Source organism: Caballeronia sp. BR00000012568055, from assembly GCF_029439455.1.
GTDB lineage: Bacteria > Pseudomonadota > Gammaproteobacteria > Burkholderiales > Burkholderiaceae > Caballeronia.
Window position 1 is genome coordinate 11,271 of record NZ_JAQFVG010000199.1, and the last position, 44,083, is coordinate 55,353.

40 protein-coding genes are annotated in these 44,083 nt (G+C 60.5%); 18 read left to right on the plus strand and 22 right to left on the minus strand.

The features are described from left to right. The coding region (locus P7F28_RS09895; protein ID WP_277184313.1) for a DUF262 domain-containing protein at positions 1-1,077 on the minus strand (1,077 nt) is incomplete at its 3' end. 71 nt (positions 1,078-1,148) lie between these two features. Further along, positions 1,149-1,748, minus strand: a complete 600-nt coding sequence (locus tag P7F28_RS09900; RefSeq protein WP_277184315.1) for a hypothetical protein — start codon at positions 1,746-1,748, stop codon at positions 1,149-1,151. Positions 1,749-2,068: 320 nt separating this feature from the next. Between P7F28_RS09900 and P7F28_RS09905 the strand changes: the two genes are divergently transcribed. The 6 genes from P7F28_RS09905 to P7F28_RS09930 all read left to right on the plus strand — a co-directional run bounded on the left by P7F28_RS09905 (position 2,069) and on the right by P7F28_RS09930 (position 10,504). Beyond that, entirely contained in the window at positions 2,069-3,385 is a 1,317-nt protein-coding gene (locus P7F28_RS09905; RefSeq protein WP_277184316.1) for an MFS transporter, read from the plus strand. Positions 3,386-3,877: 492 nt separating this feature from the next. After that, positions 3,878-4,456 (plus strand): (2Fe-2S)-binding protein, encoded by a 579-nt coding sequence (locus P7F28_RS09910; protein ID WP_277184317.1) that lies wholly within the window; start codon positions 3,878-3,880, stop codon positions 4,454-4,456. A 10-nt stretch (positions 4,457-4,466) separates the two neighbouring features. Further along, complete coding sequence (locus P7F28_RS09915) at positions 4,467-5,474, plus strand: xanthine dehydrogenase family protein subunit M (RefSeq protein ID WP_277184318.1); 1,008 nt, start codon at positions 4,467-4,469, stop codon at positions 5,472-5,474. 11 nt (positions 5,475-5,485) lie between these two features. Further along, complete coding sequence (locus tag P7F28_RS09920) at positions 5,486-7,702, plus strand: xanthine dehydrogenase family protein molybdopterin-binding subunit (RefSeq protein WP_277184319.1); 2,217 nt, start codon at positions 5,486-5,488, stop codon at positions 7,700-7,702. A gap of 146 nt (positions 7,703-7,848) precedes the next feature. Continuing rightward, positions 7,849-8,139: a nucleotidyltransferase family protein gene (locus P7F28_RS09925; protein WP_277184320.1), complete on the plus strand. Its 291-nt coding sequence runs from the start codon at positions 7,849-7,851 to the stop codon at positions 8,137-8,139. A gap of 187 nt (positions 8,140-8,326) precedes the next feature. Next, on the plus strand, positions 8,327-10,504 hold the full coding sequence (locus P7F28_RS09930) for a malate synthase G (RefSeq protein ID WP_277184321.1): 2,178 nt from the start codon (positions 8,327-8,329) through the stop codon (positions 10,502-10,504). A 35-nt stretch (positions 10,505-10,539) separates the two neighbouring features. On the opposite strand, the gene P7F28_RS09935 is transcribed toward P7F28_RS09930, so the two are convergent. The 5 genes from P7F28_RS09935 to P7F28_RS09955 form a co-directional block, all read right to left on the minus strand. Then, the gene (locus P7F28_RS09935; protein ID WP_277184322.1) at positions 10,540-10,725 is read right to left on the minus strand and encodes a 4-oxalocrotonate tautomerase; all 186 of its coding nucleotides are present in this window, start codon (positions 10,723-10,725) and stop codon (positions 10,540-10,542) included. 24 nt (positions 10,726-10,749) lie between these two features. Beyond that, positions 10,750-11,526 (minus strand): class II aldolase/adducin family protein, encoded by a 777-nt coding sequence (locus P7F28_RS09940; RefSeq protein ID WP_277184323.1) that lies wholly within the window; start codon positions 11,524-11,526, stop codon positions 10,750-10,752. Continuing rightward, entirely contained in the window at positions 11,504-12,418 is a 915-nt protein-coding gene (locus P7F28_RS09945; RefSeq protein WP_277184324.1) for an urea transporter, read from the minus strand. Before P7F28_RS09945 ends, P7F28_RS09940 begins: the two co-directional genes overlap by 23 nt. Before the next feature lie 131 nt (positions 12,419-12,549). Beyond that, positions 12,550-12,753, minus strand: coding sequence for a hypothetical protein (locus P7F28_RS09950; protein WP_277184325.1), 204 nt, complete (start codon positions 12,751-12,753; stop codon positions 12,550-12,552). Between the two features lie 117 nt (positions 12,754-12,870). Next, complete coding sequence (locus P7F28_RS09955) at positions 12,871-14,010, minus strand: iron-containing alcohol dehydrogenase (protein WP_277184326.1); 1,140 nt, start codon at positions 14,008-14,010, stop codon at positions 12,871-12,873. Positions 14,011-14,137: 127 nt separating this feature from the next. On the opposite strand from P7F28_RS09955, the gene P7F28_RS09960 reads away from it, so the two are divergent. Further along, on the plus strand, positions 14,138-15,064 hold the full coding sequence (locus P7F28_RS09960) for a LysR family transcriptional regulator (RefSeq protein ID WP_277184327.1): 927 nt from the start codon (positions 14,138-14,140) through the stop codon (positions 15,062-15,064). Position 15,065: 1 nt separating this feature from the next. Here the strand turns inward: P7F28_RS09960 and P7F28_RS09965 are convergent, their stop codons facing one another. Continuing rightward, entirely contained in the window at positions 15,066-15,812 is a 747-nt protein-coding gene (locus P7F28_RS09965; RefSeq protein WP_277184328.1) for a glucose 1-dehydrogenase, read from the minus strand. Positions 15,813-16,072: 260 nt separating this feature from the next. Here P7F28_RS09965 and P7F28_RS09970 point away from each other — a divergent pair, with 260 nt between their 5' ends. Beyond that, a complete protein-coding gene (locus P7F28_RS09970) occupies positions 16,073-17,272 on the plus strand; it encodes a GGDEF domain-containing protein (RefSeq protein WP_277184329.1) in 1,200 nt (399 codons plus the stop codon). A gap of 13 nt (positions 17,273-17,285) precedes the next feature. Here the strand turns inward: P7F28_RS09970 and P7F28_RS09975 are convergent, their stop codons facing one another. The 3 genes from P7F28_RS09975 to P7F28_RS09985 form a co-directional block, all read right to left on the minus strand. Then, positions 17,286-17,606: a DUF4148 domain-containing protein gene (locus P7F28_RS09975; RefSeq protein WP_277184330.1), complete on the minus strand. Its 321-nt coding sequence runs from the start codon at positions 17,604-17,606 to the stop codon at positions 17,286-17,288. Between the two features lie 184 nt (positions 17,607-17,790). Continuing rightward, positions 17,791-18,813 (minus strand): alpha/beta fold hydrolase, encoded by a 1,023-nt coding sequence (locus tag P7F28_RS09980; protein WP_277184331.1) that lies wholly within the window; start codon positions 18,811-18,813, stop codon positions 17,791-17,793. A gap of 112 nt (positions 18,814-18,925) precedes the next feature. Then, on the minus strand, positions 18,926-19,816 hold the full coding sequence (locus P7F28_RS09985; protein WP_277184356.1) for a LysR family transcriptional regulator: 891 nt from the start codon (positions 19,814-19,816) through the stop codon (positions 18,926-18,928). Positions 19,817-20,031: 215 nt separating this feature from the next. Here P7F28_RS09985 and P7F28_RS09990 point away from each other — a divergent pair, with 215 nt between their 5' ends. Further along, positions 20,032-21,141 carry an alkene reductase gene (locus P7F28_RS09990; RefSeq protein ID WP_277184332.1) on the plus strand — a complete coding sequence of 370 codons (1,110 nt, stop codon included), beginning with the start codon at positions 20,032-20,034 and terminating at the stop codon, positions 21,139-21,141. Here P7F28_RS09990 and P7F28_RS09995 read toward each other — a convergent pair. From P7F28_RS09995 to P7F28_RS10005, 3 genes are all read right to left on the minus strand, one after another. Next, a complete protein-coding gene (locus tag P7F28_RS09995) occupies positions 21,114-22,469 on the minus strand; it encodes an LLM class flavin-dependent oxidoreductase (protein WP_277184333.1) in 1,356 nt (451 codons plus the stop codon). The genes P7F28_RS09990 and P7F28_RS09995 overlap by 28 nt on opposite strands. A gap of 7 nt (positions 22,470-22,476) precedes the next feature. After that, positions 22,477-23,418 (minus strand): TauD/TfdA dioxygenase family protein, encoded by a 942-nt coding sequence (locus P7F28_RS10000; protein WP_370467286.1) that lies wholly within the window; start codon positions 23,416-23,418, stop codon positions 22,477-22,479. Between the two features lie 127 nt (positions 23,419-23,545). Then, positions 23,546-24,349 (minus strand): CHAD domain-containing protein, encoded by an 804-nt coding sequence (locus P7F28_RS10005; protein WP_277184335.1) that lies wholly within the window; start codon positions 24,347-24,349, stop codon positions 23,546-23,548. Between the two features lie 218 nt (positions 24,350-24,567). Between P7F28_RS10005 and P7F28_RS10010 the strand changes: the two genes are divergently transcribed. Continuing rightward, positions 24,568-24,927 (plus strand): NUDIX hydrolase, encoded by a 360-nt coding sequence (locus tag P7F28_RS10010; protein WP_277184336.1) that lies wholly within the window; start codon positions 24,568-24,570, stop codon positions 24,925-24,927. A 16-nt stretch (positions 24,928-24,943) separates the two neighbouring features. Here P7F28_RS10010 and P7F28_RS10015 read toward each other — a convergent pair whose 3' ends face one another. Further along, a complete protein-coding gene (locus P7F28_RS10015) occupies positions 24,944-25,219 on the minus strand; it encodes a hypothetical protein (protein WP_277184337.1) in 276 nt (91 codons plus the stop codon). Between the two features lie 989 nt (positions 25,220-26,208). Between P7F28_RS10015 and P7F28_RS10020 the strand changes: the two genes are divergently transcribed. Then, a complete protein-coding gene (locus tag P7F28_RS10020; protein ID WP_277184338.1) occupies positions 26,209-28,116 on the plus strand; it encodes an AAA family ATPase in 1,908 nt (635 codons plus the stop codon). Positions 28,117-28,142: 26 nt separating this feature from the next. On the opposite strand, the gene P7F28_RS10025 is transcribed toward P7F28_RS10020, so the two are convergent. Both P7F28_RS10025 and P7F28_RS10030 read right to left on the minus strand, forming a co-directional pair. Further along, on the minus strand, positions 28,143-29,339 hold the full coding sequence (locus P7F28_RS10025) for a diguanylate cyclase (protein ID WP_277184339.1): 1,197 nt from the start codon (positions 29,337-29,339) through the stop codon (positions 28,143-28,145). 117 nt (positions 29,340-29,456) lie between these two features. Continuing rightward, positions 29,457-30,122, minus strand: coding sequence for a TetR/AcrR family transcriptional regulator (locus P7F28_RS10030; protein ID WP_277184340.1), 666 nt, complete (start codon positions 30,120-30,122; stop codon positions 29,457-29,459). Positions 30,123-30,323: 201 nt separating this feature from the next. Here P7F28_RS10030 and P7F28_RS10035 point away from each other — a divergent pair, with 201 nt between their 5' ends. Genes P7F28_RS10035 through P7F28_RS10045 form a run of 3 tightly spaced genes read left to right on the plus strand, consistent with a single transcriptional unit; the run spans position 30,324 to position 34,523 of the window. Further along, a complete protein-coding gene (locus tag P7F28_RS10035; RefSeq protein WP_277184341.1) occupies positions 30,324-31,451 on the plus strand; it encodes an HlyD family secretion protein in 1,128 nt (375 codons plus the stop codon). Next, complete coding sequence (locus P7F28_RS10040) at positions 31,444-33,024, plus strand: MDR family MFS transporter (protein ID WP_277184342.1); 1,581 nt, start codon at positions 31,444-31,446, stop codon at positions 33,022-33,024. The genes P7F28_RS10035 and P7F28_RS10040 overlap by 8 nt, the downstream gene beginning before the upstream one ends. A gap of 32 nt (positions 33,025-33,056) precedes the next feature. Continuing rightward, a complete protein-coding gene (locus P7F28_RS10045; RefSeq protein ID WP_277184343.1) occupies positions 33,057-34,523 on the plus strand; it encodes an efflux transporter outer membrane subunit in 1,467 nt (488 codons plus the stop codon). 2 nt (positions 34,524-34,525) lie between these two features. Here P7F28_RS10045 and P7F28_RS10050 read toward each other — a convergent pair whose 3' ends face one another. Further along, positions 34,526-35,167 carry a glutathione S-transferase family protein gene (locus tag P7F28_RS10050; protein ID WP_277184344.1) on the minus strand — a complete coding sequence of 214 codons (642 nt, stop codon included), beginning with the start codon at positions 35,165-35,167 and terminating at the stop codon, positions 34,526-34,528. Between the two features lie 118 nt (positions 35,168-35,285). On the opposite strand from P7F28_RS10050, the gene P7F28_RS10055 reads away from it, so the two are divergent. Further along, on the plus strand, positions 35,286-36,581 hold the full coding sequence (locus tag P7F28_RS10055; protein ID WP_277184345.1) for a sugar efflux transporter: 1,296 nt from the start codon (positions 35,286-35,288) through the stop codon (positions 36,579-36,581). Between the two features lie 285 nt (positions 36,582-36,866). Continuing rightward, a complete protein-coding gene (locus P7F28_RS10060) occupies positions 36,867-38,105 on the plus strand; it encodes an MFS transporter (protein WP_277184346.1) in 1,239 nt (412 codons plus the stop codon). A 10-nt stretch (positions 38,106-38,115) separates the two neighbouring features. Here the strand turns inward: P7F28_RS10060 and P7F28_RS10065 are convergent, their stop codons facing one another. From P7F28_RS10065 to P7F28_RS10080, 4 genes are all read right to left on the minus strand, one after another. Next, positions 38,116-38,850: an SDR family oxidoreductase gene (locus P7F28_RS10065; RefSeq protein ID WP_277184347.1), complete on the minus strand. Its 735-nt coding sequence runs from the start codon at positions 38,848-38,850 to the stop codon at positions 38,116-38,118. A 76-nt stretch (positions 38,851-38,926) separates the two neighbouring features. Beyond that, positions 38,927-40,198: an FAD-binding oxidoreductase gene (locus P7F28_RS10070; RefSeq protein ID WP_277184349.1), complete on the minus strand. Its 1,272-nt coding sequence runs from the start codon at positions 40,196-40,198 to the stop codon at positions 38,927-38,929. Positions 40,199-40,259: 61 nt separating this feature from the next. Further along, positions 40,260-41,153: a dihydrodipicolinate synthase family protein gene (locus P7F28_RS10075; RefSeq protein ID WP_277184350.1), complete on the minus strand. Its 894-nt coding sequence runs from the start codon at positions 41,151-41,153 to the stop codon at positions 40,260-40,262. 14 nt (positions 41,154-41,167) lie between these two features. Next, positions 41,168-41,893 carry a GntR family transcriptional regulator gene (locus P7F28_RS10080; RefSeq protein ID WP_277184351.1) on the minus strand — a complete coding sequence of 242 codons (726 nt, stop codon included), beginning with the start codon at positions 41,891-41,893 and terminating at the stop codon, positions 41,168-41,170. A gap of 219 nt (positions 41,894-42,112) precedes the next feature. On the opposite strand from P7F28_RS10080, the gene P7F28_RS10085 reads away from it, so the two are divergent. Together P7F28_RS10085 and P7F28_RS10090 are read left to right on the plus strand one after the other, a co-directional pair. After that, a complete protein-coding gene (locus P7F28_RS10085) occupies positions 42,113-43,243 on the plus strand; it encodes a hybrid-cluster NAD(P)-dependent oxidoreductase (protein WP_277184352.1) in 1,131 nt (376 codons plus the stop codon). 30 nt (positions 43,244-43,273) lie between these two features. Next, positions 43,274-44,083: Xaa-Pro peptidase family protein (locus tag P7F28_RS10090; protein WP_277184353.1), on the plus strand; the 810-nt coding region annotated here is incomplete at its 3' end.

The following is a 44,083-nucleotide window of genomic DNA, read 5'->3' on the forward strand; positions in this document are numbered from 1 at the left end:
AAGTGCGGGACTGTCGATGCCGAGATTGCTTCTGGCAAAGTTCGTCGCGAAAAGCATGCCCTCACACGCTTCGGCCCAAGCCTTCTTGAGTACGTCAGCCGATAGACCTCCCACCGTAAGAAAGCGAGATTGCCCCGTCGCAAACGCCATGAGATTCTTTAGATGCAGGCCCAGATCGAGATCGAATCCGGACTTCGCACATTCACTCTGAAAATCAAGGAATATCTGAAGAGAGTGCCGCCACTTTGCCGTGATCTGCGCCAAGGCCAGATCGGAACTCCGCAATTTTGCGCCGAGCGAGTTGACACGCACGAATATCTCTGTGACTTCTTCGTAGGACAACGTGCGCTCAAGCACGTCCATGCGATACAGGTATTTCCTGATCGCTCTCAGCTTTGCGAGGCGTTGACTGTATTTTTCGTAGCGGGGATCATCGAAGTCCGAGATGCCAGCTTGCTTGAGAAACGTCTTGTCACTCTCACTCTTGAAGACATCCGAGACTTTCACCCAATGCGGCATTTGCTCCAGTTTCCGCGTCGCCACAACGAACGTCATTTTGTTGAACCGCTTTTGCAGTTCGTCATCGGATGAGTCCACGTCCTCTTCAAGCAATTCTTCGTCTTCATCGCTATCCTCGTCGTCCGATCCATGCTCATCGACTTCGCTGATGATCGCAAGCTGCTCGGGATGTTCGAGGTTGAAGAGGATATCGATAGGACGGCGACGACCGCGCACCACGACCGGCGTTCCGCGGATGATCGCGGACAATGAGGTCAGCCGTTGCTGTCCGTCCAGCAGCAGACGAGTACTTTTGTAAGCACTCGAAGTCTGGCTGACGGCAAAGTCCTGTAAAGCGATCGTTTCATCGGTTTCCCACAGAAGGATTGCTCCCGAAGGATAGCCTCGATACAGCGAATCCAGCAGATCGCGCACACGCGTGGACCGCCAAACGTATTGGCGCTGCATTTCGGGCAAACGCAACTCCCCTCGCTCAATCATGGAAACGAGTTCTTCGACCGATGCTTCTGCTTTCGCCACTTTCCACTCCACCTGAAACTCGTGCAGCACCGCACTCATTGGCGGCGCACGAAAAAAAGCATGACCTACCTTCGTAGGTCATGCCATTCACTCACAAAGCTCGCGCCGAATTACTTGACGATCTGCCCGTTACGCGTCACGTCGATCGCCGACGCGCCGACATAAGTAGCGAGCACGCTGTCGCCCACCTTGAAGTTGTCCAGCGGAATGTCCTTCTGAACCTGCATGGTGACCACGCGCTTCGGACCGGCGAGCGTGACTTCACGCGTCTTCGCATCGATCTTCTGGATCACGGCGACCACTTGAACGCCCGACGTCTTGACGACCACGCCGCCCGATGCGGGTGCGGTGCTTTCCGAGGTCACGCGTGCTTCCGCGCCCTTCGGATCGACCTTGTCGGCCGACATCAGCAGCGCGCCGCGATACGCCATGTGCACTTCGTCACCGACCTTCAGCTTCTTGACATCGGCGATATTCGGATCGATGTCGATCACTACCGCGTTGCCCTTCGGGCCCGTCACTTCGACGCTGTTGGACTCGGTGAAGATGTGGGTGATCTTGCCGGTCATGTTGACGGCCACGCCCTCGCCAACGGCCTGAACCGCGCTGGCGGGTTGTTGCGTGGCTTCCGCCGATACGGCGAAGAGCATCGCGCCGGCGATGGCCGTTGCCGAGAGAACGCGGGCGAAGCGGGAAGTACGTTGTTGCATGTGATGCTCCAGACAAAGGTTCGGGCCACCGTGGCCCGAACAGAAACCGATATCGATGTAAGGCGAATGAATCCGCCAATTTATCGGTCGTCAGAGCACCTGAGCAAGGGCTGAGCGCCTGCAGTTTAGGCAGGTTTGAAACATTAAGTTGATGCGCGGCGTTCCCCGAGAAGGATTGACGAAAGACAACAATGCGACGTCGAATCTGACATTCAGCTTTCGGACCAATTCACAGACGACTCATGGAAAATTCTATATTTTCTTATTTCAGCAAGGCGTACTCTTAAGCGATTCCTGCCAAAAGCCACGGAGTCCAGTCGATGAGCACTGCCCTGCCCGCCTCACACGCTCCCGGACGCAACGCCGCGCTGACCATGTCCGGCAAGCGCGCCATTCTCGTATCGACCATCGGCAATGCGCTCGAATGGTTCGATTTCATGGTCTACGGCTTCTTCGCCGTGATCATCGCCAAGCTGTTTTTCCCGGCGACCAATCCGACCGTCTCGCTGCTTGCGACCTGGGCTACCTTCGGCGTCGGCTTTATGACGCGGCCGCTGGGCGGCATCGTGCTCGGCGCGGTGGCGGATCGCGTGGGGCGCAAGTCGGCGCTCACGCTCACCATCTCGCTGATGGCGGTCGGCATCGCGATCATCGCGTTTGCGCCGACTTACGAGGCGATCGGCATAGGCGCGCCTTTGCTGATGTTGCTCGGGCGCTTGATTCAGGGCTTTTCGGCGGGCGGCGAAGTGGGCTGCGCGACCGCGTTTCTGGTCGAATATGCGCCCGGCAACCGGCGCGGCTTCTTCGGCAGTTTTCAGATGGTCGCGCAGGCGGCGGCGAGTCTGGGCGGATCGCTGTTCGGCGCGGTGCTGACGCGCACGCTCAGTCCCGAGCATCTGAATAGCTGGGGCTGGCGCGTGCCGTTCGTGGTCGGGCTGATGATCGTGCCAGTCGGTTTGTATCTGCGATCGAAACTGGATGAGTCACCGGTGTTCGTGGAAAAGGCGGAGAAGAACGAATTAACCTCGCGCCCGATCCGCGATACCGCCACCAAGCACTGGATGTCCGTGCTCGCCGGTTTCGGCCTGACGATTTTCGGCACCATCGGCACATACATTTTCCTGCTGTATCTGCCGACGCACGCCACGCGCGTGCTGCATATGGCGCTGACCGACGGCCTCATCAGTTCGACCATCGGCGCGCTCGTGTATCTCGTGTGCTGCCCGATCTTCGGCACGCTGTCGGATCGTATCGGCCGCAAGAAGCTGATGATGACCGCGCTGATCCTCGCGCTGCTCACGGCCTATCCCATCTTCGCGATGCTCACCGCGCATCCCAGCCTGCCGATGCTGATCGTCAGTCAGGCGCTGTTGATGACGTGGCTTGGCATTTTCCAGGGCTGCTATCCCGCGTTCATTTCCGAGCTGCTGCCCTCGAGCGTCCGCTCCACCGGGATTTCGGTCAGCTACAACGTCGCGGTGATGATCTTCGGCGGCTTTGCGCCCGCCATCGTGCAATGGCTCACCATGACCACGGGCGACGCGCTTTCCATCTGCTATTACGTGATGTTCGGCTGCGTGGTCGCGCTGATCACGCTCATTCCGCTGCGCGACCGTTATAGTGAGGTGCTGCGCTAGCACGTAATCGAACGAAACGGATGATCGTTGAGGCTTAAGTCTGGATTAAGGAAGCACCCTTAGTCTGACACCTGACCGATCCACCCCTCCTTCTGGCCGCGCAAGCGGCCAATTTTTTGCCCGCGATTTTCAAGGGCACAGGCAGCCATCATGCAAATGATCGTGCGTCTTTTTCTGATTCTGGTCGCGCTCGTCGCGTTCGCGGGCGTCGGCGTGTTCCTGCTTTCGCTGTTCGCGCGCATCTTCATGCCGCACTGAATTTGCAGTGCCCGTTCGGGCACGTTTCCTGCGATCCAATCAAACCGCGACCGATGCGCTTAGCAGGATCGGTTGCGCGCGACTACACTCGTTTGAGTCATTCAGCCGAACGTCCTGCCGCCCGCGCGCAGACTGTTCGCACATCTCGTGTCCCCGGTCTCATCTCGTCGCATGTCATCGTCCTCGCGCGTGGCGCCGCTGTGCGGCCGCCGCGTCATTCCAGGAGAATGCTCGATGCAACACCCTGTCCCCCGATCGAATAAAACCCGGCGTGCGCCCGCGCGCGTGCAATCCGGGTCGCACGCTGTCACTCAACCCGTTGCCAAAACCAGCGACGACACAGCCAGTTTCACGCTCAAGGTCAACGGCCAATCGCATCAACTCAAGCTCGATCCGCGCACCACGCTGCTCGATGCCCTGCGCGAACATCTGCATCTCACGGGCACGAAAAAAGGCTGCGATCACGGCCAATGCGGCGCATGCACGGTGCATCTGAACGGACGCCGCGTGAACTCGTGCCTGTGCCTCGCCGCCGCCTGCGATGGCGATGAAGTCACCACCATCGAAGGAATCGGCGAAGTGGAAGCGCTGCATCCGTTGCAGGCCGCGTTCGTCGAATGCGATGGTTACCAGTGCGGCTACTGTACGTCCGGTCAGTTGATGTCGGCGATGGCGCTGCTCGACGAACCCATCGGCCCGAGCAATGCCGACGTGCGCGAAGCGATGAGCGGCAATCTGTGCCGCTGCGGTGCGTATCAGAACATCGTCGAGGCGATCCAGTCCGTGCGCAACTCACATAACGATAAAAAATAAGGAGCGCGCCATGAACCAGTTTCAGCTTTCACGCGCGCGCGATCTGAGCGACGCGATCCACGCCGGCGCGCTCGCGCATACAGCGCAACAGGGCGCGGAAGTGCGCTTTCTCGCGGGCGGCACCACGCTGCTCGATCTGATGAAGCTCGATGTCGAAAAGCCAATGCGCGTGGTCGATATCAGCCGTCTGCCGCTCGACAAGATCGAGGCGACGAAGGATGGCGGCGTGAGCATCGGCGCGACGGCGCGCAATGCGGATCTGGCCAATCATCCGCTTATTAAGGATAGCTATGCAGTGTTGTCGGAAGCGGTCTTAGCGGGTGCATCGGCACAACTGCGCAATATGGCGACAACCGCAGGCAATCTGCTGCAACGCACGCGCTGCGTCTATTTCCGCGATACCGCGTCGCCCTGCAACAAGCGCGAGCCCGGTAGCGGCTGCTCCGCGATGCAAGGCTTCAATCGCACGCAAGCCATTTTAGGCACCAGCGATTCGTGCATCGCCAGCAATCCGTCGGACATGAATGTGGCGCTCGCCGCGCTCGAAGCAACGATTCATTTCGAAGGCACACGCGGCAAACGCGCCGTGCCGATCGACGAGTTCTATCTCCTTCCCGGCGATACACCGGAGTGCGAAACCTTGCTCGAAGCGGGCGATCTGATTACGCACGTGAGCGTGCCTGCGCCGATGGAAGGTGCGCGTTCGTTATATCTGAAGTTGCGCGATCGGGCGTCGTATGAGTTTGCGCTGGCATCGGCAGGCGTGATCGTGGCGGTGAAAGATGGGCGCATTACTCATGCGCGCGTGGGACTCGGCGGCGTCGCGACCAAACCGTGGCGTTCGCGCGAAGCGGAGAAGGAACTGATGAACGCATCGCCCGATGAAGCGACGTTCAAACGCGCCGCCGATGCCGCCCTCGCCGATGCGAAACCGCAAACCGAGAACGGCTTCAAGATCGAACTCGCGCGCCGCTGCATATTGCATGCGCTCAAACAAGTGACCACGCACGCTTCATAAGGATGACGAACATGTCCACTGCGCCCGATATCAAGCCGTCGAAGTTTATCGGACGGCCGCAGTCGCGTATCGACGGTCCGCTGAAAGTGAGCGGCCGCGCGACTTATACATCCGACGTCGATCTGCCCGGCATGTTGTATGCCGTGCCGGTTTGCAGCACCATCGCGAGCGGCAAGATCACCTCGCTCGAATTCGCCGCCGCGCAAGCCATGCCCGGCGTCAAGCTGATTTTGCATCGCGGGAATATCGGCAAGCTGTATCGCATTCCGGGCAACTCGTTCGAAGACGGTTATGTCGATGAACAACGTCCGCCCTTCGAAGACGACATCATTCGCTATTACGGCCAGTATGTGGCGTGCGTGATCGCGGAAACGTTCGAAGCGGCCAGCGCCGCGGCGGCTGCGGTCAAAGTCAGCTACGAAGTGTCGGAGCATGATGTCAGCACCACGCTCGGCGTGCACGACGACCTCAAAGTCGCAAGCGAACGGGGCGATGCCGCAAACGCTTTCGAGCAAGCGCCCGTCAAAATCGACGAGTTGTATTCGACGCCCGTAGAAACGCACAATCCGATCGAACTGCACGCAACGGTCGCGCACTGGGACGGCGACAGTTATACGTTCTACGAAACGAGTCAGGCGATATCGAACCATCGCGGCACGCTCGTGCAGATGCTCGGCGTGCCAAAAGAGAAAGTGCGCGTGATTTCGCGTTATCTCGGCTCGGGCTTCGGCGGCAAGCTGTGGATGTGGCCGCATTCGCTGCTCGCGGGCATCGCGACGAAGCAGATGGAGCGGCCCGTGAAACTCGTCGTCAGCCGCAAGATGATGTTTCAGAACGTCGGGCATCGTCCGACGACAGAGCAACGCGTGCGGCTCGCGGCGAATGCCGACGGCAAGCTCGTGTCGCTGCGGCACGACTTTCTGAACCACTCCGCCATCGCCGATGATTATGCGGAAGACTGCGGCGAAGCCACGCCGTCGATGTACAGCACGAAGAATCTGCGCGTGACGGGCGGCACGGTCAAACGCAATGTCGGCTCGCCCACGTCAATGCGCGGTCCCGGCGCGGTGCCGGGTTTATTCGCGATCGAATCGGCCATGGATGAACTGGCGATCGCGCTGGAGATCGATCCGGTGCAACTTCGTTTGCTCAACGAACCAAAAGTCGATGAAAGCAGCGGACTGCCGTTTTCATCGCGTCATCTGGTCGAATGCCTGCAAACCGGCGCGGAAAAATTCGGCTGGTCGAAGCGCACGCCCGAAGTCGGATCGATGAAACGTGATGGTTTGACGCTTGGCTGGGGCGTCGGCGCATGCAGTTGGCCTGGGCTGCGTTTTTCGGCAGAAGCGAGCGTCGATCTGCGCGCGGACGGCACGGCGCGCGTGGCGTGCGGCACGCAGGATATCGGCACGGGCACGTACACGATCCTCGCGCAGTTGGTCGCGGAACATACGGGTATCGCGCTGGACAAGATCGAAGTCGGCCTCGGCGATACCGCATTGCCGATCGGCCCGATATCGGGTGGATCAGCGGCGACGGCATCCGTCATTCCCGCTGTCTCCGATGCGACGCGCGCGGCGGTCAAGATGTTGCTATCGCGTGCTGTGTCGGCGTTTGAAGGCGCGAAGGAGGAAGATTTGGCGATGACCTCAGGCTTCGTGCATCGCAAGCAGGACGCGCCTGAACGTGGCGTGCCGTACGCGCAGATACTCGAAGCGGCGAACATGCACGCGGCATCGGGCAGCGCGAGCGCCAAAGGCGGTTTCAACGATCCGCTCAAAAAGAAGTGGTCGATTCATTCGTACGGCGCGCATTTCGCTGAAGTGACGTGGGAGCCTGAAACGGCGCGTTTGCGCGTAAGCCGCGTGGTGACCGTGATCGATGGCGGCAAGATTCTGAACCCGCGCGCGGGCCGCAATCAGGTCGAAGGCGCGGTGATGATGGGCGTGGGCATGGCGCTGTTCGAACACACCACATACGACCCGCGCACCGGCGCGCCCATCAACAGCAATTTCGCCGATTACGTGATGGCCACACATGCCGATGCACCGAAGCTCGATGTGACCTTTCTCGATCATCCGGATACGGTTTTCAACGAGCTTGGCGCGAGAGGGATTGCGGAGATCGGACTGGCGGGTATTGCGGCGGCGATTACCGGCGCGGTGCATCATGCGACCGGGGTTAGAGTCAGGAAATTGCCGGTGATGATTGAGGATTTGTTGGGGTAGTTGGTCACGCTTCTTGAAGCAAAGCGACCCTCACTTTGGCGAAGCAACGCGCTGACGTGGGGGTCTTTTCATGCGCGAACGCTTTGCTAGAATGCATTGAAATGTTTCATGCGCTTGCACACGACAAGAATTTTCAGGTAGACCGAATGAAACCCTCCCTCGCCCTCGAAGCTCATCGCCACGATATTCGTCGGGTGGTCGAAGCGCATCGTGCAACCAATCCACGGATTTTCGGTTCAGTCGCGCGTGGTGAGGATACCGAGGAAAGCGACCTCGATTTGTTGATCGACTCCACGCCCGAAACGTCGCTGTTCGATATCGGTGCGATCCGTTATGAATTGCGTGAGTTGCTTGGAGTAAAGGTTGACGTGTTGACAGTCGGCTCTCTACCGGACCGCTCTCGCGATAGCATTCTTGCCAGCGCTATTCCGGTGTAGCCACAACGAGTCGATTCGTGTCGAAGCATTGATTGTGTAATCACTGCCGTACCAGCGCATGAGGCCGTGTGTCTGACCCCTCGCGCCCCGTCCCTCCCCCCATCCGCGCTACCATATCCCCCAGCCCGCTTTAACCCCAAACCCCTGTTAGCAGCAACAACAGCAAGCAACCTCAGCCGGAGTGCCCATGAACGACATGACCCAACAGCACGGCCTCAAGATCGCCACGAGTCTCGCCAGGTTCGTCGAGGAAGAAGCGATTCCCGGCACGGGCATCGAGAGCGCCGCCTTCTGGCAAGGCTTCGATGCGCTGGTGCATGATCTCGCGCCCAAGAATCGTGCGCTGCTCGCCGAGCGCGATCGTCTGCAGACGGAGCTGGATAACTGGCATCGCAGTAATCCCGGTCCGGTGCGCGATCTGCGTGCGTATCGCGCGTTTCTGGAAGGCATCGGTTATATCGTGCCCACGCCCGCGCAAGTGCGCGCCACGACCGCCAATGTCGATAGTGAAATCGCCCATCAGGCCGGTCCGCAACTGGTCGTGCCGCTGTCCAATCTGCGCTATGCGCTTAACGCCGCCAACGCGCGCTGGGGCAGCCTCTACGACGCGCTATACGGCACCGACGCCATCGACGAAAAAGACGGCGCGGAGCGTACCGCGCAGTTCAATCCGAAGCGCGGCGCGAAAGTGATCGCCTACGCGCGTGCCTTTCTCGATGACAACGCGCCGCTCGATCACGGCTCGCACGCGGATGCCACGAAATACAGCGTCGAACAAGGTCAGCTCGTCGTCACGCTGAAAAGCGGCAAGAGCGGTCTCGCCAATCCCGAGCAATTCACCGGTTATCAGGGCGACGCGAAAGAGCCGTCCGCCATTCTGCTCAAGCACAACGACCTGCACTTCGAGATTCAGATCGATGCCAACAGCGACATCGGCAAAACGGATGGCGCGCATGTGAAGGACGTGCTGATGGAAGCGGCGGTGAGCACGATCATCGACTGTGAAGATTCGGTCGCGGCCGTGGATGCCGCCGACAAGACGCAGCTTTATCGCAACTGGCTCGGGCTGATGCAGGGCCATCTGTCGGAACAGGTCACCAAGAACGGCAAGAGCTTTACGCGCAGCATGAATCCGGATCGCGAATACGCGTCGCCGGATGGCTCGAAGCAAGTGAAACTGCATGGGCGTTCGCTGCTGTTCATCCGCAATGTCGGCCATCTGATGACGAACCCCGCCGTGATCGATCGCGACGGAAACGAAATTCCCGAAGGCATTCTCGATGGCGTGATGACCACGCTCGGCGCACTGCACGATCTGAAAAACAAGATGAACTCGCGCACGGGTTCCATCTATATCGTCAAGCCGAAGCAGCATGGGCCGGCCGAAGTCGCGTTCTCGGACGAACTGTTTTCGCGGATCGAAGACTTGCTGAAGCTGCCGCGTAACACCATCAAAATGGGCATCATGGATGAGGAGCGCCGCACCAGCGTGAATCTGAAGGCGTGCATCGGCGCGGCGGCGGCGCGCGTGGCGTTTATCAACACGGGCTTTCTGGATCGCACCGGGGACGAGATGCATTCGTCGATGGAAGCCGGCCCGATGATGCGCAAGGGCGATATGAAGTCGTCCGCCTGGATTCAGGCATATGAGCGCAGCAACGTGCTGGTCGGCCTGAACACGGGCTTGCGTGGCCGCGCGCAAATCGGCAAGGGCATGTGGGCGATGCCCGACCTCATGCACGCAATGTTGGAGCAGAAGATCGGCCATCCGAAAGCGGGCGCGAATACCGCATGGGTGCCGTCACCAACCGCCGCCACGCTGCATGCGCTGCATTATCACAAGATCGATGTGCAACACGTTCAGGAAGAACTCGAAAGCGCCGATTACGACTCGCTGAAAAACGAATTGCTCGATGGCCTGCTGACCATTCCCGTGGTCGATAAACCGTCGTGGTCGGAAGAGGACATCAAGAACGAAATCGAGAATAACGCGCAGGGCATTCTTGGTTACGTGGTGCGCTGGGTCGATCAGGGCGTCGGTTGCTCGAAGGTGCCGGATATTCACGATGTCGGCCTGATGGAAGACCGCGCGACGCTGCGTATTTCAAGCCAGCATCTGGCGAACTGGCTGCGTCACGGCATCGTCACGGAAGAACAGGTGCGCAAGACGCTGGAGCGCATGGCGGCGGTCGTCGATAAGCAAAATGAAGGCGATGCGTCGTATCGCCCGATGGCGCCGTCGTTCGATGCCTCGCTTGCGTTCAAGGCGGCGTGCGCGCTCGTGTTCGAAGGACGCACGCAGCCGAGCGGCTATACGGAACCCTTGCTGCACAAGTTCCGTCTGGCGGCGAAGCAGTCCACCTAACGCGCTTTTAGAAAGCGCGGCGGCGGGTTATTCACTCATTGCTCCGACCAGAGCTTGCCCGCCGTCGCCCAGTTCTCGCGTTTCACATCGGTCAGAATGATATCGACCGAACCGGGTTCGCAGCCGAGCGTCTCGCACGTGGTGCGCGTGATCGCCTCGACGAACTTGCGCTTCTCGTCCACCGTGCGGCCTTCGAAAAGCTGGATGTTGAATGTCGGCATGTGCATGTTCTCCAATCAGAAGGTTTAATCTCGATACGACGGATCGATGCGGTCCAGCATGCGCAGCAGCGCAGGCCATTCCAGCGCGCCTTCGACCGCATCGTCATCGTGCAATTGAGCGGCGGTGCGCGTGACCACGTCCGGCGTCGGCACGATCATCTTGCTCACGCCCGCCAGCGCGCGAAGCTGAATATCACATGCCTTGACGAGCATATCCATCAGCACATAAGCCTCGGCAATCGTGCGCCCGAGCGTCAGCGGGCCGTGATTGCGCAACAGCATCGCGCGATGCGGCCCGAGGCTTTTGACGAGCCGCGCGCCTTCCGCAGGCGAAAACGCCAGGCCTTCGTAATCGTGATACGCGAGATGGCCGTGAAAGCGCATCGCGTGCTGCGACGCGGGCAGCAAACCGTGCGGCTGCGTCGATACGGCGATGGCTTCGCGCACATGCAGATGCATCACGCAGACGGCGTCATCGCGCGCGGCGTGCACCGCGCCATGCAGCGCGAAGCCGGTCGCGTTCACCGGATGCGCGCTGTCGCCGATCACGTTGCCATCGATATCGATCTTGACGAGATTGCTGGCGGTGATTTCATCGAACATCAAGCCGAACGGGTTGATCAGAAAGCGGCCCGGCTCGCCCGGCACGCTGGCGGAAATATGCGTGTAGACGACATCGTCCCAGCCGTTTTTGGCGATCAGCCGATACGCCGCCGCGAGATCGACGCGCGCCGCCTGCTCCGCCGCCGTGCGCGGCCCGCTTTCCGCGATACGCCGCTCAGGCGTGTGGGTGAACGACATGCGACTCTCCTTTTAAACGCGCGATACGCACGCGCCGGTCCGCCGCAATCACCGCCCACGACGCCAGCACGAACGGCGCGGTGAGCGCAGCAATACCGAGACAATCGATCGCGCGTTCGATCAACACGGCCAGCACGATCGCGACGAGCGCGTGGCGACGTCCGAGCGGCGCGGCGGCCAGCGCGGCCAGCGCGGCGTTGAAACCGCATGCGCCGGACAGCACGACGACATCGCTTGCGCCGCCGAGCGCATGAAGCAACGCGCCGAGCAGACTGCCGAACAGCGCCCAGCCCGCACGCGATGGCCGCGACGCCGCCAGCCCCAGCGCGATCAGCACGCCCGCCAGCGCGCCGGTCGCGAAAGTGATCGGCGCGAGACCGGCGAACGCGGCTTCGAACATCGGCAAGAGACCGGCGGCGACTTGCGGGATCGCGCCGGTATCGCCGCGATCGGCGAACAGCGGCAACCAGCACCAGGTCACGATGATCGCCGGAGCGGAGAACATCGGCAAGCCGAAGCGCGCGAGCTTCGGCGCGAGTTTGCCCGCGAGAAAGGTTGCGCCCATCGCCGCGACGATCGCGATGGCGGCGGCTTGCGAATCGTCACGAATGAAGGCGAAGGCGGCGAGCGCGGCGAGCGCGCCGTTGAACCCGTAGAGATCGTCGCGGAAGAACAGCGATTCCTCAGGCTCGATGATGTAGGCGATCACCTTGCCGACCAGCGTGCCGATCAGCAATCCGCACGCGAGACGCGGACTCGCGCAGGCGACGGCCAGCAACACGAGCGCGCCGGTCGCGGCATGCGGTTGCAGCACGATCTGCCCGATTGCGCGCGCAAAACTTTGGAGAGGATGATCGCCGGAACGGGCGTCGGAGGAAAAAGCGGAGGACATGCGAGGCGGCTCGTTGAGGGGAGCCGCCAGCATAGTGCAGCGGGCGCGCGCCGTGAACAGGCGCGCCGTATAGCGGGTATCTGAAAGCGCGTCCTAACGCCTTAAAAACCTCGGACGCGTGCTGCAAACAGTCAGTTGTACGCCATCGGAACCAGCGGCGTGGTGTCGCCGGTCGCCGTCGTGTAGTTCAGATCCGAACTGAGTTTGACGAGATACGTGACGTTATCGCGGAAATTCGGGTGCTTTTCCCACGTGATGTAGCTTGCATCCACGACAGCGGACAGCGTGAGCAGGGAAAACGCAATTTTTTCGAGCACTTCGTAGCGGCGGGCCATGATTTGTTCCTCAACTTTGAGAAACATTGTAACAGACTATAGGGTTTTCCCCTAAGGGTCTGTTGCAACGCCGCAAATCCGCCGCCATACTTGACGTTGCGCTCCGGCCCTTTCTTTTTACATCGATGCGTCGAGCATCGCCTCATAGTCTTCGGACGATGCCTCGCGCGGATTCGTCTTATGACTGTGATCCTTCAGCGCCCCAGCGATGATCCGTGGGAAAAGATCGCGCGTCACGCCGAGTTCCGTAAGCCCGCGCGGCAATCCGAGCGTCGCGGTCATCTGGCGCACGGCTTCGCCGACTTCATCGCCGGATTGCAGACCCATTGCCTGCGCGATGCGGTCGAGCTTGCCCTCCTCCTGCATCGACGGCGCGCTGCTGTTGAACGCGATCACCGCCGGCAAGAAAATGGCGTTGAGCGTGCCGTGATGCAGCTTCGGATTGATGCCGCCCAGCGAATGCGACAGGCTGTGCACGCAGCCCAGCCCCTTTTGAAACGCAAGCGCGCCCTGCATCGACGCGCTCATCATATTGAGCCGCGCCACGCGATCCGAACCGTCACGCGTCGCACGCTCGATATGCCGCCACGCGCGCCACAAACCGTCCAACGCGATGCCGTCGGCGGGCGCGTTGAACACCGGCGCCATGAACGTCTCCAGACAATGCGCGATGGCGTCCATGCCGGTCGCGGCGGTCAGCATGGGCGGCAGGCCGAGCGTGAGTTCGGGATCGCAGATGGCGACTTTCGGCACCACGTGCGGCGAGATCACGCCGACCTTGCGGCCATCGTCGAGAATCAGGATTGCGCCGCGCCCGACTTCGCTGCCGGTGCCCGCTGTCGTGGGAATCGCGATCACGGGCGCGGTTTTCGCGGTGATGCGCGCAAGGCCGCCTTCGATCACCGCGAAGCTCACCAGCGGTCCTTCGTGCGTCGCGCAGACGGCCACGCCCTTGGCCAGATCGATCGATGAACCGCCGCCCACGGCGATCACGCCATCGCACGCGTTCTCCTGAAACATGCCGACGGCTTCGCGCACGGCGGCTTCGTTCGGATTCGGCGGGGTGGCATCGAACACCGGCACGGGCGATGCAGCACCGAGCGCATCGAGTACGCGGTCGAGCAATCCCGCCGCGCGGATGCCCGCATCGGTCACGATCAGCGGACGGCGAATGCCGATGCGTTCGCATTCACCCGCGAGCAGGCGCAGCGCGCCGAAGTCGAATTGAATCTGCGTGATGTAATTGATGAGGGACATGGTGACGGTGACTTGACGAAAGGTTATAGGCGTGTCAACCCGAAGAGTATACGGCGCGCGGCGGTCACGCGATACTGACGGCTGTTGATACCGCTATAACTTTTCGTCAAGGCAGAAAACACGCACCATGACGCCCTCGCTCGATTCAATCATCTCGCGTCTGCACGTCAAGCAACTCAGGCTATTGATGGCGCTGGAAGAACGCGGCTCGCTGCTCGGCGCGGCGAAGCAGCTTGCGCTGACGCAGCCTGGCGCGAGCAAGGCGCTGCATGAAATCGAAACGACGTTCGGCACGCCGCTGTTCGTGCGCACCAATCGCGGTTTGGAACCGAATGCCGTGGGCCATTGTGTGATTCGATACGCGCGGCTGATTCACACAGATCTCGCGCATCTGCGTGAAGAACTCGCGGGTTTGATGCGCGGGCACGGCGGGCGCGTGTCGGTCGGCGTCATCATGGGCGCAGTGCCGCTCGTCACCGATGCGATAACCGCAATCGGCATGCGTCAGCCGGAGATGTCGGTGGAACTCGTCGAAGATACGAGCGCGAGTCTGCTCGCTCTGATCGATGCAGGCAGGCTTGATCTCGCGGTGTGTCGCACGAGCGTGAGTCAGACGCCGTATCTGTATGACAGCGTGATCGTGCAGGAAGAAACGCTGGCGGTGATCGCCAATACGCAGCATCCGCTGGCGCAACGCAAGCGCATTCGCCTCAAGGATCTCGCGCAGCATCGCTGGGTGGTTTATCGCGCGAACATGCCGATGCGTCTGTTGCTCGAACGCGAATTCCACGACGCGGGCCTGCGTTTCCCGACCAATCTGCTGGAAACGACTTCGGCCTTTGCGACGCTTGCGCTCTTGCAAAAGAATCCGTCGCTGGTTGCGCTCGTATCCGTCGATGTCGCGCGTTTTTGCACGGCGCACGGCATCGTGTGCAGCTTGCCGTTAACGCTCGCGTCGCGCAGCGAGCCATACGAACTCGTCACGCGACGCGATGCGCCACGTTCGCCCGGCGTCGAACTGATGATGCGGGCGATCGTGGAAGCATCGACGTGAATTAACGCATACCGCCGCTGGCGATCAGCGATTCGCCGGTCATCCAGCGTGCGTCATCGGAAGCGAGGAAAGTGGCAATAGCTGCTATATCGTCCGGTTGACCGAGACGGCCGAGCGGCGTTTGAGCGAGCGCCATGGCATCGAAATCTCCGCCGATCACGCCGGCCGCATGTGTGCCTTCGGTGACGACCACGCCCGGATTGATCGAATTGACGCGAATCTTGCGCGGGCCGAGTTCCTTGGCGAGCACGCCGGTGATGGCATCGACCGCGCCTTTGGTGCCGCTGTACACGGCAGTTGTCGGCGGCGTGATGCGGCTCACCACCGAACTCACGTTGATGATGCTCGCGCCTTCGCCCAGATGCTTGACCGCTGCTTGCGTGGTCAGCAACACGCCGAGCACGTTCACATTGAACTGCTTATGGAAATGTTCTTCGGTGACTTCTTCAATTGCGCCGAATTCGTAGATGCCCGAGTTATTGACCAGAATATCCAGCCGTCCGTACGTTTCGATCGCCGCATTCACGATACCTTGCGCATCCGCCGCTCTCGAGACATCGCCGCCCACCGCAATCGCACGGCCGTTCTTCGCGGTGATTTCAGCGACTACTGCATCCGCGCCCGCTTTGCTGCTTGCATAATTTACCACGACCGCCGCGCCTTCTGCGGCCAGCGCCTTCGCGATTCCCGCGCCAATTCCCTTCGATGCGCCCGTCACAACGGCGACTTTGCCCTGGAGCTTGCTCATGTTCGTTCCCTTCGATTTAGGTTTCACTGCGGAATCCGTCGGAGCGTTGTTTCGGTCCGACCGGTTGCGTGGTGACAATGTAGACAGGTCGATGGACTGGATAAAGTGGCATCGGACGAATTGATTGGCGGGATTTGATGAACAATGATGCGTCGTAAGCGTGTGCAGAATGCGCGTCACGCGCTCAAGTTTCCCCCGCGCCTGCCGTCATTCAAAGTGAAGTCCCTGATCCGAACGCTGCTCGGACCGCTTTCACTAAAATGGATCGACAAACCGAGGTCTACTCTCTGCCGCGCGGGCGCGTGGCGAACTGGCTGGCGCATGCGGGCAATGACATTCCCGAGCCGATCCGCGTCGCGCTGGTCGGCAGCCTGTTCGGCACGCTGCCGATTTTCGCGGGCGGCGTCTTCAATACCGTGCTCGTCGCATGGGTTCTGACGCGCCGTCACCCGACGCTCGCCTTTCATGTCTGGCTCGGGCTGGAAATCGCCGTGTGCCTGACGCGGCTGATCGTGCTCGTGATCGCGCGCCGCCGCGCCGTCGAAGGCAAAGCCACGCTCACGGATCTCTATGTGCTGCTCGCGCCGCTATGGGGCGCAACGGTCGGTTATGGCGCGCTCGTGAGCGTGCTGTCCGGCGACTGGGTTGCGGCCACGCTGTCGTTTCTGTCCGCCGCCGCGATGGTCGGCGGCATTTGCTTCCGCAATTTCGGCGCGCCGCGCCTGGTCGCGGTCATGATCTTTCTGTCGCTCGGGCCGTGCTGCATCGGCGCGCTGCTGGCCGGTGAACCCACGCTCTGGCTCACGCTGCTGCAAATCCCGTTCTATCTCTTTGCGATGAGCGCCGCCGCGTGGCGTTTAAACGGCATGCTCGTATCGACGATGAAAGCCGAGCAGGAAAACGACCGCCGCGCGCGTCACGACGAACTCACCGGCTTATTGAACCGCGCCGGCCTGTTCTCCGCGATGCGCTCACGCGATTCCGGCGTGTACACCGGCACCGCGCTGCTTTATCTCGATCTCGACGGCTTCAAGACCGTCAATGATGCTCACGGTCACAAAGTCGGCGACACGCTGCTTGCGCTGGTGGCGCACCGTCTGCGTGAACTCGCGGGCGACGGCTCGTATGTCGCGCGTCTGGGCGGCGATGAGTTCGTGATCGTCGCGCCGCCGCAAACTGATCCACACACACTCGCCGATGCCATCGTGCGCGAATTGGGCTTGCCGTTTCATATGAGCGGCCAACTCACGCTCAATATCGGCGCGAGCGTGGGCGTCGCCATGTTCGAATGCGATCTCGACGAACTCGACGGCGTATTGCGCGATGCCGACAACGCGCTTTATGAAGCCAAGCGCGCAGGCAAACGCCGTTGGGTTGCGGCAACTGCGCTCGTGTTTCGCGAAACGCCCGCGCCCGAGAGCCGTCCGCTTGCGGACGATGCGCTCGGGCTCGTCGCCTGATCCGACAACGCGCTTACGGATGCGCGTAGATCGCGCCCAGTCCCGGCACATCATTCTGATTCGAATTCGACGCCACCTGATGCACGCCTGATTGCGAGGCGCCGCTCACCACTGCGCCATATGCCGTGCTGTCGTTCGAATGGATGCGTGCAAGCGCAGCCTGGATGTTGGTGGGATATTGCGTTTCATCGCTCGACGGGTTGTAGCCGGCCTTTTCCAGTTGAACCAGTTCGGCACGCACTTGCGCACGCGTCACGCCTTCGGTCGATTGCGCGAAAGACAGAACGGGAGCAGCGACGAGTGCGGCAACAGCGAGCAGTTTGATGGCTTTCATGATGTTCTCCAGATGATCGGGTGGGTTGGCGCAGGCTTCGTATCAACCTTGCGTTGTATGTATTTAACCGCCCGGATGTATCTGGCTTGTTTGCGTTTCAGGCCTTTTATGCAAGCGAGTTTGTCGATATGAACCGCAGATACACTGCGATACAAAGGCGTGCCGCATCGACACGCCTTTCCTCTTACAGCTTCGTGACGTCCATCACCGCCTGTGCGAACGCCTTCGGCGCTTCCTGCGGCAAGTTATGTCCGATACCGCCATCGATGGTCCGATGTGCGTACTTGCCGGTGAATTTCTTCGCATACGCAGCGGGTTCGGGATGCGGCGCGCCGTTCGCATCGCCTTCCATGGTGATGGTCGGCACGGAGATGGACGGCCCTGTGGCGAGGCGCGCCTCGATCGCATCGAGCCTCGATTCGCCCTGCACCAGGCCGAGACGCCATCGATAATTGTGGATCACAACCGCCACATGATCCGGATTCCGAAACGATTCAGCAGAACGCGCGTAGGTGGCATCGTCGAATTGCCATTTGGGGGAAGCGAGTTTCCAGATCAGCTTGTTGAACGCGTCGCGATTTTCCGCATAACCCTGCGCGCCGCGTTCGGTGGCGAAGTAGTACTGATACCACCACTGCAATTCCGCCGATGGCGGCAGCGGCTTCTTGTTCGCCGCCTGACTGCCGATCAGATAGCCGCTCACGGACACCAGCCCTTTCGCACGCTCCGGATACAACGCGGCGATGACATCGGCGGTGCGCGCGCCCCAGTCGTATGCGCCGAACACGGCCTGATCGATCTTGAGCGCGTCCATCAGCGCGAGGATATCGACTGCGGTGACCGATTGCTGACCGTTGCGCGGCGTATCCGTCGATAAGAACCGCGTAGAGCCGTAGCCCCGCAAATAAGGCACGATTACGCGATATCCGGCATCGGCAAGAATCGGCGCGACGTCGATATAGCTATGGATATCGTAGGGCCAGCCGTGCAGCAACATCGCAACGGGGCCGTTCGCGGGACCGGCTTCTGCATAGCCGACATTGAGCACGCCGGCATCGATCTGCTTGATGTTTTTAAAAGTCGTTGATGAGGCCGATGACGTCGATTGCGCATGGGCAAGACCGCTCAGGCCGAGTTCAGCGAGACTCAGCCCGGCAAGCGTAGTGCCCAGAATGCGGCGGCGTCGATGGTTGACGGGATCATTCATGATCAGCTCTCCAAAGTTAAGTTTGATTGAGCCTCGATTTATAGCCGCGCCGAAGATGAGCTTCGTATCGCAATGTATCTGGCTTGGTAAGCGATACATTGCGATTCAAATTCTATCCATCCGGGAACAGATGTTGATGCAGAAAGTCCACAAATACGCGCACTTTCGGCGGCGTCATGCGCCCGGAAGGCCAGAGCGCGCGAAAGGGAATGTGGTCCGCGCAAAACTCGCGCAATACTGTCACGAGCGTGCCATCTGCAAGTTGCGTTCGGACCGCGAAATCAGGCACGCTCGTGAAACCAAGCGCTTGCTCGGCAAGCGCAATCAGGGGTTCGACCGCGCTGGCAATAGCCGTCGATGGCAGTTCGACTTCGAAGCGCGCGCCATCGCGTACGAAGCTCCAGCGACGCAAACGCCCCGTACGCGGAAACCGATGTTGCAAGCACGCGTGCGATGAAAGTTCTTCCGGCATGGCAGGCGTGCCCCGCTGCGCCAGATACGCAGGCGACGCGATGATCACGTGCGTGTAATGACCGAGCGTGCGCATGGTGAGTTGCGAATCGACGGCTTCGCCCGTGCGCAGCACGACATCGAAACCATCTTCGATCACATCCACCATGCGGTCGCTGAAGTCGATATCCAGTTGCACGTCGGGATACGTGCGCATGAACGCGGACAGCACCGGCATCAGCAAGGTGCCGACTAACGGAATGCTCACGCGCAATCTGCCCGCAGGCTTCTCGCGCGAAATGGCGAGTTCCGATTCCGCTTCCTCGATCTCGTTGATGATGCGCTGACAACGCGCCAGAAACAGCTCGCCCTCGGGCGTGAGACGCACACTGCGCGTGCTGCGATGAAACAGCCGCACGCCGAGTCGCGCCTCGAGCCGCGCCACCGCCTTGCCGATCGCCGATGCCGATAAGCCAAGCTGCCTGCCCGCCTCCGCAAAACTCAGCGTTTCCGCCGCGCGCGTGAAGATGATCATGCCGCTCATATGATCCATCGCGCCGCTGGCGCGCGCGGCGGGCTTTGCCATTGAATCGGATTTGGTCATCGTTCAAAGCCTCGTCGTCGGATCGACGCAGCTTAAACGTGCGCGCGATTGCGGACAAGTCTGTCCCGAGTGCTTCAACCCGCACACTGTTTTTCTCCTTCGACGCCGCGACTACAGTTTCGTCACGCAACGCATTCCGCATCGCTCAATCAAGGAGAATCAACATGTCCAGGCTCTTTTCCAACGTCAAGGTAGGTTCATACGAATTCGCGCATCGCGTGGTGATGGCGCCGCTGACGCGCATGCGTGCCGAAAACGGCGCACGTCCCGGCCCGCTGATGGCCGAATACTATGCGCAACGCACTTCGCCCGGTGCGTTGCTGATTGGTGAAGCGACCATCGCCGCACCGAATGGCAACGGTTATCTCGGCGCGCCCGGTCTGTATGACGACAGCCAGATCGACGGATGGAAGCGCGTGACGGATGCCGTTCACGCACGCGGCGGCAAGCTGTTTCTTCAGCTTTATCACGCGGGCCGCCAATCAAACGCGCAATTGCAGCCCGATGGCGGCCGTCCGGTCGGACCGTCGGAAGTGCTGCATGGCGGCGTCGCTTACACGGAAACGGGCTGGGTGCCGAACACGCCGAATCGTGCGCTGGAAACGCCTGAAATCGCGGCTATCGTGGAGAGTTTTCGTGAGGCTGCGCGGCGCGGTATCGACGCGGGTTTCGATGGCGTCGAACTGCATGCAGCGAACGGCTATCTGTTCGATCAGTTCCTTCAGGACGGCAGCAACAAGCGTACCGATGAATACGGCGGCTCGATCGCGAATCGCGCCCGTTTGTTACTCGATACTACCCGCGCCGTGATCGATGTATGGGGCGCGGACAAGGTCGCGGTGCGCCTGGGCCCGAGCGGTTCATGGGGCGACATGTCCGACAGCGATCCGCAAGCCCTCTTCACCTACGTCGCCGATGAACTCGACAAGCTCGGCATCGCGTATCTGCATCTGATCGAACCGCGCATTGCCGGTAACGTGGAGGACGATTCGCGCGATCAACGTCCGCTTGCCGCGCAATCGCTGCGTGCGCATTTTCATGGGCCGATTATCGCGGCGGGCGGTTTCGACGGCACCAGCGCCGAAGCCATCGTGCAATCGGGCGACGCCGATCTGGTTGCGTTCGGGCGGCACTTTATCGCCAATCCCGATTTGCCCGAACGCCTGCGCAAGCACTTGCCGCTCAACCCGTACGATCGCGCGACGTTCTTCGGCGGCACGGATATCGGCTATACGGACTATCCGTTCTATGCCGCCGCGACGCTTGCCGCATAACGCGAACGTGGCCTGTGCAAACCGAGGTTATCGCGCAGCGTGCGTCCCGCATATTCGCTGCGAAACAGGCCGCGCCGCCGCAATTCCGGCAATACCAGTTCGATGAAATCATGCAGCGAATCCGGCAGCAACGCGGGCATCACATTGAAGCCGTCCGCGCCGAAATTGACGAAGCGTTCTTCCAGCGCATCGGCGATTTGCGCGGGCGTGCCGACCACTTGCCAATGCCCGCGCGCGCCCGCGATCCGCATATAAAGCTGGCGTATCGTGAGGTTTTCGCGGCGCGCGAGATCGATCATCAGCGTCTGACGGCTCTTGCTCGCGTTGGTCTCGGGCAATTCGGGAATCGGTCCGTCGAGCGGATACGGCGATAAATCGATTCCACCGGTCAGCGATGAAACCATTGCCAGACCCACGACCGGATCGATCAGCGATTGCAGCTCATCGAATTTTTCCTTTGCTTCGGATTCCGTATGACCGACGATCGGCATGACGCCGGGCATGATCTTCAGTTCGTCCGGATGACGGCCATAACTGCGCATGCGGCCTTTGACATCGGCATAGAAAGCGACGGCATCGTCAAGCGTTTGCTGCGCGGTGAAGATCACTTCTGCTGTGCGCGCGGCGAGCGCACGGCCTGCATCGGATGATCCCGCCTGCACGATCACCGGATGCCCTTGCGGCGCGCGCGCCACGTTCAACGGACCGCGCACCTTGAAGAACTCACCACGATGATTCAGCGTATGCCGTTTCGATGGATCGAAGAAACGGCCGGATTCCTTGTCGCGCACGAACGCGTCTTCGTCCCACGAATCCCACAGGCCCGACACCACTTCGGCAAACTCGGCCGCGCGTTCGTAACGCCGCGCGTGTGCGTAATGTTCATCGAGATTGAAGTTGCGCGCCTCATGTTCGCTCGATGACGTCACCAGATTCCATCCCGCGCGCCCGCCGCTGATGTGATCGAGCGACGCGAACTTACGCGCGATGTGATACGGCTCGTTGAACGATGTCGATGCCGTGCCTACCAGTCCGATATGCTCCGTCACCGCCGCCAGCGCAGACAACAACGTTAGCGGCTCGAATTGCGCGACATAGCTATGCGCGGTGCGGCTCAGATACTCGGCATCGTCGCCGCGCGTGCCGGAGCCATCGGCGAGAAAAAGCAGGTCGAATTTCGCGGCTTCGGCGGCTTGCGCAAGCTGCGTGTAGTGACGGAAGTTGCTGCCTGCATCGGCAATGGCGTGCGGGTGACGCCACGCGGCGATATGGTGTCCTGTCGGATAAAGAAACGCGCCGAGCGCGAGATGTCCGCTTCGTTTGGTCATGGCTCGCTCAGTTGTACGCGACAGCAGCCGCCGCGCCTACAGGCGTGCCCTGAACCGCGACCGATTTCCGGCCATCGGGACCCACGGGCACATCGCCTACCAGCGTCGTGCGATAAAGCTGACGATCGAAATCCAGATCGAAGATATCCGTTGGTGCGAGATGCGCGGTCGCCCGGTTGTCCCAGAACGCGATGCTGCCCGCCTCCCACTTGAAGCGCACCGTGAACTCCGGCCGCACCACATGCTCCCACAGCAATTCGAGCAAGACCTGACTCTCGCGCGGCGCAAGACCGACGATATGTTTGAGAAAGCCCGGACTCACGTACAAAGCACGCTCGCCCGTTTCCGGATGCACACGCACGAGCGGATGCTCGCTCACCAGCGTATGCGTATCGACGGCTTTGGCGAAGGCATCGGTGCCGCTCGCGCCTTGCGGCGGCGCAAAGCGATGCACGCCGCGCAAACCATCGACGAAGGCGCGCAGCGGCGCGGATAACTTGCCGTAGGCGACGACGAGATTGGTCCACTGCGTATCGCCACCATAGGGCGGAATGTCCACGCCGCGCAGTATCGATGCATACGGCGGATTCACGGCAGCCGTTACATCCGTATGCCAGCCGGTCCACGGACGCTGCAACGTCTGCCCTTCGAAGCGCGTCGCCTTGCGAAATTTGGAGATCGAATAAATCTCGGGATGCCCTTCCACATGTCCGAATACCGGATGCCCGACCGTCAACTCACCGAATTGCGCGGAGAAGGCGACATGCTGTTCGTGACTAAAGAATTGTTCGCGAAAGAACACCACGCGCCATTGCAACAGCGCTTTTTTGATGACGTCGATCTGCGAGCGGCTCAAAGGCCGCGTGAGATCCACGCCGCTGATTTCCGCGCCGATATGCGCCGAGAGCGGACTGACTTCGATTTCTGCTGCGCTTGCTTCACGGTCGATAACGGCTGCGTTCACGTGCGTCTCCTGTAATCGGTACAGGAAAGCGAATGTACAAGCCGCGCCGCCGCGCGCGAACCAAGAAAATCCGCTAGCGATATGGCTAAGCGCGATATATCGCTTAGCGCTTTTAATGCAAAGCTTTTCGTGCGGCCTTGAAGCGTTTTTTCTGTTCCGCCTTTAGCGCGCGCATGGCGTCCTTAGAGGAAATATCGCTATGGGTGGCAAGCAGCGTGCGGCTGGCGACTACATCGTTCAATGCACCGAAATGCTTTTGGAGGCGCTTGAGCTGTTTGAGCTTCAAGCCCTTCTTGCGCGCGAGCATCGGCTTAAAAAACTCCAGCAGATAGCGCACCTTTTTGCCCGCCTTGCGCACCTCGTGATAAGCCGCGTAATCGGAACGCTTGGCCTTGAGCGCATTCCTGATGCGCTTCTTCAACTGCTTCTGCGCAGCACGTACACGCGCTTGCGCGAACCGCTCGATTGCAACCCGTTCATGCCCCGTGTTGAGTTGATGCTTCGCCTGCCTGAGTCCGTCGGAAAGCACGTGTTTGACGTCTGCATTCGTGATGGTCTGAATGCTGGTGGCCAGCGCCGAATCGCGCTGCTTTTTCAGTGGCTCGCTGCCCTGCGTCGCATCCAGTTCGTCGAGCAATTCGAGCAAAATGTCCCAGTCCCGCGTGCTGCCTGCGGATGTCGCCAGAAACTTGCATAGCGCGCGCTGCTGCGTATCAAATTCCTTATCGAGCAGCGGCCGATACGCCCAGAACAGCGTACGAAGCCTGCGCAGCGCCACACGCAGTTTGTGCAGCACTTCCGGATCGACATCTCCGTTCAGCGCCGATACTTGCGCGGTCGCTTCATCGACCAGCGGTGAGGCCAGCTGGCCAAACATGGCTTCGGCTGTATCGTCGCTGTTGGTTCGGCTGTCCATGAATACGCTCCTTTCCGGTGCCCGGGTCATCGATCCATGCAATTACCATTCCCTTTCACGAATCGGTTTTGCGCCATCGCGCGTCAAGGGATTTATGGAAATTAAATGTAACGCTGCGAAGGTGCTCCCAAACAAAAATCACGTTGGGTACACTACCTGCCAACTCGCGGACAGCCCGCGCGATTCAAGCTAATTCAAAAAGAAAATTCGGAGCGAAGTTGAGGAAGAGAGCCACGGTGGTGTGTCGCAGAGGCAAGCACATTCTGCTCGTTGCAAGGCGGGCGAAGTGGGCTTTGCCGGGTGGAATTCTCAAGCGTGGCGAAGCGTTATCGCATGCGGCGTTGCGCGAGCTTAAGGAAGAAACGCGACTCTCGGGCAAGTCGGCCAAATACCTGTTTCAGTATCGCGGCTCGCAGAAGCATCACCATGTGTTCTTTTGCGATATCTCCAAGCGCGCCAAGCCGCGCGCGAGCAATGAGATCGCCAAGTGCCGCTGGGTGCATGTAGAAGACATCGCCCGTCTGACGACGAGTTCGCCGACCAAGGTGATCGTCAAGATTCTCGGCAAGAAGGCGTGAGTAAGATCGCGCGCGTTTAAACGTTCAGAAGAATGACACGCTTGCCCGGTTCGGGCATGCCGGCTTCGATCACTGCCTGCGTAATGCGCTGGCGATTCACCTGGAACGCGAGATTGAGTTGCTGGCGCGATGCATTGGCCGCGCCCAGACGTTCGACCGCCAGCCGTGCCGGCAGAATATACGAGCAGAAACCCCAGCCGTTGCCGAAGGCGGAGAATTGAATCTCGTCGTTGGCGACGATCGGCCGTGACAAGTGCAGGCCGACGTTTTCGGTAGCGATAGAGGCGTTCATAAAGGTGGGTTCCGTTGACAGTGGATTATCCCAGTTCCGCTAAGCCTTGGCATCTGTTAGAGCGTGGGCGAGCCAACACATTCGCCTTAAATAAATGGGCTAGGAAAATTTGAATGGCTTAGGGAATAAATCCTAAGCAAGGTCAATACATGGACGCTAAAAAATACCAAGAGAAATTGCCAGGGCGTCACGTAAATGACATGAATATTCGCTAAGGAAATCCGCACCGCAAAAGGCCATCAATAACGGCGCGAGCACCCTTCGGGTTGAGCGCGGGAAGAGCGCCTTTTCCCTGCCTGTTCAACCGATTGAACCGCGACCTGATTCGCTACACTGGTTTCCGTGGTGCAGAACAACGCACCGCAAACGCGAACCAAGATAGTCACTGAGCATCCCGGCTTACCTCTAACCCTTTACCGGAAAGCAGCGTTGTCGAAGTCGCCGTTGAAGTCGTTGTTTTGCCTTAATAGCAAGTTGCTTTAAATGAAGTGCGCACACACTCGCAGCCCCGACTGGATGTCTCAGCCGGGGCTTCGTTTTTGGGCCAACGCAAGGGGCAAACGCAAGGGGCCAACGCAAGGAGCAAACCCAAGCCAAAGCTGATACCCGGTATTCCTTACCGCGTGGAGCGCAAATAAATGACGTGCTATCCTTGCCCTCGCCTTGTCGCGCTGTCCCACAACTAAAAAAACGAGCGCGTATCACCCGCCTGCAGGCCGCCGTTAAAGAAGCTCAACGGTGTGCCGTCATTAGAAACAGGCGCGGACCGCATGCGGAAATTCTTTCATCGGTTTGCCGTGAGGAAAGCACATTCTCTTAGCGAATGTGCTTTAAGGACTTCCGTTCAAGGCTGATTGCTTCGCCTTAAGAAGCGTCCAACCGCGTGCGGTGCCATTCACTTTTCTAAGTGCGCACTCGACGCGTTCGGATGTCCTTTATTCCGATGATAAACACAGGGATCCGCCGTGCGGACCCTTAGGAATGGCTTGATGAAAACGGTATGGAATTCGTTGCGGTCGAAGTTCGGCCGCACCATGACGGGCGTTGCGATTGCACTCGCCCTCATTGCAGCTGTGTGCTTCGCAATGTTGCGTCAGGAACCCGAGCAAGCGACCCCGCAAGTCGCGGCGCTAAGTGGCATAGCCAGTCAGATGCGGCATGACGTGACGCCGTGGACGCACAGCGAGAAGGACGTGTCGCAACTGACACGCGATATCCGCGATCACAATATCGCTGCGATCGGTGTGAGCCGTGACGCCATGCTTGTTTCGACGGTCAAGGACGACAAATACTATGTCGTCGATCACAACGGCGCGTTTTCGAACGCGCTGCTGGCGGGCGAATTGAAAGCGGACGGCAGCGCGGGCTATCAACTGGTGTGGCTGCCGGACGCGCATATCCGCACCGGTCTTGCGCGCTGGTCCAATCTCTTCACCATTCTGCGCGATGTGTTCAGTCTGCTGCTGCCGCTGCTGATGGTCGGCGGTCTGTCCTGGTTCATGCGGCGCGAGATGCGCGGCGGCGCGCAATTGCTGGCCAAAGCGCCGGTCATGCGCTTCGACGATGTCATCGGTGCAGGCGAAGCCAAAGCCGCCCTCGCCGATGTCCAGGCGTGGCTCACCGAGCCCAAACAATTCACCGGCATGGGCGTGCGCGCACCGTGCGGCATTCTGATGACGGGCGGCCCCGGCGTCGGCAAGACGCGTCTGGCGCAGGCGCTGGCGGGCGAATGCGGCGCGAACTTCATCGCGATTACGGGCAGCTATTTCAGCGCGAAGTACTACGGCGTCGGCATTCAGAAGGTCAAGCATCTGTTCGAGATGGCGCGCAAGAATGCGCCGACGGTTATCTTTATCGATGAAGCCGATGGTCTGGGCAAGCGCACCGATACCGGCGGCGGTCCGGTCGAAGCGGAAACCAACCGCATCATCAATCAACTGCTGGCGGAGATGGATGGCTTCGAGTCGAACGAAGGCGTGATTATCGTCGCGGCGACGAATCATCCTGAGAATCTCGATGAAGCGCTGCGCCGTCCGGGCCGTTTCGATCGGACCATTGCCGTGCGTCTGCCCGATCTCGACGACCGCGCAAGAATTCTGCGTTTCTACGCAAAGAATCTCAAAACCAAGGGCGACGATATCGACTTCGATCAGATGGCGCGTCTGACCACGGGCCTCTCACCCGCGACGCTGGCGATGATCGTCAATCAGGCGGGTCTCGTTGCGCGCAAGAGCGGCAAGAGCGAAGTGGCGGCGGCGCATTTCATCGAAGCGATCAAGATCGCGCGTATCGGCGATATCAACGGCGCGGAGCGCGCGCTCTCGGACGATGAACGCACGCGTATCGCCATTCACGAAGCGGGGCACGGTCTCGTGGCGGCGCTGCTCGGCACCGGCGTGCTCGAAGAAGTGACCATTCTGCCGCGCGGTGGCGCGCTGGGCGTCGCGCTCATCACGAAGATGCAGGACAAGCATCTGTATCGCGAAACCGAAATGCGCAATGAAATTCAGGTGCTGCTCGGCGGGCGCAATGCGGAACTGCTGATGTTCAAGGAAGCATCGAGTGGCGCGGCGCAGGACTTGCAGGAAGCATCGCGTATCGGGCTGGATATGGTGTCGAAGTACGGCTTCAATTCGGACGGCGATCTGTTCAGCCTCGCGTCGCTGCCACAGCAGTACGCGGGTCTGCAATTGAAGGGCGCGATCGAAAATACCAACGAATTGCTGCGCGATCTGGACGATGCCACCTTCGCGCTGCTGAAGGCCAACGAGCCGGTGCTGCGCGCCATCGCCGATGAACTGCTGGAAACGGAAACGGTGCCGGGCGAGACGGTGTATCGCCTGATTCGTGAGCATGCTGCGGCAGTGAATGCCGTCAACGAAGTGCTTGCGGCTTAATCCTCAGACGCCCGAAAGCACCACAATCAGCCGACGCTGCGTTCGAACTTCGCATCCTTTCGATTCGCAGCGGAATAAGCCGATTCGAGCCGATTCCCGCCGAGCGACTTCGCGCTATACAGCGCACGGTCACCGGCGGCGAGCAACCCGGCAAGCGTGTCCGCATCCTTTCCAGATAGCGCCATACCGATACTCACCGTCACCCTGATCTGCACGCCGTCCGCTTCGTGCGATACGGTCTGCGCAAAACGCCGGATCACGCTTTCCCCCGCCTCTCTCGCGCGCCGCCCATCATGCGACGGCAACAGCGCGACGAATTCTTCCCCGCCCATGCGCGCAAAAATGGCGTGCTCACCGAGCACATCGCGGGCGACTTTCGCGAAAGACTTGAGCACTTCGTCGCCTGCTTCGTGGCCGAAGCGGTCGTTGATCGCTTTGAAGTTGTCGAGGTCGAGCGCGAGACAGGCCAGCGGATGCGCGGCATCGGCTGCGCGCATCGCGTGTTCGGCTTCGGAGAAGAACCATCGGCGATTGCCGAGTCCGGTTAGATAATCCGTCTGCGATTCGCGCAGCAGATCGGCATGCGCTTCATCGCGGACGAATTTGAGCAGCGTCATCGGCAAGATGACGGAATAGAGCACGCCTTCGTACATGGTGAACTTGCCGGCAATCGCCAGCGCGCCCGGTCCAAACGATGCCGCCATCCAAGGCAAAATCACCGCGCGAAACGCATAGAACAGCGCATGGCCGCCCGCTATAAAGATAGCGATATTGCGCGCCTGTCTGCCCACGGCTCCGCTCATGCGCATCAGTTCACGCGCGGTCAATCCGCATACGACGGCGATGGGAATCGCGCTCAGATACGCCCACATCACTTCTTCCCAGCGCTTGCCCGCAATCACCCACGCGAGCGCAAGCAGCACGAGCACGCCAATAGGAAGTCGTCGATAACGCCGCCCGTTCAACAGCGCGACGCCCTGCATATTGAGCAAATAGCCCGACACGATCACGAGATTGCTCAGCGCCGATCCCAGCGCGCCCGGCAAATTGTGACGCACCAACGCCGCCGCGCAGCCAGCCGCAAGCACCGCGTAACCCGCAGCCAGAACGCTCAGTTCTTTCCTGCGCCGCTGATAACTGCGCTGCTCCCAGAGCGTCAGCGCACAACTGGCGATGAGCGTTCCGACAGCCAGCAAATATAACGTAAGGAGATCGACACGCATGTGCTCGCTGGGCCTTTCGCTGGCCGGAGACAGTCAGACATGACTGGTTAACGGTCAGTTGTCCGGATTCTTGAATCTTCCGAACACCCGCGCAATCAGCGTGCCTTTTCGAGCGATTTACCTCGCAACCGCCGCCTCGACCGCCGCAAGATACGCCGCCAGCGCGCGCCGCACTTCGCGCAAATAACGCTTCGCCAGTTGCACATCGCCCATGGCGGAACGGAGTTTGACGGTCAGTGCGCCGCTTGCCAGCGCGTGAATCATATCGACGTAAAGCTCGCGTTCGGAAGGCTTGATATCCGGCATGCGCGTATCGATGACGCGGCGCAGCGTGCTGTGCTTGTGCTTCTTTTTGTCCTCGTCGTGGCGCATGGACGGCATCAGCATCAGGCAATCGGGATTGCGCTCGAAGTAATCGATATGCGGCGTCATAAAGCGATCGATCACCGCCTCGGCCGTCAGCGCGCGCCACGTGTCGTTATCGATCTGACTGAGTTCATCTTCCAGTTCTTCGAGCGCCGCAATGTGGCGATCCCACAACGCCGCAAGCAAGCTGTCGCGATCCGGAAAGAAGTGATACATCGAGCCGATCGGCGTTTGTGCACGCCGCGCAACACCGTGCATGGTCACGCCTTCCAATCCCTTTTCGACGATAAGTTCAGCCGTTGCATCCAGCACGGCTTCAATACGCGCGCGACCGCGTGCCTGCAAGGGCGAGCGCGCGGTGCTCGGACGTTCTTCGGTACGCGAAGTCTCGCCGCTGTCGTCGCGGGGCTTATTCATTTGCTGTTGTTCCTGCTGTAATTGCTTTGGGGACAAACTAGACGCATGCGTCTAGATTCGTGCATACTAGACGGCATCGTCTAGTTTGGCGCGCGTGGGGAAGTAACGCAACCGGGCAACCGGGGAATGGAACGCGTTACTACGCCGTCACATATCAAAGGCTACCGCATGAAGACGGTGGCGCATCGAGTCGGAGAAATCATGGCAGTTACAGCACCGCCCTCGGGCGGTAACGCGGGTGAAGCCGCGTCCAGCAAAACGTCGCGCAAACGCGTGTTGATCGTGATCGGCATTGTCGCGGTGGTGGCGGGGATCGTGTGGGGCGCGCGCTGGTGGAGCGTCGGGCGCTTTATCGAAAGTACCGACGATGCCTATTTGAAAGCCGACAGCGTGACCATCGCGCCGAAAGTGAGCGGCTATATCACCGAAGTGCTGGTCGGCGACAATCAGGCGGTCGCGGCGGGCGCACCGCTGGCACGGCTCGATACGCGTCAATATCAGGCATCGCTCGATCAGGCCAAGGCCACGCTCGATGCGCGCGCCGCCGATATTCAACGCGCCGAAGCCGATCTGTATCAGCAACACGCCAATGCAGAACAGACGAAAGCGCAGGCCGAAGTCTCGCGCGTGAGCCTCGCGCACGCGGAAGACGATGTGCGGCGTTATCGTCCGCTGGTGGCGACGGGCGCGGAAACGGAGGAGCGCTTGTCGAGCCTTATCTCCACGCGCGATCAGGCCAAGGCCACGCTCGCCGCCAATCTCGCAGCGGTGAAGTCGGCGCAGACGCAGATCGGCGCGACCGAAGCGACGATTGCGCAGGCGCGCGCGCAGCTTGAAGCGGCGCAGGCGCAATTGAATCAGTCCAAGCTCGATCTCAACGACACCACCTTGTATAGCCCGCTCGCGGGGCGCGTCGGCGATCGCTCGGTGCGCGTCGGTCAGTACGTGCAACCGGGCACGCGGTTGATGACCGTGGTGCCGGTGACATCGGTGTATCTCGAAGCGAACTTCAAGGAAACGCAAGTGGGCCGCATGCGGATCGGCCAACCTGCGACGCTGCATGTCGATGCGCTCAAAGGCACTGATTTGCACGGCGTCGTCGAGAGTTTCTCGCCCGGCACCGGCGCGCAGTTCGCGCTCTTGCCGCCGGAAAACGCCACCGGCAACTTCACGAAGATCGTGCAACGCGTGCCGGTGCGCATTCGTGTCGATACCGGTCCGGAAACGCGCAAAGTGCTGCTGCCGGGTCTTTCCGTGACGGTCGAAGTCGATACGAAATCTGCCAGCGACGATAGCCGCCGTATCGACGCTGAGAATCGCCATGAGTAATGGCCAAGCGCAGGCGCAGCCGCACGCCCGCGCGAGCGCCACGGATTGGATCGCGGTCACGGCGGGCGCGTTGGGCGCGCTGATGGCCACGCTCGACATTTCGATCACCAACTCCGCGCTGCCGCAGATTCAGGGCGAAATCGGCGCGACCGGCACGGAGGGCACGTGGATTTCCACCGGCTATTTGATGTCGGAGATCGTGATGATTCCGCTCGCCGCGTGGCTCACGCGCGTGTTCGGCCTGCGCAATTTCCTGCTCGGCAATGCGGTGCTGTTCACGCTGTTCTCGGTGATGTGCGGCCTCTCCACGTCCCTGCCGATGATGGTCGCAGGCCGCATCGGCCAGGGTTTCACCGGCGGCGCGATGATCCCGACCGCGCAGACCATTATCCGCACGCGATTACCGCGCGAACAGATGCCGGTCGGCATGACCATCTTCGGCCTGATCGTGCTGCTCGGGCCGCTGCTCGGTCCCGTGCTCGGCGGCTGGCTCGCGGAAAATATCTCGTGGTCGTGGTGCTTTTACGTGAACATTCCCGTCGGCATTGCGCTGGTGGCGCTCCTGATCGCGGGCTTGAAATCGGATGAGACGCATTGGGAAGCGTTTTTCAAGGCGGACTGGGTCGGCATTCTCGGGCTGGCGATCGGCCTCAGTTCGCTGACGGTGGTGCTCGAAGAAGGCCAGCGCAATCAATGGTTCGAATCGACGGAAATCGTCACGCTGAGTTGCGTGACCGCGTTCGGCATGTTGCTGATCGCGATCTCGCAGATGTTTTCGGCGAAGCCGATCGTGCGTCTCTCGCTGCTGCGCAATCCGCGTTACGCGAGCGTAATTCTGATCGTGTTCGCGGTCGGCGCGGGCTTGTATTGCGTGTCGTTTTTGCTGCCGCAGTTCTTGAGCATCGTTGCGGGCTATAACGCGTTTCAGTCCGGTTCGATCATGCTCGTCTCCGGCGTCCCCGCGTTTCTCATCATGCCGATTCTGCCGCGTCTGCTCGGCAAAGTGGACTTTCGGATATTGGTCATCAGCGGTCTGCTGTTTTTCGCGGGAAGCTGTCTGCTCGATATTTCGCTCACCGCACAAAGTGTCGGACACGACTTCTTCGGCTCGCAAATTCTGCGCGGCTTCGGCCAGATGCTCGCGATGATGCCGCTCAATCAGGCCTCGATGGCAGCCGTCTCGCGCGAAGAATCCGGCGATGCGGCTGGCCTCTACAACATGGCGCGCAATCTCGGCGGCTCGGTCGGGCTTGCGATCATCGGCACGGTGATCGACCGGCGCAACGACTTTCATAGCGAAGCGATCCGCGAATCGCTGACGGCGAATTCGGTGCTCGGGCAAGAGCGTATCGCGGGGAGCGCGGCGAGTTTTTATGCGCAAGGCGGCGACATGGCGCACGCGCATATGCAGGCGCTCGGCCAGTTGTCGATGCAGATCGGCCAGCAGGCTATCGTCATGACGTACTCGGAGACGTTCTACATTCTGGCGATTGCGCTGCTCGCATGTCTGCCGCTTGCGCTATTGCTCAAGACACCGAAGCATTCCGGCGATGCTCCTTCTGCTGGTCATTGAGGCTGGTCACTGAACACATGAAATATTCGACGATGCAACTCCCCTTCACGCGCCTGCTTCCGCTCGCCGCCATCGCGATGACGCTCGCCGCGTGCACGGTCGGCCCCGACTATCACGGCGCACCGGATATCGCGTCGGAGTCCGTAAAAAGCGGTACATTCGTGCGTACGCCCGCGCAAGGCGTGACAACCACGCACGCGCCCGCATCATGGTGGCTCGCACTGAACGATCCGCAACTCAATAGCCTGATCGACAGCGCACTGGCCGATAACCCCGACCTCAAGATGGCGCAAGCGCGCTTGCGTCAGGCACGTTCGCAACTGCGCGGCCAGCAGGCGAACGAATTGCCGAAGGTATCCGGCGCAGCGGCGGCATTGCGCATGCGTTCGCCGGATACATCGCTATTCGGCTCATCGTCGGGCGATACCGGTCGCGGCCCCGTCGATTTCTACACGCTCGGTTTCGATGCCTCATGGGAAATCGATCTGTTCGGTGGCACGCGGCGCGCGATCGAAGCGGCATCGGACGAAGCGGATGCGGTCCACGCCGATCTCGCCGACACGCAAGTCTCGCTCGCGGCGGAAGTGGCATCGGCGTATATCGATTTGCGCGATCAGCAGGAACGGCTCGCGCTCGCGCAGCAGACCGCCGAGTATCAGCAGCAGATGCTCACGTTGACGGCGCAACGGCGCGCACGCGGCACGGCGGCGGACGTGGATGTCGAACGCCTGACCACCCAAGTCGATACGACGCGCGCCACGCTCGTGCCGCTGCAAGTGCAGATCACCGATTCGCTCGATCAGCTCGCCGTACTCACTGGCCGCGCACCCGGCGCGCTCGATGCCGAACTCGCGCAGCGCGCGCCCTTGCCTGCGCTGCCCGCAAGCGTGCCAATCGGCGATCCGGCCGCGATGCTGCAACAGCGCCCGGATATCCGCGCGGCGGAGCGACGGCTGGCATCGAGCAATGCGCAGATCGGCGAGCATATCGCCGATTATTTTCCGAAGGTCTCCTTGCTCGGCGATATCGGCTTTTCAGCCGCCGATCCCGGTCATTTGCTGCGCAAGCAGAATTTCTCGTGGCTCGGCGTGCCGTATCTGCAATGGAATCTGTTCGATTTCGGCCGCACGTCGTCGAGCGTCGATGCAGCGCGCGCCTCGCGTGACGAAGCCGAAGCGCGCTATCAGAAGACCGTGCTCGCGGCGCTGAAGGACGCGAATTCATCGCTGTCGCGCTATGGCAATCAGCGCGAGCATGTGGTGCGACTCGAAGCCGTGCAGCAATCGTCGGAACGCTCGGCGACGCTGATTCGCCAGCGATATCGCGCGGGGGTATCGACGCTGATCGATCTGCTCGATGCGCAACGCACCGAGTTCGCCGCGCAGCAGGACGTGGTCGCTGCGCGTGCGGAATTGCTGAAGGACTTCGTGTCCTTGCAGAAGGGGCTGGGCCTCGGCTGGCAGGCGAACGACGCCACGCAAGTGGCGCAGTCGCGCTGAGCTCAGGTGAGCATGGGCTTGAGGTCAGGATCGCCTTTGCTCATCGCCCGCTGATACCCCGGCCGCGAGCCGATCCGCTGCAAATAAGCCAGAATATGCGGATACGGCGCGAGATCGAGCGGCTGAAACAGCCGCATGGTCGTGAGCGAGAACACGCTCATGATGTCGGCGGCGGTGAAATCGCTGCCTGCGAGATAGTCGTTCTGCCCAAGGCGCGCTTCGATAAGCGCGAGTACTTTGTCCAGTCTCCCTTGCACGGCAGTTTGCACCGGATGATCCGCTGCCAACGCGCATCGACCGATCATCATCGAGCGTCCCATCACCGGTTGCAGATTGCCGTTGGCGAAATGAAACCAGTACAAATAGGCGGCAAAATCCGCATGATCCGGCGCGTGCTGCAAGCGCCCGTGGCCATATCGCGCCAAAATATATTCGACGATGGCCGCCGACTCGGCCAGCAACATGCCGTCTTCTTCGATCAACGGCGCCGCGCCCAGCGGATGCAAAGCCTTCAACTCCGGCGGTGACAACATCGTGACAGGGTCGCGCGTGTAGTGTACGAGTTCGTACGGCACGCCCAGTTCCTCGCACAGCCAGACGATCCGTTCCGACTGAGAATGACCCAGATGGTGAATTTTCAGCATGAAAGTGTGTCCCTCCTTAAAGTGCTGCCTATTATTTGATGCCGATCAGATTTCGACGCGTGTCATTGTTGAGGCAACATTCAAGCCTGGATCACGATTAAAACGCATATTCGCCCCGATGAACTCCCGCCTCATCAGTCTCGCCCGCATTCCGTACTTCCTGCCTCTCTCCGCCGCCACGCTGATGCTGGGCATCGCGTTGTCGTTTACGGCACCGTATCTGTCGCTGTTCGGCGTCGAACAGGCCGATATGACGCCCTTGCGGCTCGGCGTATTCATGACGCTGATCGCGGCGAGCGGCGTGGTGGCGAGCGCCGTGGCGGGCAAGTGGTCGGACAAGCGAGGACATCATCGTGAATTGCTGCTGGGCACGCTGATCGCGGCGGCGCTGGGCTTTCTGGCGCTGTGCTTCGTGCGCAATTACGCGATGCTGGTAGGAATCGGCATCGCGTTTCTGGGAGTCGGCGGCGCGGCCATGTCGCTGGTATTTTCGTTTGCCCGCGCCGCGCTGCCTGTTGACGATGAAGCCGAGCGCTCGTTCGCGCTGGCATCGCTCAGAACGGTTTTATCGATGGCATGGGTCTTCGGGCCGTCGGTCGGCGCGCTGGTGCTGGCGGCCGCGGGCTTCTATGGCCTGTTCCTATTCGCGGCGGCGTGTTTTGCAGCCTGCGGCGTGATCGTCTGGCGCATGCACGATTCCCCAAAGGGCGACCCGCACAGCGCGCCGGCCCACTATGCGGGAGAACCGGCTTCGCTGCTCGAAGTCACCGCGCCCGATACCGATGAAACCGTGCCGCCGCACGAAGGCCCGCAGCATTCGCGCGCGGAAATCTGGCGCTCGACGGTGGCGCTGACGCTGATCGGACTGGCGGCGAGCGCGACGATGATCGTGCTGCCTTTGTACGTGGTGCATGGCATGCACGGCTCGCGCATCGATGTATCGATCATGCTGGGTCTTGGCGCGCTGCTCGAAATCCCGATGATGCTCGCGCTCGGCGCGCGTGGTTCGCGGCTCGACAAACAGCGCTGGCTGGCGGCGTGCGCGGTGGTGCATACGGTGTACTTCGTGGCGGTGGCGGCATCGCCCAACATCGAATTTCTGATTCCGATGCAAGCGTTCAACGCGTTCGTCGTCTCGGTGACGTCGTGTCTCGGCATGACGTATATGCAGGATCTGATGCCGCGCAGTCCGGGCGCGGCGACGGCGCTGTTCTTCAACGCATCGCGCGTGGGATCGATTGCGTCTGGCGTGCTGTCCGGTGCGCTGGTGGCGGCGATGGGGTATCGCGGAACGTTTCTGGTGTGTGGGGTGTTGACGATCGGGAGTTTTGTTTTGTTTGTTAATCCGCCATTTAAGGCCTACGCGCAGCGTTCGTGGGCGTGGTGGAAGGGGCGGCGGGAAGCTGCGCGATAGGCGTGTTCAGTCGCATCTGGCTTGATCGAATTGACAGGAATGCCAACTTATTCGGCGCCTTACGTCAAATAAAATTCACTCCAACCTCACCCGCGGTAGTGTCTTTCAGAAAGGCCAATTGCCTTAGCACGCCCGAACCAATACTTATCCATTGTTCGCGCTCCCCGGATTCTCAATTTGCCTGCCGGGTCTTTTTCCGCAGCTTTCACGCTCCTACAGTACGTGTTCTCGCGTCGGACGAGTGTTTCGTCTCGACTTGCCTCATCTTCAAAGCCAAGAACCGATATGCATATCGACACCCCCGCAAGCGCCGCCCCGGCGCACGATCAATTGGCTTCGCTACGTCAGTGGCTTGCCGTGCTGGCCGTCGCCATCAGCGCGTTCGCGTTCGTGACGGCGGAGTTTTTGCCGGTCGGCTTGTTGCCGCAGATCGCGCAGGATCTCGGCATCAGTCCCGGCATCGCCGGTTTGATGGTGACGACGCCCGGCGTGCTGGCCGCGATTTTTGCACCAGCATCGATCATTCTGGCCGGACGTCTCGATCGTCGATACGTCTTTCTGCTGCTGACCGCCGTGCTGCTCGCATCGAATTTGCTTTGCGCGGTCGCGACGAGTTTCCCCGTCGTGCTGATCGGCCGCGCCATGCTCGGCGCCGCGCTCGGCGGCTTCTGGACGCTCGCGACCGCCGCCGCGCCGCGTCTCGTGCAGCCGAAACACGCCGCCAAAGCCACCGCGACCATTCTCGCGGGCGTGACCTGCGCGACCGTGATCGGCGTGCCGCTCGGTACGTTCATCGCGTCGTTCGCGTCGTGGCGCATGTCGTTCGCCGCGACCGCTGCGCTCGTGACGGTCGCGCTTGTCGCGCAACTGTTCCTCGTGCCGTCGCTGCCGTCCGCCACGCGTCTGCGCCTCGGCGACTTCAAGGCGCTGCTCGCGAATCCTCATACGCGTCTGAGTTTGCTGATGGTCGCGCTCGCATTCGGTGCGCATTTTTCGACGTACACGTATATCGCGCCGCTGCTGCAGGAAGACTTCTCGCTGCAAGCCATCACCTTGCTGCTGCTCGGCTTCGGTTTTATCGGCTTCGTGTCGAATGCGTTGATGTCGATGGTCGTCGCCGATCATCTGAAGAAGTCGGTCGCCGTGATGATCCTGCTGCTGCTCGCCGCGATTTCGTCGATGCTGCTGTTCCGCCACTCGCGCATCGGGGAAACGGCGGGGATGCTGGTGTGGGGCGTCGCATTCGGCGCGATGCCGCTGTGCTTCAGCGTGTGGATTCAGCGCGGCATGGCCGATTATCCGGAAGCCGGATCGGCCATGTTCGTCGGCATCATTCAGGTGGCGATTGCGGCGGGTTCGGCGGCGGGCGGCGTGATCGTCGATCGCGCGGGCGTGGATGCCGACTTCGTGATGGGCGCGGGTCTCGCCGTGCTCGGGCTGATCACGCTGCAACGCGTGGCATCGCTCGAAAAGCCCGCTGTGCGCCGCGCAGCGGACCCGAATTGCGAACCTTCGTTAGACTAAGTAATTTCGATTACCACGGCACTTCGCCGTTGGCATCGACGAAATGGCCGGTGAGTTCGCCGTCTTTCAACAGCGCGAGTCTCACCGGCGTGCGCGCGGCTTCCGCGGGCGACAGATAGCCTTTGTGCCCGCTCAGGTCGGTATCGACATAGCCGGGACAAATGGCGTTGACGAGAATGGGCGTGTCGCGCAATTCCTGCGCAAGCTGCACGGTCAGCATATTCAGCGCGGCCTTCGATGCGTTGTAGCCGATCAGCCGCACTTCGTAGTACGCCGAGGACGCGTCGCCATTCATGGCTAACGAGCCAAGCGTGCTCGATACGTTGACGATGCGCCCCGCAGCAGACTTTCGCAGCAACGGCAGCATCGCTTGCGTAACGCTTAGGGTGCCGAAGAAATTTGTTTCGAAGATGCGGCGCGCGGCATCGACAGAAGCGGTGCTTGGCGGACCGTCGTTTTCATCGACAGCACCTGCGTTGTTGATCAAGATATCCAGCTTGCCGAATTGCTTGTCGATGCTCGCGGCGGCAGCGGCAATACTCTCCGCGTTCACGATATCGACCTGCACGAACGCGGCATCGAGTCCTTGCGCTTTCAACTGATCCACTGCGGCTTGCCCACGCTCCGCATTTCTCGCGCCGATCAGCGCAAAAACGCCTGCCTGCGCGAGTTGCCGCGCGGTTTCGAATCCGATTCCCTTATTCGCGCCCGTGACGAGTGCGATACGCGCTGCCGTGCTTGCCATGTGTCTCTCCTTGAAGAACGTGGAAGGCGTGCTTCAGGGATTATGTCGCCGATCCGAACTTATTGCCGACACCGCTTTATTCGATACCCGCCGACCATTCTTTCATGCTCAGATTCGCCTTCGCGCCGATAGTCAGAAACGGCTGCGGCGGCAGCGGCTTCGGCGCGTCGAAACTGCGAAAGACCTGCACGAGCCACGAATCGAGACCCATCGCTGCTTCGGCGGCCGCCATGCCCGATGCAGTGGCTTTTGTCGCGCCCACGCCGTTGCACGCGATCGCCGCAAACATGCCCGGCTCGATCTCGCCGAACGCGGGCACGCCATTCCATGTGAGTGCCATCGCGCCCGCCCAGCGATACTGCATGGCGATGCCTTTGAGCGTCGGAAAACGCGCATCGAACTTGCGATCGTGCACGCGGCCCGCACGCGCGATCGCGCCTTCGCTGACCTGCATGCGCGGATTGTAGGTATAGCGCGAGCGAATCAGCACGCGATCGCCTTCTTTGCCTTGCACGCGGCGTACTGTGGTGCCCATTGGAAACGCGGGCGTCGCGCCCCATGAACGCTCACCGCCGAGCCGCTTCGGATCGAATGTTTCGGTCATGGACGCGTACGTGTAGACATGCAAAAGCTGTCCGCGAAACAGGCCGAAATTCTGCGCTTGTCCGTTGTTGGCGAGAATGATTTTTTCCGCGTTGACAATTCCCTTCGGCGTCCTGATTTGCCAAGACGAGCCTTGCCGTTCGATCGATACCGCCGGCGTGTTTTCGTAGAGCGTGACAGGCGCTCGAAACGAATCGGCTAATCCTCGAACGTATGCAGCAGGCTGGATGATGACCGTCCCCGGCGTATAAATGGCCGATGTGAACGAAGGCGTGCCAGTGACGGCGGCGATCTGCTTTGCATCGAGCAAGGTGTACGGCTCGTGCACTTTGTCGAGTTGCTTTGCGTAGGAAGCGACGTGCTTGTCGCCCTGCGGACCCATCGCAATGTTGTACTTGCCGCACGGATCGAAAATATCCTTGCCCCAGCCGTTTTCATTCGCGACGTCCCGCGCCAGCGCAATCGCCATGCGATGCACGGCGATATCGTGCTTGCGCGCGTCGTTACCGGAACCGCTGTAGTCTTCGGACGATACCTCATGTGGCAAGTCGATCACGAAGCCCGAATTGCGCCCCGTTGCGCCATCGGCAATTTCACCGGCTTCGAGAATCACCACGCGCAATGCCGGATCGAGTTGCGACAGACGGCGCGCGGCGGACAGCCCCGCAAAGCCGCCGCCGATAATTGCGATATCGGCACTCACCGTTTGATCGAGCGACGGATGCGGCGTGCGGCGCGGCATCATCGCGACCCATCCGGATCGGCCGAGTGTTTGCGGAAACTTGCTGGCGATTAACATAGTTAGTTTAACCAATCATCTTTTCACGCTCGATCAACTCACCGAGCGCGCTACGCAACGCATCGATCTTTTTCTCCGCTAAACGAGCCAGCGGACGACGCGGATTGCCCGCACCATAGCCCGTCATCTCCGCCGCTGCATACACAGACTGCACGTAATCGCCTTCCCAGATCAGCGACATGGCCGGTTCGAGCAGACGCCAGATTTCCCGCGCCTCGTCCCAGCGATGCTCCTGCGCAGCGCTCGCGAATTGCAAACACGTTTTCGGTGCGAAGTTCGCGCCGCCCCAGATCAGGCCCTTGACGCCCGCGTACAGCGCGTAAGGCACGAGCGCATCGGCACCGTTCATCATCGGCAGGCCGGTGCGAATGAGTGCGGCCTGCTTGGCCAGATCGCCGCTGCTGTCCTTGACCGCGAGGAACTCGGGAATCTCGTTCAGACGCCGCAGCAAAGCAGGTGTGATCTCCACACCGACGGCCTGCGGCACGTTATAGCCGATGATCGGCAGCCCGCCGCGCGCCACGTCGGCGTAGAAATCGAACACGCCATCGTCATCGGTCGGGCCTTCGAAGAAGGGCGGCAGCACCATCACGCCGTCCGCGCCGCAATCGGCCGCATGACGCGTACGCTCCACGACATCATCGACCAGCAACGCCGATGTCTGCGCGATAATCTTCGCGCGCCCGTCAATCACCTTCGTGCCGAACGCAATCAGATCTTTCGACTCTTGCTGCGACAGATACACGTGCATACCCGTGCCCGAACTGAGCACGAAGCCGCGAATACCTGCGGCAAGGTACTTTTCGATCAACTGTTCGAGTCGCGCGTGATCCGGCGTTCCGGCGTTTTTAAACGGAGTACTAATCGCCAGATTGATGCCTGTGAACGCAAAATCCTTCATTTTTCAAGCCTCGTTTAGAATTCGATCGGCACGGCCACGCCGTCCGGCGCAACATAAGACGCCATATTCCGCCGCGCGAGATACACATGCGCGCGCACTATTTCTCCAGCTGCATCGGCATCGCGACGTTGAATCGCTTCGATGATGTCTTCGTGTTGCTGCATGGCCTCCGCTAGCTCTTCGTCCATGCGTTCGTCGCGCGGCTGATAGAACGTCTTGCCAAGCCGCGCGTGATCGATCAGCAAGCGCGACAAGCTCGGCAACAGATACGGGTTATGCGCCATCTTGCCGATTGCATAGTGGAACTGATCGTTGGCCAGCACGCGTTTATCCACGTCGCTGCCTTCCACGGCGGCGCGAAAGCGTTCCTGAATGCGCTTCAATTGATCGATTTCCGCCTGCGTCGCGTTCGATGCCGCGAGCTTCGTGGTTGCCACGTAAATCAAAGGCGCGGCGAGAAAATAATTGCGCAGCGAATCGAAGTTCATGGAGGCCACACGTGCCGCGCGATTCGCTTCCAACTCGATATACCCTTCCGCCGCCATATGCCGCATCAACTCGCGCACCGGCGGCCGCGACAGGCCGAATTCCTCGGCAAGCGCCACTTCATCCAGCGACGATCCGGGCGCGAGTTCCATGCTCAAAATGCGATGTTTCAACGCCTCGGCAAGCGCCGCCTTGCGGTCTTGCGATGGCGCTTGCGCATCGTCCCGATCGATCTCTGCGACGCTCGATTTCATGCCCTTCTCCTGTTGGCCAAATCTTGTGTCTACAAATTGTATTCGTCCAGACTTCAATGTGTCTTATGCGGGAAGTCACTGATATGACGGACTTTTCTGGCGCAACGCACGCATAACCTAATGTAATGTCGCAGCGAAATTAAAGCGCATTGACGCGGATTTTCCGTCCTTCAATACTCGGCGCACATCCACTGAACGCGTTTCAACAGACTCATCGCTATGAACTCGGTCCAAAGAATTTTCGATGCGGCTCAAGATCCGGAAGCCCGCTTTTCCAGCGCCGCGATGTGGGAAAACGGCGCGCGCCAATGGGCTAGCGGCGAGCAGCAAACGCTGACATGCTGCCGCGTGATCGACGAGACGCACGATGTCAAAACCTTCGAGTTTCGCGTCGGCGATGGCGCGCCGGTGCGCTTCGAGCCGGGCCAGTTCATGACGGTATCGGCGCAAGTGAACGGGCAGTCGGTCGAGCGCTGCTACACGATCTCTTCGCCACCGACGCGACCGTATCTGCTTTCGATTACAGTCAAGCGCGTGCCGGGCGGCATCATGTCGAACTGGCTGCACGACAGTATGCAGCCCGGAAGTTTGCTGCGCGCATATGGCCCGTCGGGCACGTTCACATCGACGGCGGCGGCATCGGATAAAGCGTTATATCTGTCGGCAGGTTCGGGCGTGACGCCGTTGATGTCGATGACGCGTGCGAGCATCGATCTCGGACTAAATCGTGACGTGATCTTCGTGCACAGCGCGCGCACGCCTGCGGATATCGTCTTTCGCAAGGAACTTGAGCGCCTGGCGGCATTGTCGCCGCGCCTGCGCACCTTCTTCGTTTGCGAAGGGTTGGGCGATGAAGCCGATTGGAACGGCCCCATCGGCAGGCTCAGTCTTCAACTGCTCGCTGACTTTGCGCCGGATTATTTGGATCGCGAAGTATTTACTTGTGGTCCGGCGGGCTATATGAGCGCCGTGCGCGCGCTGCTGCACGAAGGTGGCCATGATCCCGCGCGCTACCACCAGGAAAGCTTCGATATCACCGCAGATGTTGCCCCTGAACCGCGACCTGAACCGCAAACAGCGACAAAGGAGACCTTCACGGTCAAGCTGTCGCGCTCATCGAAAAGCTTCACGATGAATGCGTCCGAAACCGTGCTTTCCGCCGCCAGAAAAGCCGGCGTACCCATTCCGTCTTCATGCAGTCAAGGCGTATGCGGCACGTGCAAAACAAAAGTGCTGGAAGGTTCCGTCGATATGAAACACAACGGCGGGATCCGCGAACGTGAAGTGCTCAAAGGTTTTCGTCTGCTGTGTTGCAGCCGTCCGACTTCCGACCTGACGCTGGAACTCTGATCATATTAATTAATCAACGGAGTCCGAAACATGTCGATTCAACCGAGCGATAAAGCAAGCGTGCTGCGCGAAGTGCGGCCGTATCGGCTCAGGCGCGTGCAGGATCAATTGCGCAAGCACGATTGCCCTGCCATTCTGCTTTACGATCCGGTGAATATTCGCTATGCAACGGACACGTCCAACATGCAGGTCTGGGCGGGCCGCAATCCCGCGCGATACATCATGGTCTTCGCGGATGGCCGTATCGTCGCATGGGAGTTTCATAGCAGCGAGCATGTGTGGGACGGGCTGGATCTGAACGTCGAACTGCGCGGCGCAAAAAGCTGGACCTTCTTCAACGCGGGGCACGAAGCCGAGCACCGCGCGAAAGAATGGGGCGCTGAAATTGTCGATGTATTCCGTCAGCACGCGCCGGAAAACAGCGTGCTTGCCGTCGATCGGCTCGATCCGTTCGGCACGGCTTACCTCGAAAAGCAAGGCATCACGCTACTCGATGGACAAGCGCTGATGGAAACCGCGCGCCTCATCAAATCACCGGGCGAGCTTGTTTTGATGGGCGAATCGCTGCGCACGGCGGAAAAAGGCATCGAACGGATGCGGCGTGAACTGCGTCCCGGCATCACCGAAAACGATCTGTGGGCCAATCTGCACTACGAGAATATCCGGCACGGCGGCGAGTGGATCGAAACGCGCTTGCTTGCATCGGGTGACCGCACCAATCCGTGGATGCACGAGTGTTCGTCGCGCGTATTGCAGGACGGCGATCTGCTCGCATTCGACACCGATATGGTCGGACCCAACGGCTATTGCTCCGATATCTCGCGTACGTGGCGCGTAGGC

Bases quoted from the DNA above. Each gene is read 5' to 3' on its own strand.
- P7F28_RS10075 (WP_277184350.1), bottom strand. From the start codon at position 41,153: ATGAAGGATTTTGCGTTCACAGGCATCAATCTGGCGATTAGTACTCCG.
- P7F28_RS09940 (WP_277184323.1), bottom strand. From the start codon at position 11,526: ATGTCGTTCACCCACACGCCTGAGCGGCGTATCGCGGAAAGCGGGCCG.
- P7F28_RS09975 (WP_277184330.1), bottom strand. From the start codon at position 17,606: ATGAAAGCCATCAAACTGCTCGCTGTTGCCGCACTCGTCGCTGCTCCC.
- P7F28_RS09970 (WP_277184329.1), top strand. From the start codon at position 16,073: ATGGATCGACAAACCGAGGTCTACTCTCTGCCGCGCGGGCGCGTGGCG.
- P7F28_RS09960 (WP_277184327.1), top strand. From the start codon at position 14,138: ATGACGCCCTCGCTCGATTCAATCATCTCGCGTCTGCACGTCAAGCAA.
- P7F28_RS09980 (WP_277184331.1), bottom strand. From the start codon at position 18,813: ATGAATGATCCCGTCAACCATCGACGCCGCCGCATTCTGGGCACTACG.
- P7F28_RS09950 (WP_277184325.1), bottom strand. From the start codon at position 12,753: ATGGCCCGCCGCTACGAAGTGCTCGAAAAAATTGCGTTTTCCCTGCTC.
- P7F28_RS10060 (WP_277184346.1), top strand. From the start codon at position 36,867: ATGCATATCGACACCCCCGCAAGCGCCGCCCCGGCGCACGATCAATTG.
- P7F28_RS10020 (WP_277184338.1), top strand. From the start codon at position 26,209: ATGAAAACGGTATGGAATTCGTTGCGGTCGAAGTTCGGCCGCACCATG.
- P7F28_RS10045 (WP_277184343.1), top strand. From the start codon at position 33,057: ATGCAACTCCCCTTCACGCGCCTGCTTCCGCTCGCCGCCATCGCGATG.
- P7F28_RS09920 (WP_277184319.1), top strand. From the start codon at position 5,486: ATGTCCACTGCGCCCGATATCAAGCCGTCGAAGTTTATCGGACGGCCG.
- P7F28_RS09905 (WP_277184316.1), top strand. From the start codon at position 2,069: ATGAGCACTGCCCTGCCCGCCTCACACGCTCCCGGACGCAACGCCGCG.
- P7F28_RS10055 (WP_277184345.1), top strand. From the start codon at position 35,286: ATGAACTCCCGCCTCATCAGTCTCGCCCGCATTCCGTACTTCCTGCCT.
- P7F28_RS09995 (WP_277184333.1), bottom strand. From the start codon at position 22,469: ATGACCAAACGAAGCGGACATCTCGCGCTCGGCGCGTTTCTTTATCCG.
- P7F28_RS09915 (WP_277184318.1), top strand. From the start codon at position 4,467: ATGAACCAGTTTCAGCTTTCACGCGCGCGCGATCTGAGCGACGCGATC.
- P7F28_RS10080 (WP_277184351.1), bottom strand. From the start codon at position 41,893: ATGAAATCGAGCGTCGCAGAGATCGATCGGGACGATGCGCAAGCGCCA.
- P7F28_RS10030 (WP_277184340.1), bottom strand. From the start codon at position 30,122: ATGAATAAGCCCCGCGACGACAGCGGCGAGACTTCGCGTACCGAAGAA.
- P7F28_RS09965 (WP_277184328.1), bottom strand. From the start codon at position 15,812: ATGAGCAAGCTCCAGGGCAAAGTCGCCGTTGTGACGGGCGCATCGAAG.
- P7F28_RS09955 (WP_277184326.1), bottom strand. From the start codon at position 14,010: ATGTCCCTCATCAATTACATCACGCAGATTCAATTCGACTTCGGCGCG.
- P7F28_RS10050 (WP_277184344.1), bottom strand. From the start codon at position 35,167: ATGCTGAAAATTCACCATCTGGGTCATTCTCAGTCGGAACGGATCGTC.
- P7F28_RS09945 (WP_277184324.1), bottom strand. From the start codon at position 12,418: ATGTCCTCCGCTTTTTCCTCCGACGCCCGTTCCGGCGATCATCCTCTC.
- P7F28_RS09990 (WP_277184332.1), top strand. From the start codon at position 20,032: ATGTCCAGGCTCTTTTCCAACGTCAAGGTAGGTTCATACGAATTCGCG.
- P7F28_RS09930 (WP_277184321.1), top strand. From the start codon at position 8,327: ATGAACGACATGACCCAACAGCACGGCCTCAAGATCGCCACGAGTCTC.
- P7F28_RS10005 (WP_277184335.1), bottom strand. From the start codon at position 24,349: ATGGACAGCCGAACCAACAGCGACGATACAGCCGAAGCCATGTTTGGC.
- P7F28_RS10070 (WP_277184349.1), bottom strand. From the start codon at position 40,198: ATGATGCCGCGCCGCACGCCGCATCCGTCGCTCGATCAAACGGTGAGT.
- P7F28_RS09900 (WP_277184315.1), bottom strand. From the start codon at position 1,748: ATGCAACAACGTACTTCCCGCTTCGCCCGCGTTCTCTCGGCAACGGCC.
- P7F28_RS10015 (WP_277184337.1), bottom strand. From the start codon at position 25,219: ATGAACGCCTCTATCGCTACCGAAAACGTCGGCCTGCACTTGTCACGG.
- P7F28_RS10025 (WP_277184339.1), bottom strand. From the start codon at position 29,339: ATGCGTGTCGATCTCCTTACGTTATATTTGCTGGCTGTCGGAACGCTC.
- P7F28_RS09910 (WP_277184317.1), top strand. From the start codon at position 3,878: ATGCAACACCCTGTCCCCCGATCGAATAAAACCCGGCGTGCGCCCGCG.
- P7F28_RS10085 (WP_277184352.1), top strand. From the start codon at position 42,113: ATGAACTCGGTCCAAAGAATTTTCGATGCGGCTCAAGATCCGGAAGCC.
- P7F28_RS09935 (WP_277184322.1), bottom strand. From the start codon at position 10,725: ATGCCGACATTCAACATCCAGCTTTTCGAAGGCCGCACGGTGGACGAG.
- P7F28_RS10040 (WP_277184342.1), top strand. From the start codon at position 31,444: ATGAGTAATGGCCAAGCGCAGGCGCAGCCGCACGCCCGCGCGAGCGCC.
- P7F28_RS10035 (WP_277184341.1), top strand. From the start codon at position 30,324: ATGGCAGTTACAGCACCGCCCTCGGGCGGTAACGCGGGTGAAGCCGCG.
- P7F28_RS09985 (WP_277184356.1), bottom strand. From the start codon at position 19,816: ATGGATCATATGAGCGGCATGATCATCTTCACGCGCGCGGCGGAAACG.
- P7F28_RS10065 (WP_277184347.1), bottom strand. From the start codon at position 38,850: ATGGCAAGCACGGCAGCGCGTATCGCACTCGTCACGGGCGCGAATAAG.
- P7F28_RS09925 (WP_277184320.1), top strand. From the start codon at position 7,849: ATGAAACCCTCCCTCGCCCTCGAAGCTCATCGCCACGATATTCGTCGG.